Origin of the sequence: Providencia sp. PROV252, from assembly GCF_033676005.1 — a bacterium.
GTDB classification, from domain to species: domain Bacteria; phylum Pseudomonadota; class Gammaproteobacteria; order Enterobacterales; family Enterobacteriaceae; genus Providencia; species Providencia vermicola.
In genome coordinates, this window is record NZ_CP096294.1 from 4,259,881 (window position 1) to 4,317,551 (window position 57,671).

Below are 57,671 nucleotides of genomic sequence, written 5' to 3' on the forward strand. Positions count from 1 at the left end.
CTTATCTCTATTAAAAAATAAATTCATAACTTAATCCACCCTTATAATTTCTATTTAAATTAATGATAAATTAGTCGTTATTTATAGCCGTATGTAAATGGCAAAATTAAAATAACCAAATTATTCAGGAATTCAACATCTATTTCATTATCGAATGAACAGTTAACTGCCTGCCTCCTTTCAGAGGCGGCATAGAGGGGTATATGCTAGAGATTTTTTTCAGTTAAAAACCAACCAGCTATACTTTCACGTTTTTGTTCTGTAGGTAGTACTTCATGAGGGAACTCTTCTGACATAAAAAAGATCATTCTTCCCGCTAAAGGCTCTAACTTAAACAAATGATTATCTTCTTTATCAAAAACAACTAATTCACCACCATCCCCTAATTTCCATAATTCATTCATATATAAAACTGTTGTTACCTTACGACGACCAGCACCTCTAGGGTTATCAAGGTGTTTTTTATAAAAACCACCATTGGGATAACGGCAAAAATGAGTTTCAAAGTCCCGCAATCCTAAATACAGTTGGCAATTTAGTGCTTGCCGTATTTCCTCCATTTGTTCCATATAAAAAGCAATGGGGGTTCCCATCTCTGGTTCTAACCAAACGGTTTGATCACCGCGAACCGCTTTGTTGCTTTGTAATGAATCTCGATGCCCAATACGCGCATCTTGCAATGCATTTGGTATACATTGTTTTATTTTTTGGATATCTGACAGGGTCAGAAAATCATCCCACACATACCAACCTTGTGAGGAAAGTGAATCAATAAGTTTATGAATTGACATGATGAATATTAGGAAGGTTATTCGGTAAAACTTTATACGTCATGGCGCAAAAAAAATAAAATTAAAAACTTAAATCTTGATGATTAGCCCAATAAATCAAACTCTATCACTACTACAAAGCACCCTCTTCAATAAGGCAACTCATTGATATCTATAAGCCGCCTGCTTGAAACTAAATATAGGGCATCTAAAATACCCTCAAATAACTAGCAGAAAGCTGTTCTTTCTCTACCACCATATAAACATAAACGAGGCTTGCTTTGAATCGCATCATTCTTTTCTAAAACTAGACTACCCCCATATTGCAATGGTTTAAAGCTTGCTATTTGATCACTCAATAACTGACCAGCACTCGATTTTACACTTTGTAGGCTAGCATGTTCTAGCGCTTCAAGCCTCGCTTGGTTATATTCCTTTATCAGTTGAACTGTTGATGTTCTCACATCGATTAATAATCCATTGATATGTATACTTTCATTATTAACTTGAATAATATATTCTTTCAATTTTTTAGATTTCGAATTAATTAATTGGTGAGATATCTTTTTAACTAAAATAGTGTTTTTAAATTTTTCATCTGATGCACTGTGGTTTTTATTAATCTCTTCTTGCGTTTTTTTTATTTCATAAGCCAGCTCTTTTCCATCAAAATTCTGATTTGAAAATGATACTACCCCCTCTTCCAGCTCTGATTTTTTATTCAAAACAACCCGTTTCATTCTCTCTATATTTTTACGGTGTTTTTCTAAAACTATATTTAATTGATTAGATATTGATTGAGCCTCTAATATTGACAAACCTGAGTTTGACTTGCCCGTTTTATCTATTTGATGCGCGATAGTCTTTAGTTCAAAATAAGCTTTTGATATTGAATTCTCTAAACGTGTTAGCCTTTTATTTAGCTTATTTAAAATAATATCAATATTTCCCATTTTCTCATTACTTAATGAAAATTTAATGTCCATATAACCATTCCTTTTAATTAATATAAAAAACAAAGTGAACTAACCATAAAATATTAGTTGAATTACAAAGAATTTACTAATTTAGTTTTTATATATAAAACTGAGAATGATTATTTTTATTTACGAATAATTGATATAAAAACACCGCCAATTGGCGGTGTTAAGAAAACAAATCTATAAGGTTTCTAACCTTGCATAAGAAGCTACCAGCCACTTAATCCCTTGACCTTGAAACGCAATTTGTAAGCGACAATGCTCACCACTTCCCTCAAGGTTAATAATCGTGCCTTCACCAAATTTTGGATGCATCACACGCTGCCCTAAAGCATAACCTGAATCATTTTGGCTGATAGGTGTACCAAGGCGTTGATGACTCACAGGACGTGAAACTGTAGCCCGAAGACGAACCTCTTCCACACATTCCGTTGGTAGTTCACCTATAAAACGCGATGGGCGGTGGTAAACTTCTTTGCCATATAAACGGCGGCTTTCTGCATACGTGATGGTGAGCTTTTCCATGGCTCGGGTGATACCGACGTAAGCTAATCGGCGCTCTTCTTCTAAACGACCGCTTTCATCCATCGACATTTGACTTGGGAACATCCCTTCTTCCATTCCCACAATAAAGACAACGGGGAATTCCAAACCTTTGGCAGAGTGCAGAGTCATTAATTGAACGGCATCTTGGCTTACATCTGCTTGCCCTTCACCTGACTCAAGTGCAGCATGAGATAAAAAAGCCTGTAATGGCATGAGATCTTGGTCTTCTTCTTGATAACTGAAATCACGAGTCGCATTGACGAGCTCTTCCAAGTTTTCAATTCGAGCCTGTGCTTTTTCACCTTTTTCTTGTTCATACATTGCACGTAGGCCTGAGTCATTAATCACTCTATCCGCTTGGACATGTAATGGCATATCTTGGGTTTCTTTCGCTAGCGCATCAATAAGCTCTAAAAAGCGTTCGATAGAAGCCGCTGCGCGACCACCAAGGACTTGCTCACGAAGTAAGTACTCGCAACTTTCCCATAATGTTAATTGCTGGTCACGTGCAGTTTGGCGAACTGTATCTAATGTACGTTCACCAATCCCACGCGTAGGCGTATTCACGACTCGCTCGAACGAAGCATCATCATTACGATTAGCAATCAACCTTAAATAGGACAGCGCATCTTTAATTTCTTGGCGCTCGAAAAAGCGCTGCCCACCATAAATACGATACGGCATCGCACTTTGAATTAAGGCTTCTTCAAGTACACGAGATTGGGCATTACTACGGTATAACATGGCGCAATCTTGTAAAGCACCGCCATTTTCTTGCCATTGTTTAATGCGCCCAACGACATAACGAGCTTCATCTAATTCATTAAATGCACAATAAAGAGAAATCGGTTCGCCGTCTCCGCCTTCAGTCCATAAATTTTTCCCTAAACGGTCGCTATTATTGGCAATTAACGTATTTGCGGCTTTTAGAATATTGTTAGTTGAACGGTAGTTTTGTTCAAGACGGATAGTTTCTGCACCTGGAAAATCATTGAGGAAACGCTGAATATTTTCAACTTGCGCACCACGCCAGCCATAAATTGATTGGTCATCATCCCCAACGATCATGACTTTGCCCGTTTCACCCGCCAGCACACGGATCCATGCATATTGAATGCTATTTGTATCTTGGAATTCGTCCACTAAAATATTGGTGAAACGTTCACGATAATGTTGCAGCACATGGGGTTTATTCAGCCATAACTCGTGGGCCCGCAACAGCAACTCTGCAAAATCCACCAGACCTGCGCGGTCACACGCTTCTTGATAAGCCTGGTAGACTTTTAACCATGTTGCCTCAACAGGGTTACCATAACTTTCAATATGTTGCGGACGAAGGCCTTCATCTTTTTTGCCATTGATGTACCACATTCCTTGGCGAGGAGGCCATTGCTTTTCGTCAAGGTTCATCGCTTTAAGCAAGCGACGAATTAACCGGTATTGGTCATCGCTATCTAAAATTTGAAAATCTTGCGGTAAATTCGCATCCATATAATGTTGGCGTAACAAACGGTGTGCTAAACCGTGGAATGTACCAATCCACATGCCGCCTTCACTACTTCCAATCAATTGATTGATCCGATGACGCATTTCAGCCGCGGCTTTGTTGGTAAATGTCACCGCCATAATTGAAAATGGTGAAGCATTTTCAACGGACATCAACCATGCAATTCGGTGTACCAATACGCGCGTTTTCCCACTCCCTGCTCCCGCAAGAACAAGTAAATTGGTACGCGGGGCTGCAACCGCTTCGCGCTGTTTGTCGTTTAGACCTTCAAGCAGATAAGAGACGTCCATAGTTACCATCAAAGCAAAACAGTGGCAAACACCACTGTATTTTTATACATGAAAAATGATTATACCAATGATAAGAGAGATTCCAACTGGGAAATTTCAACGTGTGGTAATAAACGCACGTCTTTTTCTTCCATCAGTGTTTTTTGACTTGGGTTTATCCAGCAAGCTTGCATACCACTATTAATCGCCCCCTCAACATCAGTGAGTAAATTATCCCCCACATGTAAAATAAATTGTGGTTCGATATCTAAGCGCTGTGCCGCTAACCGGTACATATCACAAAAAGGCTTGGAACGTCCATCGGGACCAGCTTTTAAAACAAACTGAAAATACTCACCCAGACCACACGCTTCAGGCTGTGCATTGCCGTTAGTGATAGCAACAAGTGGGACTTTCTCAGCGAGCTGAATTAATGTTCTGTGTGTTGATTCAGGGATATCTATTTGATTACGCCAATAGGTAAAATGCGCCATAATATCATCCGCACCTTTTTCGGCGTTTTCCCGCGAATAACCATAATGGCAAAACATCATTTTCGATGAAAGCCAGCGCCAACGTGAAATGTCGTGGAAAATTTCAGGTTCTTGTTCTTCCACTAAACGACGAAAAGCATATAAATCATCGTTACTAAAATGATTGAATTGTGGGTCATATTCACGCACAAAACGTAAAACTTCTTCTTCCGTTTTATCAATAACAGGGTGGTTATCGTAAAGCGTGTCATCCAAATCAAACGTAATCGCTTTAATTGGCGATAGCGGACGGTAAAAATGCATTAAGGTTTCTCCCTCTTTGCTCTCGGATGAGCCACATCATAAACGTTTGCTAAGTGCTGGAAGTCTAGGTGCGTATAAATTTGTGTTGTCGATAAGTTCGCATGCCCTAAAAGTTCCTGCACTCCACGTAAATTACCACTTGATTCAAGGATATGTGTCGCAAAAGAGTGGCGTAATTTGTGCGGGTTAATATGGCTATTAACCCCTTGTTTGATACCCCATTGTTCAAACCGCTTTTGAACATTTCGATTAGAAATTCGCTTGCCACTTTGAGTAGAAATAAATACGGCGTCGTCTTCTGGTTCATACAATTCGCGCATTTCTAACCAGCGCTGTAACCAACTTACGGCAGTTTTTCCCAGTGGAATTTTGCGTTCTTTACTGCCTTTACCCATCACCCAGACTTCACCCGTTGTTAAATCAAGATGACGGAGATTTAACCCGACCAGTTCCGACAAACGCAGCCCTGCACCATACATCACTTCGAGCATGGTTCTGTCTCGAACAACCAGTGGATCACCACTGTCCATATTGAGAAGCTGGGAAACCTCATCCACATCCATGTTCTTCGGTAGGCGTTTTTTGGCCTTCGGCGCTTGAATCGCCTTTGCTGGGTTTGCTGGCAGTTCACCTTGATGAACCATCCAATCACAAAAACTTCTTAAGGCAGAAAGCCGTAGCGCCATACTCGCTGCTTGAAGGCCAGCTTTTCGACTTTTTGCTGCAATGTTGCGAACTAACGTAGTATCGAGTTTCTGCCACTCATCAATTTTCAACGAAACCAGCATTTCAACAATGACACTAAGCTGACGCCGATAGTTTGTTATCGTTACAGGACTTAATCTACGCTCAACACGCAGGTAACGTAGAAAGGCTTCAATTTGGATCATCAGCCCTTCTGGCTGAACCCCTACAGGCGCTCTATCCATTGGCATAATAACCTCGGAAGAATTTGCGCGACTTTTTCTAACATGACGGTGCCCATACCATGCTGATAATGTTCACGATTACGACTAGTAAAAATGACCATTCCCGATTCACCATGCTGGCCAAATAGTGAAATTGCAACAGAGCCGACATTCAACGCATCAGGTAATAACAACTGAATTTCAGGGCCATTTAAGCGACCAAGGTAATTGCGTCGTTCGCCAAACCGTTGAATCCTCACAGGTTCAAAAACGCGACGGGAAATGACTAATTGATGCGCATCGAGGGGGGCTGACAAGCGCCAGCTATCACTAAATAAGCGAACCGAAGCACCTGATAAACCGAGTTTTTTTGCCCAACGATTCAGCGCTTGTAGCATTTCTTGTAAACTTTTTGATGATGACATTTCAATCACCAGCAGTAATAACTCATCAAAAAGCTCCACATTTTCATGTGCTTGTTCAACCATAAAACGGATATCTTGCTCGAGCTGTTTAATTTTGATCCGTTGACGGCTCATCACTAACTCAGGCAAGGAAACCGCTCCGTTCACTACGTGAGGAACATTTATTTGCTCAACAAGCGTTGGATGGCGCAGAAAAAAATAAGGATTGTCCTTTAAATACTGCATCACACCATGTTCATCCATTTGATGAATTTGTTCGGATGCTTTTTCAGTTTTATCCATACTATCCTCTTAGCCCTTTCAAGATTAGACGTGGATCACTCCATCATAAACATGTGCCGCAGGGCCCGTCATATACAAAGGCGTTCCAGGTCCATCCCAAGAAATAGCAAGGGACCCCCCTGGTAAATCAACTCTGACTCGCTTAGCCAATAAACCTTGAGAAATCCCAACAGCAACGGCGGCACACGCACCACTACCACACGCTTGAGTTTCCCCTGCACCACGTTCATAAACACGCAAACGGATATGCTCTGCGCTAACTATTTCCATAAAACCAATATTAGCACGCTCAGGAAAACGCTCATGACTTTCAAGTGCAGGTCCTAAAATTTCGACTTCTGCAGTATGGATGCTTTCCACTTGAATAACGCAATGTGGGTTACCCATTGAAACTACACCGCATAATACTGTACGTTCTTGAGCGCGGATAATATAGGTTTTTTCTTCTTTAACAGCGCGAAATGGAACTCTTTGCGGCTCGAAATCAGGCTCACCCATATTAACGCTAACATCATCATTTTCATTAATGGTTAATGTCATACGTCCAGATTGGGTGCTAACTTTAATTTTTTGCTTATTAGTTAAGCCCTTAAGACGAACAAAACGTGCAAAACAACGCGCCCCATTACCGCATTGTGAGACTTCACTACCATCGGCATTAAAAATACGATAATGGAAGTCGAGATCAGGATCATAAGGCGCTTCGACCAACAAAAGCTGATCAAAGCCAACCCCTGTATGCCTGTCAGCTAAGCGACAAATCATTTCTGGGGAGAAGTACACATTTTGGGTTACTCCATCAACCACCATAAAGTCATTGCCTAAGCCATGCATTTTAGAGAATTGCATTTCACGCTCCATAGCGACAACTTACTGGTGACTAGTTGCTTGGGCAGGCTCTTTTGCCGAGCTGCTTGGGGCACTAGGTTGCACATCAGACGCTTGCGTAGGTGCAGCATTTTCTTCTGGTGGGAAATAAAGTGGGCCTTTTAAGCCACAGCCAGAAAGGGTAAATAAAACAACAAGTGCGCTCAGCCCAATTAAACTTTTTTTCATTCTTTTTCGCCTGTAATACTCACTTTTGACATCTGATATTTTTACACAATAGCAGGAGTGAACCCGCAAATCACGTCCGTTTATCAAGCATGTTGACATTATATACTTTAGGCTAAATTTAATCTGAAAATTTTAAGGGCTTCCCTCACCGCTCGTTCCCCCCTATAATTTCAATTAACAATAATAACTTCAATTAAATAATTGTGAGCAAACAGGAACTTAACCGTGAATGATAGTGAATTTCACCAGCTAGCGGAAACGCTGCTTAGCACAATTGAAGAGCATTTAGATAATTATGACGGCGATGCCGATATTGATTGTGAGATTAATGGCGGCGTGATGACCTTGAGCTTCGAAGATGGCAGCAAGATCATTATTAATAAGCAAGAAGCCTTTCACCAGATGTGGTTAGCGACCAAACAAGGTGGGTATCACTATGATTACCAAGATGGAAATTGGGTTTGTGACCGCTCTGGTCATGAGTTTAAAGCAAAATTAGCAGAGGCTATCGCGTTTCAAAGCCAAGAGCCATTTTCTTTCTAAGAAACGGTAACCTGTTAGTTATTGAGAACCAACCCACCTTTAATAATAGTGCGCTTGTTGCTGCCCTAATAGCGTTGAGCGCATATCATGCCCAGTTTCATCACTGTCGTCTTCTGTACCAAACGGCCATGTCGCGCCAGAGAACGCCACCACTTGGTTTTTACCTTCTTGATTAATAATTTGGTAAAATTGAGGTAGGTTAAAATTAATGAAATTTGCACCATAGGTGAAACGGTCATGGGAAGAGGAGTAAAACTTACTCACATCACGCACTAAGTCTTCTTTTGACCCCTCGCAATGGGAATAGATTTCAACACGGTTTGCTTCATCTAAAACATAAATATTAAAGCCCGTATTGTCTGGTGTGTTTTCAAAGAAAAACTGCACAATACCTTCACTTGCATAGCCATCAACGACTGCAGGTAAATGATTATCACTTTTTGCTTGCAGTTTTACTGGCCAACCATGCAATTTATTATGCGAAATTGCACCATAGAATTCGACCGCATTTTCAAGTTTTTGTACAGAAACGTTTAGGCGCTCAAAAAACAGCCCCCATGTTTGACCCGCAATACGCAACGCTTTGAAGCGCCCTGGATCATTGCGATTACTGGATAAACGCAACTCAATACACTCAGAAACTAACTGTTGTACACGAGTACGAATCAGACCACGCAAGTGCTCACTATAACAAAAAACTTCAACAGCTTCAGGCGGTGCCGCATCTTGGTGCATCTTACCTAAGATGGTTTTTAACGCTTCTAACATGCACTGCTCACCACTGAAATGCAGAGTTCTCACCTCATTCCATGAATTGCGGTACAACAAGTCAATACTGCCGATAAGGCATTGTTGCGTCTCACCAAAGCTGAAAATATCAAGCTTTCTGAAATCCACGTGTACCACTTGTTCAGAATAAACCTGCGTTGGATCTTTTTCTAAGTTAACGATAATGGCAAGGTGGCGAATTTCACATGGGCTATACAACGCTTTTGGTGTGGGTGCAGGCAAACGGATCGGGAAGTGGCTGGAAACGTCATGCATTAACTCAAGCAGTTTTCGCTCATCACACTGGGATTTCCCATTGTGCATATACACTTGCGTGTTTTCAGTGAGTAACCCGTTGAAATACGCCCACGCCACCAACTTATTCAAGTAGCGGTTATATTCAAGAGGCTGATGACCAATAATCGCGTCAATATTTGGAGCTTGGTTATACAAATACCAACCACTGCGATTCGCGCGCCCTGCAGGTACGTAAATAAAAGTTAAGTGAGATTCACTTAAATCAGGTGAAATTTGTGGATTCACCAATGTTACTTTACCTGGTAAGGCTTCAAAAGCCGCATATAACTTACGTGTTAATACCCCAATATCCTGTGGGCTCGCACTAACACTTAAATTATTTCGACGAGCAAAACGAATAAGGTTTCGATAGCTTTGCATCATCGTATCGAGTAACTCATTGTGCGCTTCACGAACCCGTTCAATTTTCCATTGATTACGCGAATCAAGTAATGCTAAACGTTCCGCACTCCATCCCCATGACTCAACGAGTTGAGATAACACATCACGGCGCCAACCAGAGCAGGCGTTGCCATCGTCTTCAGAGAGTTTTTCACAGACTTTGAGGTAAAAACAGCGGCGGATCAAATCAAGGCGGGTAGAATCATTGATTTCAGTGAGATAACGCGTAACACGGTCTAACATCAAACAGTATGAATCTAAACCGTAGCTAACAATTTCACCTGCATGTAAATGGCGTTTAAATTCCATTGCCAGCAATTTACCATGCGGATAGTCCCAAGAATAAGACTCGAGCAAAATACTTTTCAGGACGGCCTTATAAGGGGAATCGACACTTTTATATAGCTGCCACAAGCTAGCGCCAAAGTATTCAGCAGCGGATAGCTCACCTAACCCCCCTAAATCTAACCACTCGTTGGGCGTCAACACACCTTGTGCATATAACCCAATAACGTATTCATCGTAATGTTGCTCTTCTTCGACAGGCACCATCGTCCATAGCAAACGTTTTCCTGCCATGCGCACTGCTGTGCGATAAAATTCATCTAATAACAGGATATGCTGCGTTGAGCCACAGTTTTCCCCACCAATATGCCCACTCGCATGATGACGAAAACGGTTTTCATCGATTAAAAAGATAGTGACATCAATACCTAAAGAAGCTGCCCACTGCTCAATTAATGTACATTTTTTTTGCAAAAAACGTTTTTCTTCGTGATCGAGCCATGAAGGATGACAGACCCACACATCAATATCAGAACAGTGGCTCTGCCCAACAGAAGATGTGCTGCCCATCGAATAAATTCCAGTGATAGGTAATTCACCATTTGCACTTGAATCAATAGGTAAGAAGCGTTCAAATTGCCCTAACCATTTCATCTGTTCTGTATCTGGGGAGAAAAAACACACACCATGGGGCACACTACCTTCGATAAAACCAGGCATCATTGGATGATGATAATGAAACAAGACTGGCAGCAAACTATAAACCTGAGAAAAAGTCTCGCTCATAGACGCCGTCGCGCGCTCTAACCGTAATTGGTTTATCGCATCAAGTCTTTGCTTTAAGGTTTCAATATAGAGATACAAAGGTTACGCCTGACTGTAATGAATGTAATACAAATCTGGAAATTTCCCAGCACCCAACAGATAGAGATAGATTTAAAAAAGTTTTCAAATGAATTGTCGGAAACGTGATCAATTTAACACCTTGGAGCAAAAGGGTAAAGTAGATCACATAATTTTATACGCTTATTTTTGATACAAAATGCTTTTCAACATATTGTATAAAAAGACTTTTTATTTTTTAACTCGATAGAATATCCCTTGTTTTTCAATGGAATAATATCACTCACGTGAATTGTTTAATAAAGCAACAACTCAAAACGATATTAAGTACAATACGCACAGAGCCTGTGCTTGCACGCTTCAACACAAATTTATACTGCCTTCCCTCCTGCCAACTCAATAAATAGCACGATAAGCTAAAAAAATAATCGAATAGCTATCTCAAGTCATCATCTTTTGAATCACTTTCCTGCATCATGATTACAAATATAAATCTGTTACAAATAATCTGAATGGCGATTTTGTGCCCAACTGGAAAAAAAATCCTTAACATGTTAAAACTAATGCCAATTGTATGGTTAATACACGGCAATTTTCGCCAGAGAAAACAGCAAAATGACATCAACAAATATCGTGCGTATTGCAACGCGTAAAAGCCCTCTCGCCTTATGGCAAGCGCACTTTGTCAAAGACAAATTAGAGCAGTTTCACCCTGGCTTACAGGTTGAACTTGTCCCAATGGTCACAAAGGGTGACATCATTCTTGATACCCCACTGGCAAAAGTCGGTGGGAAAGGGTTATTTGTTAAAGAACTAGAGCTTGCACTATTAGAAGGACGTGCTGATATTGCCGTTCATTCAATGAAAGACGTACCCGTTGAATTCCCTGAAGGGCTTGGTTTAGTCACTATTTGTGAACGCGAAGACCCTCGCGATGCTTTTGTGTCTAACCAATATGACAATATTGACGCTTTGCCGAAAGGCAGTATCGTTGGCACATCAAGTTTACGCCGCCAATGCCAGCTCAGAGAGCTTCGCCCTGATTTAGTCATTCGTGATTTACGCGGTAATGTGGGCACACGATTATCAAAACTTGATAACGGCGAATACGATGCCATTATCCTCGCCGTTGCTGGTTTGAAACGCTTAGGGCTTGAAGAGCGTATTCGTACTGCGCTCGAACCTGAACAATGTTTACCCGCTGTTGGTCAAGGTGCTGTTGGCATTGAATGTCGCTTGGATGATGTGGTAACCCGTGAGTTACTTGCGGTACTCAACGATGATGATACTTCTATTTGTGTACTTGCCGAACGTGCGATGAATATGCGATTAGAAGGCGGATGCCAAGTGCCTATCGGTAGCTATGCGATTTGGCAGGATGATAAAATTTGGTTGCGTGCCCTTGTCGGTGCGCCAGATGGTAGCGTAATTATTCGCGGTGAACGCCTTATCGCGCCACAAGAGGCTAGCCAAGCAGGTATTTCACTGGCTGAAGAGCTGTTAGCACAAGGCGCGAGAGAAATTTTGGCTGAGGTCTATAAAGGAAATCCACCTGCATGAGAGTCCTTGTCACACGCCCTGAGCCCGCTGGTTCAGAGCTGATAACGGCAATTACCTCAATGGGTGGGCAAGCTTATGCTGCTCCTTTAATTTGTATTGGGCCAGGTGCTGAGCTCAATACCTTAACGACCCAGCTAGATGCCTTAGAAACGAACGATCTGGTCTTTCTTTTGTCCAAAAATGCAGTCGAGTACGCAAATTTAGCACTTGAACAAATAGGACGTAGCTGGTCTGATAAGTTATCTTACTATGGAATAGGTCGTTCTACTGGGCAGTATTTTCAGCACACGACTGGGCAAATAGCACGTTGGGCTGAACATGGGGAAACCAGCGAAGTACTTCTAACGCTTCCTGAACTCCAATTTTTAGAGGGTAAACGCGCCCTTTTATTGAGGGGAAATGGTGGGCGAGAGCTTCTCGCATCCACATTACGCTCACGTGGTGCCCACGTTGATTATTGCGAATGTTACACAAGGTTGCCAGTGCATTACGACAAAACACAGTTCAATCAGAAATGGGTGCAAACCGATATTACTGATGTCGTGATCACCAGCGGGCAAATGTTAGCCTTACTTGAAGAATTAATCACCGATGAATATCGGGTATGGTGGTTTTCCCGCCGCCTGCTTGTTGTCAGTGAACGGATTGCAGATCTCGCCCGCCAAAGTGGATGGCAGAAGGTCTGTGTAGCGAATAGCGCAGATAATAATGCTTTAATTAAAGCATTAATCTCAACCGATATGGGATGCTAATTTATGACGGAACACGATAAAACAACCGAGACGGTGACGCCAAAAACAGATGAAAAATCAACAGTTCATCGCGGAACTAAGCCCTCTTCGGAACAAAAACGTTCTGGTCTCGTAGGCGGGATTATTGCGATTGCGGTTATCATCGCCATTGGTGGTGGTCTCTATTATTTCACTCAGCAAAGCAATGCAAAATTAGTCAATGAAAACAATGAACTAAAACAGCAGCTAAGTGATTTAATTGACCAGCAAAACTCAGATAGGCAACGTGTAGATGCTTTAATTGCCGCAAATAAAGATATCAAAAATCATGCACTTGAATACGAAGACAGACTAAATCGCCGTATGCAGGAGCTGCAAGCTCATGTTACGGCGCTTTCAAGTACCGATGTCAAAAGCTGGTTAATCGCCCAAGCGGATTTCATGGTAAAAATGGCTGGCCGTAAATTGTGGAATGATCATGATCCTGTTACTGCGGCTGTTTTACTAAAAAGCGCAGACTCCAGCTTAGCGGAAATGAACGACCCAAGCCTGCTTGATATTCGTAAATCCATCAATAATGACATGGCAAAACTGGCTGCGATTAACCAAATTGACTATGACGGCATTATCTTAAAATTAAACCAGCTCAGTAATGAAGTTGATAACTTACGTCTAGCGGATTTAAACAGCGGTGATGCAACAGACGACAATAACAATGACGTGAGTGATGATATTTCCGATTGGAAACAAAACTTGTCACGTAGTTGGAAAAGCTTTACCAGTGACTTTATTACGGTCCGAGCACGTGATGGTTCAGAAGCACCATTATTAGCGCCAAACCAAGATATTTATTTACGTGAAAATATTCGTTCTCAGCTTTTAATTGCCGCTCAAGCTGTTCCTCGTTACCAAGAAGAAACATATAAACAGTCATTAGAACAAGCTTCTACCTGGGTAAGGGCTTATTTTGATACTGAGGCGCCAGCTACGAAAGCTTTTTTATCCACCATTGATGAGCTCATCAATCAACCTATTGATGTTGACATGCCAGAGGCACTCGAAAGCCAAGAAAAGCTGGAAAAACTGATGCAAACACGCGTTCGCAGTTTGCTTTCACAGTCTGAAACAAGCCCATCTACTGATGGCGCAGTTGATGCAGCAGCTGAGGCGGTAAAAGACACGACAAAAGCCGCGGAAGATGCAATGCCTGCGACGGATGCACAAACTTCGGATACAGAGCACCCTTTTGAATCCGCAGAGCCTGCGGGCAATAGGGGGTAATGATGATTAAAGTATTAATCCTCTTTCTAGTCCTGATTGCAGGTGTGATCTTAGGACCTCTCTTGGCAGGTCACCAAGGGTATGTCTTTATTCGTACAGATAATTATGACATCACTACCAGCGTCACGAGTTTAGTTTTAGGCTTCATCTTGCTGCAATTTGTACTGCTATTCCTTGGTTGGTGTTATCGCCGTTTTATGAGCACCACTTCACGCACGAAAGGATGGGTAAGCGGTCGTAAATACCATAAAGCCCACACTCAAACTCAAAAAGCATTGCTGAAATTAGCTGAAGGTGATTTTGAGCAAGTTGAAAAGCTGATGAGTAAGCACGCTGATTTCTCTCAGCAGCCGGTGATTAACTATTTGATGGCCGCTGAAGCGGCGCAGCAACGTGGTGATGAGTTCCGCACTCACCAGTATTTAGACCGCGCGGCTGAAGCCGCTGGTAGTGACCAACTCCCTGTCGATATTTGCCGTGTGCGTATTCAGCTTGCTGAAGGTGAAGTCCACGCTGCCCGTAATGGTATCGATAAACTAATTGATAAAGCCCCAAGGCATCCCGAAGTTCTACGCCTTGCCGAACAAGCTTACTTACGTTCAGGCGCTTACCAAGCATTAATCGAATTACTTCCCGTGATGGCAAAAGTTCAGTTTCATAATGAAGACGAGCTTGATGCATTAAAACTTAAAGCTTACAAAGGGTTAATGAACCAATGTATGGCTGAAGGTGGAAGTGATGGCCTTAAAGATTGGTGGAAATCACAACCTCGCCGTGTCCGCCATGAAACCGCACTTCAAGCCTTCTTGGCTGAACACTTGATTGAGTGTGGTGATACCAAAAGCGCAGAGAAAATGATTATTGATGGCTTAAAGCAACAATATGATGAGCGCTTACTCTTGTTAATACCAAAAGTTAACAGCGATCACCCTGAAGCTATTGAGAAAACGTTACTGCATTTGCAAAAACAAAATGGTGCCACACCTTTATTAAACAGCACACTAGGTGTTTTATCGTTACATAATGCCCAATGGGAAAAAGCAGAATCCTACTTCAAAGCAGCTTTAGCACAACGCTTTGATGTTCAAGATGCTTCATGGCTCGCCGATACCTACGATAAGCTACATAAACCAAACGAAGCCGCTAAGATCCGCCAAGAAGCCCTAACGCATTCCTTGAAACAAGAACGCACTTAGTTATTCCTCAAAATAAAAACGCCACACTCTGAAGTGGCGTTTTTATTTCGTCCTCTAACTGCCGATAAATTGACAAAAAGGGTCATTTCGCCCCACTTTGTGACTCCATTAATATCTAAAAAAGACAAATAAAGTATTATCGTCGGTATACCGTATGAAGAAATGCCTATCGCTAAAAAACATAATCAATTCATTGCAAACAAAACAAGTTCAGCTATGTCATAAAACAAACACATAGTGTATAAAACACTATATGCATTTTTGCCTTGAATGAATTTAGGAAATATATATGAATGTAGTTAAAGCTATTTGGCGCTGGATTATCGCGACACCAAACCGTTTGCAAATCTTTTTTGACCTACTTCTGTTAGTTTTATCACCTTTTGTTTTTATCATGATCATCGGCTTTAATACTGAAGACCTCAGTAAAGATATTTTCATCATTACGTTTATTATTCTTTGTTATACCTACATTACTCGCTGGCTCAGCAAATGGTTTAGCAAAGGTAAAAATTAGTCTTCCTATTTGATTTCAGCCTCTTATTCCTATAAATAAGAGGCCTACCATAAAAAATGCAAAAAAAAACACCTGCACTAGGCAGGTGTAAAATACAATCAGGTCTACAGACGGATGGTGCCTCACTCAACGTTTCGCCCGTTCGTTGATGGTAAGAGGATGAGCTCTTGATCATCTAAGTTGGACAATAGGCACCGATAATCGGCTTTGCGTCATCTCTGGGTTTATGAAGCATTGCTATCATAAGAAGTGAGATGAGCATCTACATATTTAATAATGCAGGATGCGTGCCAACTTTTTCCATCATCCTATTTTTTCCCTGCTATTCCTAACGTTTCTGTATATCTTAGTTTTACGGGGTATTTTGAACCCAGAAAATTTGCACGCTCCCTTCACCTCACTTTTTTTAACCTTTAGCATGAATGAAAGCGTATTTCTTTGTCTCAATATAGAGACACCTTAACTCACTTATAAATTTAACCTTATAAATCAATAGGTAAAATGTCTCTTTTTGGCGACACGGAAGTATGGGTTTGTATAAAAATTACGACACTTATTTTTTACATAAAAAACAATGCGTTAAAGATTATGGTGTGATATAGCGAATTAATGACGTGCATGCACTCAAAAGGAACAGAAAAGAAGGGGTTTAAAAGATAGCGAGCAAGCTCGTCCAACAGTGAGTATAAAAAAATCAACATCGGGTTAAAAATGCAAAAACCCCGCTATTAAGCGGGGTTCTTTAAATTGGTCGGCGAGAGAGGATTCGAACCTCCGACCCACTGGTCCCAAACCAGTTGCGCTACCAAGCTGCGCTACTCGCCGAAATGTACTGCTTCACATCAATTTTTTTCGTGGTGCGAAAGGGGGGACTTGAACCCCCACGTCCATAGGACACTAACACCTGAAGCTAGCGCGTCTACCAATTCCGCCACCCTCGCAATGTCACAAAAAAAATGGGGTGGCTAATGGGACTCGAACCCACGACAACTGGAATCACAATCCAGGGCTCTACCAACTGAGCTATAGCCACCATAACTTCACTTTTTTCAAAGCGTTGCTATCATACTACATACAACGTCATTTTGCCAACCGTAGCGACGTGCTAAAACTGGTGCGCCCGACAGGATTCGAACCTGAGACCTCTGCCTCCGGAGGGCAGCGCTCTATCCAGCTGAGCTACGGGCGCTTAACGCCGTTGCGGGAGAGGATAGTACGGATTTATCTACCCGCTGTCTAGTCCTTTTTGAAATAAAAATATCGATTGCTTGCCTTTTATCCATTTCGCCGAGAAAGAGAGCATTTTTGCCCTCTTTTTTGCTCGACACCCATAAAAGCGCCGAGAAAATATCTTGCCTAGGCTTTTCTACTGCGGCCGTTTAACGCCTGAATTAAAAAATAAAGCAGGGAAACTGCCCCTAAAAAGAGTGCTCCGACAATTAATGACATCCGTGTATCTGGGTTTATCGCCATGCCCACTAATACACAGGCCAAAAAGAGTAACGTCGCATAGTTGACCCATGGAAATAAAATTGATTTAAACGGGTGTCCCACTAATTGTTCTTTATTTTGCTGGCGAAAACGAATTTGGCTGGTGAGCAAGACCAACCATGGTACCATTCCTGGCAAAACGCTTGCGCTGTACACGTACACAAACACTTTTTCTGGATTTGGAATAATATAATTCAAGCTAGAGCCTGCAACGAGACACAGTATTGTAAAACCAACACAACGTGCAGGAACTCCGTTTTTTGTGAGCTTCAGTAGCCCGCTGGGAAGCTGCTTATTTTGCGCTAATGCGTACAACATACGACCGCCACTGTACATCCCACTATTACACCCAGACAGCGCCGCAGTGAGTACTACAAAGTTGATCACCGCTGCCGCAGAGACAATCCCCACTTTCGCAAACGTTAAGACAAATGGACTCCCTTGCTGCCCGACTTCAGTCCACGGAAATAAGGTAACAACAATAAAAATCGCGCCAACATAAAAAATCAGAATACGCCATAAAATGTTATTGATCGCTTTTTTCAGCGTGACTTGCGGATTTTTCGCTTCGCCTGCGGTGATCCCTACTAATTCAACGCCTTGATAGGAAGCCACAACGATACACAAGGCAAATAAAAAGCCTTTCCAGCCCCCAGCAAAGAAGCCACCATGTTCCGTCAGGTTAGCCAGCCCTATCGGCTCGAAGTTATTCCCAAGGCCAAAAAAAATTAACCCTAAACCAATCAGGATCATCACCACGATGGTGGTGACTTTGATCATCGCAAACCAAAACTCTAACTCGCCATACAAACGAACGGCAGCAAGGTTGGCCAATGCGACCAAAACCACGGCAACAATGGCAAATATCCACTGAGGTACATCTGGGAACCAATATTCGGCGTAAACACCGATGGCGGTAATTTCTGAGATCCCAACAGCCACCCACATAAACCAGTAACCCCATGCGGTGAGGCACCCCCAAAATGGGCTCAGATACTTATAACCAAAAGAAGCAAACGACCCAGTGACAGGCTCCAGAAAAAGCATCTCCCCCATGGAACGCATGATGAAGAAAACAAAAATACCCGCAATGATGTATGCGAGCAGTACGGAAGGCCCTGCCCATTTTAGCGTACTGGCTGAGCCCATAAATAGCCCAACGCCAATTGTTCCACCTAGCGCAATAAGCTCAATATGCCGAGCTTCTAACCCGCGCTGAAGTCCCTGTTGTGGATTCCCCATAAATACCCCTGTCATCAATTATTATCGTTAAACCACAGCGTGAATTGGAACGAAATTAGTCATAATTACTGTAATTTATTAAAAACAGCCGACTTGTCGACTGAAAAGCATGTCATAGACCCAAATTATAGAGAAAAACCATGATCTACATTTATTTTTGATGAATTATAGAAATATTTGAGGAAAGAGACCAGCGAATACGCCACTGAGTGATTTTACAATCAGCAAGGAAAGATAAAAAACCTAATAAGTAAACAAAAATAAAGCGGGAAAAATCCCGCTTTATCAATACATTATTACTCAGAAATAAACTTACAGCTTACCGCCATAATAGTAGCCTAAAAACTTCAGTAATTTAAACTGACGAGTAATACGTGAAGGTTGTGATAATAAGCGATATAGCCATTCTAAGCCTAAGTTTTGCCACACTTTCGGAGCACGCTTCACGTGACCTGTAAAAACATCGTAAGTCCCGCCAACACCCATATACAGTGCGTCTGGATGAATAACGCGACAATCACGCATAAAGAGTTCTTGCTTTGGTGACCCCATCGCGACTGTGACAATTTTAGCGCCACTCGCATGAATGCGTTCAAACAAAGCACCACGGTCTTCGGCGGTAAAATAGCCATTTTGCGAACCAACAATGTTCACATTCCACTGAGCGCGCAGTTTACTTTCGGTTTGTTCGAGGATTTCTGGCTTACCACCGACTAAGAATACAGGCGTACCTTCGCGCCCAGCTCTTTCCATCAGTCCTTCCCACAAATCTGCACCTGCAACACGGGAAACCTGAGCTTCTGGGTATTTACGGCGAATGGCGCGCACAATGCTGATCCCGTCTGCGTACAGATATTCAGCTTGGCCTAATAAGGTATTTAACGCGGTGTCTTTCTCCGCAATCATCACTTTTTCCGCATTAATCGCGACCAAAGTACCCGTTTTGGTTTCACCATTCGCAAACAAATAATTCAAAAAGTGGGCCATATCTTTGAAGCCCCAAATATTATGTCCACGAATCGAATACTGAGGAACAGATGAAGATTGAGTTGATGACGGTTCCATGATGCTTCCTTAACGACTTTCACGTTGTTGGCTTCTTAAAAAAGAAGCTGTTTTTGTGCGGATAAGCCCCGCACTTTCAAATAACCAATACAGGAGTTTTGCTAGAATCAGGCATAACCCAAAAATTAAGCAGAAAAAAACCACTCGTGAGACAAAAGAATCGACGCCTTCACGCGCTAATACGATAATGTTAAAAATCGCACCGAAGCAAAATGCCTGCATAATCGCGGCTTTATAGCGGTTTGGCTCTTGCAAACTCATGCCATAAATCCAGTCAAACCACTTAATGATCAACCCCACCGCGATTGCACCGAGCGGAATGAAAATCACCCCACCCATCACCACTAATGAACCAATCAAAGTCGGTGAAATGGCTAATCCAGAATGGTTATTCAGCACTTCCCAAGTGAAGTAGTTCGCCGAGTTTAGTACGGTATCTGGTCGCTCTGGCCATACCCACGATGGGATAAACACATAAAAATCACGAATAATCGGTGCAAGTCCTTGGAAATCCATCTCATCATAATGGCTGAGTAATAAAGCGAGGTTTTCCCATGGCGAGAACGTATCTCGAGTCAGGTATAAGAAAGTGTAATACGCCTCGGAGCCGCTCACATCCAAGCCATAGCGTTTTAATGCCAGCCAGAACATCCCAACAATACTGGCGACACCTGCCGCACCCAGCATCCACAGAGTGATCCACCCCCTGACGATACCGATAAATAAAAATAGTGCGAAAGCGATGATGATATTCGCCCTTGTCCCACCCACAATAACATAGGTTAAAAAACCAAAAGCTACGGTGCTGACAAGGAAGAAAATCCAGCGTTTTTGTGTTGGTCGCAGAAAATACACAATCAGCATGGCAGGAATAAAGAAGTAGAAAAACCGCTTCAATGCGACCCCTGAAACTTGGCTGGAGAAAATTTGGCTGTAGGATTTCAGCTTGAATAGTAAAAAACCGTTCTGCATGAAGAAAATACCTACCGTCACTACCGCAATAGCGATTAATAACATGCAAGTGAGATTGGTTTCGACTTTGTTCATACTAAACAGCGCACGCCGTGAAGTCTCCACTTTGCGCGATAGCCGCGTTTTATAAGCCACGTAATAAATGGCATAAAAACTGGTCGCCGCAAGCTGCGCATACAAGAGATAATCAGCTGTCACAACCGCCACATCAAACTGGAACACTAAGGCGCAGGTTAACGGAAAACCAAAATAAAATGTCAATAAATACAACATTGAAAAGAAAATGTTGAAGTTAAAGCGGACACGTAAAAACTCTTTATAGAGCAAAGTGCCAATAAAGATGATTGATATCAGGTAGACCAACGCTAAGCCACCTAACTCCATTAGCGTCATGCTCGCCCCTCCGCGATACTGAGAATGGTTTTCCACCCCTCAGTAAAGTTTGGAGCAAAAAATTCGATATTAGCTTTATCCAACAAAGCCATTTGACGTTGCGCTTCATCCACCAGCGAGGTCGTCAATTCATCACCATAAAAAAATACAGGCACGTTTTGTGCCGTTAAATCCTGCCAAAACGTATTTTGGCGGCTGATCACAAATGGGATGCCAAATTGAATTAATAAACAAACCGTCCCAACACCTTGCTGGCGATTAAAAATGAAATAGCCGAGATCGCAGGTCTTCAACACGTTAAGATAATCACTGAATTCCATACGCTCTTTAAGGATTTCTACCTGGCCCGCTGCAAATTGGCTATTTGCCGCGTCTTCCACGTGTTGAATATAAACGTGGTTGTTCGCAGGATACCCCATTGGGATAATCACGCGAGCCTTATCACCAAACTGCTGTTTAATCGCAATCAGAGCCTCTACATGGCGATTAGAGCGATCACCTGAGTTACCGAGCAAGATAGTCAATTGCTCGCCTTCACGTGGCTTACGTTCGCTTATCGTTAAAGCAGGATCCATCCGTGTTGGAAAATACAGCACTGAAGCAGGCACTTTCGGGTTCGACTGGTGGAAATAACATAAATCGCCACGCGTCGCACAAACATGCCCAACTTTTTTTTGCGCTAAGCGGCGTAAAACATAAAACAGTTTAAATTTCAGTGAATTGGATTCTTCGTACAGGTCCGCACCCCAGATATGCCACCAAAATTGGTGAGGTTTGATTTGGCCAAATAACAGTGCCAGCCAAATCGGTGCATTAAATTGCCCATGGAAGAAGAAACGGGTACGGCGATCTGCTTTCGCCCGCTTGATCACACTATTTGCAATGGCTTTTTTACTCTCAAAAATATCAATTTCGAGCTGCGGATAAGCGTCAGCAAGCCGCGCATCATCGCTTACGACCATAAAATGCAGTTTTTGTGACGGCGCCATTTCCTGGCTAATTACGCTATTAAAAAACGTCAAAACCGTCTGATTATGGTGTGGGAGATTCGATCCCAGTACATGTATTAAGGTTGTCATGCTCGCCTACGGTAAATCAAAAATACGCAACAACATAAAATAAAGTATACGATATAAGTAGCCATATAGGCCTGTGCCGCACCAACTGCGCCATGCTCAGGAATAAGCCAGTGAGCAAAACCCATCAGCAACACAAATTGACTCACTTCTGTCAGAACATAAAAACGCAATGCGGCTTTGGCTATCACCAAATAACCAAACACATATGCGCCAACTTTCAGGACATCCCCCACCAATTGCCAAGCAAAAAGGTCTCTCATTCCTGTAAACTTCTCAGAAAATAGCAGCCAAATGGCAAAATCACGCAGGAGCCAAACCATAAAACTGGCCACCGCGACAGCGGGTAAGACAAATTTTAATGCTTTGATAATTTCAGATGAAATTTCGCTTTTATGCTGTAAACGGGAAAGTGTTGGCAGCAAATACACTGAAAATGATGCGGTAATAAACTGCAAGTAAGCATCTGAAATGGTGCTAACCCCCGCCCATAACCCGACATCATCCCAACTATAACGCTCCGCCAATAGATTTCGCATCATGATATAAGCAACAGGTAATGTCACTGACGTTAATAGCGCCATAACAGTGAATTTACCTAAATGCGTTGCAATGGCTTTGTCCCACGCGGGTTTAAGCATTGACAGTGCAAATTGTTTACGGCGAATAATCATCAAGCCTGCGGGCAGGACAACTAAGGCTGGTACAAGGGCTAAGCCTGCAAGCGCACCTTCATATCCTCCCAAGGTATAGCACAAATAATAGGCAACAACACCCACTAAGCTCCCTAAAATGATAGCTTGAGCGTTACCCGATGCGTCTCGATAACCTTTTAGGATGGCTAAAAAATAGTTTGCGTAGGCTATCCCCATCTGAATAAAAGCCACAGCATAAATCACAGAGGCGTAATCAGGACTATCAAATAATACCTGACTAATAGCACCACTGAATAATAAGAAAACAATGGCTAACAGCGTTGAAAAGCCGAGGATTAGCGTTGATGATGTCCCTAAAACAGCACGAAGCTTGACGGGGTCTTGATGGTGCTCTGCCACATACTTTGTGACACCATTGAAAATCCCCGCACCAGACAATACACCCAGAACGGTGATCAATTGGCGGAAGTTCCCCGCCAACCCAACACCGCTCGGGCCAAATGCAATCGCCAGTAATTTAACGATAAGCAGGCCTGCCCCGATTTTAATCAGGGTAGACCCAGCAGTCCAAACAGAGGCTCTAGCTAACGACATTAGGCAAAGAACGCCTTAATCTGTTCGATAACTGTTTGTTGTTCTGCATCCGTCATGTTGTAGAACATCGGCAAACGCACCAGTCGGTCACTTTCTTTCGTAGTGTATTTGTCTTCACCATGGAAGCGACCAAACTCCAGCCCCGCAGGACTTGTGTGTAGTGCAACGTAGTGGAACACAGTTAAAATGCCGTGAGATTTCATAAACTCATTGAATTCAGTACGCTCTTCCACATCCTTCAATTTGATGTAGAACATATGGGCGTTGTGCACTAAACCTTCAGGCACAGTCGCTAATACTAAACGGCCTGCATCCGCCAGCGGTTGCAACGCTTCGTAGTAACGTTTCCATAGCAATAAACGGCGTTCGTTGATTTTGTCTGCTTCTTCCAATTGAGCCCACAGGTAAGCCGCTTGTAAATCAGACAACAGGTAGCTTGAACCGATATCACGCCATGTGTATTTATCCACTTGTCCGCGGAAGAATTGGCTACGGTTTGTCCCTTTTTCACGGATCACTTCAGCACGGCTGATTAAGTCTTTATCGTTGATTAACGTCGCGCCACCTTCCCCACCGGAAGAGTAGTTTTTGGTTTCATGAAAGCTGTAACAACCAATGTGGCCAATTGTCCCTAAAGCCTTGCCTTTATAGGTTGACATCACGCCTTGTGCCGCATCTTCAATGACGAATAGGTCATGTTTTTTGGCAATATCCATGATGGTGTCCATTTCACAGGCAACCCCTGCGTAGTGAACAGGCACAATCGCACGCGTACGCTCAGTAATCGCCGCTTCGATTTTCGTTTCATCAATATTCATCGTATCTGGACGGATATCAACGAACACAATTTTCGCGCCGCGCAGAACAAATGCGTTTGAGGTTGATACAAAGGTAAAGCTCGGCATGATCACTTCATCGCCAGGCTTAATATCAATCAGGATTGCCGCCATTTCTAATGACGCGGTGCAAGATGGTGTTAACTGCACTTTTGGGCAATTAAAACGTTTTTCCATCCACTCTTCACAACGTTTTGTGAAACCACCATCACCACACAACTTGCCACTTTCCATGGCTTGTCTCATATACTCTAATTCAGTGCCTACAACGGGTGGTTTATTAAATGGAATCATGTTGTCCCCTGTATAACCAATAGGCGGTACTGGCAATCGCCGCACCGCTACGTGAATAAAGATTTAATGCCGCAACATTGCTGATTTGGGTGGCAACATTTAACTGTCTTTTTTGGTGTTGCACACACCAGTCGAATGCCGCAGACATTAACTTGCGACCTATTCCTCGCCCTTGCGCTTCAGGCACTTTCGCTAAAAGCCCGATGCGTGCAGTATCATCATCAATATGGCGCAAACTCACAAAACCTAAAATGCGGTCAGAGGCGTCTTTGACTAATAAGCAAGTATGGTCAAACGTACCAAGCACGGCTTTTTCTATCCACAACGCGTAAAACCGCCCGCTGTCCCCTTCACGATACCAAGGCGCGCGAAAACGGCTATTACTAAAGACAGAGGCAGCTGCTTGTTGCAGTAAAGGGACGTCATCCACTTGCGCCGCAACGATGCTATCTGCCACCGTTAACCCCGCCTTTAGATAAGCATTTTCTGTGCCAATAGTGAGGGCAAAATCAATTTCACCTTCGACAAATGCAAACCCCATACTGGTTAAGTCATCAATCAATAACGTTTCAGATGCTGCAACCTTGGCTTGGATGATATCGTACGCATCCATTTGATAAGCAAGGACAGTTTCGAGGTTCTCCCCCGAGAAATTTAATTTTGCGGTTGAGCGATGAAAGAAGTCGCTCTCCCACTGCAAACCATCAATACTGGCGCGGACGGACACGGAGTAAATCCTCTAAATATTGCCCATAACCGGTTTTCTTCAGTTGCTGCGCGGAAGCTGCGACTTGTTCGTCGGTTAGCCAACCATTACGCCATGCGATTTCTTCTAAGCAGGCAACTTTAAAACCTTGTCGTTTTTCAACGGTTTGTACAAATGTACCTGCCTCAATCAAGCTGTCGTGGGTGCCCGTATCCAACCAAGCAAAACCACGGCCAAGCAGTTCAACATTTAACTGCCCGCGCTCTAAATACATTTGATTGATAGACGTAATTTCTAATTCACCGCGTTCAGATGGCTTGACTTGCTTAGCAAATTCAACCACTTGAGAGTCGTAGAAATATAACCCTGTTACCGCCCAGTTTGATTTCGGTTTTGTCGGTTTTTCTTCGATAGATAACGCTTTAAAATTATCATCAAATTCCACCACACCAAAGCGCTCTGGGTCCATGACTTGGTAGCCGAATACCGTTGCCCCATGTGAGCGTTCTGCGACTGATTTCAGTTTCGGGCTAAACGAATGACCAAAGAAAATGTTATCCCCTAAGACTAAACAACAGCTATCACCATTGATAAATTCTTCACCAATAATAAAGGCTTGTGCTAATCCATCTGGTGATGGCTGCTCTGCATAACTCAGTTCAATACCAAATTCATGTCCATCCCCCAATAGGCGCTTGAACATCGGTAAATCATCGGGAGTCGAAATAATTAAAATTTCGCGAATACCCGCTAACATCAAGACAGAAAGCGGGTAATAAATCATTGGCTTATCATAGATAGGCAATAATTGTTTAGAAATACCACGGGTAATTGGGTGTAAACGCGTTCCCGATCCCCCCGCTAAAATAATACCTTTCATGGTTTCACCTAATTGCCAAGGCCTAAGCGTTCACCTGCGTAGGAGCCATCTTGTACACGACGCCACCACGTTTCGTTATTCAAATACCACAACACTGTTTTGCGAATACCAGACTCGAAAGTTTCTTCAGGTTTCCAGCCCAATTCACGCTCAATTTTTGCTGCATCAATAGCATAGCGCATGTCGTGACCAGGTCTGTCTTTCACATAAGTAATTAAATCGCGGTAATGTGCTACACCTTGTGGTTTTTGCGGATGCAACTCTTCCAGCAGCTCACAAATGGTTTCAACAACTTCAATATTACGGCGTTCGTTATGCCCACCGATATTGTACGTTGTGCCTGGCTGCGCCGTTGTTGCCACCAAATGTAAAGCGCGTGCATGATCTTCCACAAACAACCAATCACGAATTTGCTCACCTTTGCCATACACTGGCAGTGGTTTGCCCGCTAAGGCGTTTAAAATAATTAAGGGGATCAATTTCTCAGGGAAATGATATGGCCCATAATTATTTGAGCAGTTGGTGATCATCGTTGGCAAACCATAAGTTCTTTGCCACGCACGCACCAAATGGTCGCTGGATGCTTTAGAGGCAGAGTATGGACTGCTTGGCGCATAAGGTGTTGTTTCTGTGAAGAAACCTTCAGGACCATCCAAATCACCGTATACTTCGTCTGTCGAGATGTGGTGGAAACGGAATGCCGCTTTTTTCCCTTCATCTAACACAGACCAATAATGACGCGCGGCTTCTAACAGTGTGTAAGTACCCACAATGTTGGTTTCAATAAAAGCGGCAGGACCGTCAATAGAACGGTCCACGTGGCTTTCCGCCGCCAGATGCATAACAGCATCGGGTTGATATTGAGCAAAAACGTGGTCAAGTGCTTGTCGGTCGCAGATATTCACTTGCTCAAACGCATAGCGTTCACTGCTCGCGACACGCGCGAGGGATTCAAGGTTGCCTGCATAAGTCAGGCAATCAATCACAATCGCACTGTCGTTCGTATTCTCAATAATATGACGCACCACTGCGGAGCCAATAAACCCCGCACCTCCAGTGATTAGAATGCGTTTCAACGCCAGACTCCTTTTGTATCCACAACCCATTTTTGTGGGATTGCTGAACCTTGAATGCCTTTAAAAACATTGTGGTCAACTAACATTAGGATCACATCCGCTTCATTCACCGCTTTTTCAATTGAAACTAATTCAGAAATGCCTTTCAGCGATGTTGGTAACTCTTCGATATGTGGCTCAACCGCATAAGTTTTACCTGGGTTCCAGTTCGCCACCATTTTAGTGATATGCATTGCTGGGCTTTCACGTAAATCATCAATATTCGGTTTAAACGAAAGGCCAAAACACGCAATCGTCACTTCGCTGGCTTTCTTGCCTGTTTCCACTAAGCAATCCGCAACAGCTGCTTTCACTTGATCAACGACCCAAATTGGCTTGCCGTCATTCACTAAACGTGCGGTGTGGATTAAACGTGATTGTTTCGGATTTTGAGCAACAATGAACCATGGGTCAACGGCAATACAGTGACCACCAACACCAGGGCCTGGTTGTAAAATATTCACGCGCGGGTGGCGGTTTGCTAGGCTGATCAGCTCCCACACATTGATATCTTGCTCTGCACAAATTAATGACAATTCGTTCGCAAATGCGATATTAACATCACGGAAGCTGTTTTCCGTTAATTTGCACATTTCTGCGGTTCTTGAATTGGTGATCACGCATTCCCCTTCAAGGAAAATGTTGTATAACTCACTCGCTCGCAGTGAAGACTTCGGTGTCATGCCGCCCACAACACGGTCATTTTTAATTAATTCGACCATCACTTGCCCTGGCAATACACGCTCTGGGCAGTAAGCAATATCAATATCCGCGTCTTCACCCGCTTGATGTGGAAACGTTAAATCTGGGCGAGCTTCCGCCATCCACTGTGCCATTTGCTCCGTTGTACCTACTGGAGAAGTAGACTCAAGGATCACTAAATCACCTTTTTTCAGCACAGGCGCAATCGACTCTGCCGCAGAACGGACATAAGCTAAATCGGGTTCGTGATCACCTTTAAATGGTGTTGGAACAGCAATCAAATAAGCATCGGCAGGCTGTGGCTTTGTAAAAGCTTTCAAATGGCCTTCTTCAACGGCTTTCTTCACCACGATATCAAGTTCAGGTTCCACGATGTGGATTTTCCCTTGATTAATAGTATCCACCGCATGTTGGTTAACATCCACACCGACAACCTGTTTTTTACGTGATGCGAAGGCTGCTGCTGTTGGTAAACCGATATAACCAAGGCCAATAACAGAAATAGTTTCAAAACTCATAATTTCACCTGATTACTTTTTAATGCTGTAAGAATACGCTGACAAGCATGACCATCCCCATACGGGTTATGTGCGCGGCTCATTTCATGATATTCCGCATCATCTGTCAGTAACCGATTAACTTCGTTAACAATTTTTTGTGTATCTGTTCCCACAAGACGAACTGTACCTGCGTCAACGGCTTCAGGTCGCTCAGTGGTATCTCTCATGACTAAAACGGGTTTACCGAGAGAAGGCGCTTCTTCTTGAATTCCCCCTGAATCAGTCAAAATCAAGTAGGCATGATTCATTAAGTAGACAAATGGAAGATATTCTTGAGGGCTAATTAAAATAATATTATCAATATTATGCAAAATACGTTTTACAGGCTCACTCACATTTGGATTCAGATGCACAGGATAAACAACTTGTACATCTGGGTGAGCCTGAGCAATGTCAGCCAATGCGTGGCAAATACGCTCAAAACCGCCACCAAAACTTTCTCGGCGGTGGCCTGTCACTAAAATCATTTTCTTATTAGGGTCAATAAATGGGTAGTTTGCACCCAACTTTTCCATCATGTGCTGGTCGCTCATGACTTTATCTCGCACCCATAACAGCGCATCAATCACGCTATTGCCAGTCACAAAAATGTGGCTATCAGGGATCGATTCTTTTAATAAATTTTGGCGTGAGTTTTCTGTTGGGGCGAAGTGATACATCGCTAAGTGCCCCGCAATTTTGCGGTTAGCTTCTTCAGGCCATGGCGAATAAAGATTCCCCGTACGTAACCCTGCCTCAACATGCCCAACAGGAATACGATGGTAAAACGCAGCGAGGCTCGTTGCCATAGTAGTTGCAGTGTCGCCATGAACAAGAACAACATCAGGCTGGAAATCGGCAAAAACACTTTTCAGCCCTTCAAGAATACGACAGGTAATATCCGTTAAGTCTTGCCCTGGTTTCATAATGTTGAGATCGTAATCGGGTGTGATCTCAAATAATTTCAGTACTTGATCAAGCATTTCACGATGTTGTGCAGTGACACAAACTTTTGCTTCAAAATCAGCATCGTTCGCCAGTGCATGAACTAACGGCGCCATCTTGATGGCTTCTGGTCGAGTGCCGAATACAGTCAATACTTTCACGATGACTCTCTTATATTTATCTTTTGCAGTGTGCTGCTTATTTAAGCTTAATGACTTTATCAAGCCACTGATAAATGTGTCAGTGGCTTATCCCAAAATCAAGATGGACGGCGGCGAGAAAGTACCACTCCGGCACCCACTAATAACCCTATAGCGCCCCATAGAACCATCATAAAGGCTCGACGTGGGCTATCACGTTTGACAGGATCTTCAGGCGTACGCAAATAACGGTAAGCTTGAAAATTATCTTGGAGAGTAGGCCCAACGCTTAATGTTGATAACATTGCGATGTTTTGGTCATAATCTGAGTCATGATCTGGGCCCGTTGCTTTTAATGTTTCAATTTGTGCCTGTAATAATGGGGCACCTAACATAAACATTTTAGAATCAGGGATTTCATCGACTGGTGTTGCGCTTTGATTACGCACAATACCTTGTTTTTCAGCAACTTTTAGTGCTTGTTCCAACGCGTTTAATCGTCTTTCATAAGCGGCGGTTGCCACCATGTCTTCACGTTTAACCAACGCTTTCATTGATTGCATTTTAGTTGCCCAAGTGCCTTTAATTTCATCATTCAGATTCGCGGTTGCACGTTGATTCGCAAATTGCGTGTATTGGCGTAACAACTGGTTTGCGTCTGTTGATGTTTCAGCCACTAATTTAATACTATCCGTTAGATTTTTCACTTCATCAGCGGGTGTAAACTCAATATCATTGATGAGCTCATCCAATAATGCAGCATCCGCTTTTGGATCATTTTCTAACCGTTGCTTGTAATAATCTGTGCTCAACCAAAATTGGCGGCGGGTATCGTAAGAACCGAGTTGCTTAGTAAACTCTTGATAAGCTTCTTTTGCAATTGTCGGCAATTGCCCTTCTTGCCCAGTACTATTAATACGGGAATCGAGGTTGCGCAGAAACTGTTGCTGAGAGTAATAACTTCCCAAATTATTTACAGTTGGTAAATCCGTAATCGCTGTCGCACTCCATTTGGGCTGCATAAAATAGGATGCTCCCAATGCAATTGCCGCAAAAATCACGGCAAATGCAACGATCCAAACTTTTCCTTGCCACAAGGAGCGGCATAAACCGCGGATATCCAACTCTGGCTCTATTGGTGTTTGATGCTGACTCGGTTGTGTTTCTGAGTTATTCACTGCACAGAACCTCTATTTTCGTTTTTTCGTTACCGTACTGCACCCCTGCGCGCTTTGCGTCGAACTCGTTTAATAAAACGGGCGACTTTCCAAGCTCGTTTGATGCAATAACCATACATCATAAATACAAGCAAAAATAATGCCAACATTACCCATTCTGGTACAAATGCTAAGCGTTCACCGATAATACCAATGCAAGCTAAAAATGCGGCTGACAACGTAATCAGAACAAAAGCCCCTTTTGGTGTAAAACCTGAGCGCATAATCAAATGATGAATGTGCTGACGGTCTGGAGAAAACGGACTCATTCCCTTACGGATTCGACGATACATAATTGCAACCATATCCATCAGAGGGATTGCGATAATCCACAGTGCCGTAACTGGGTTGATTGGGTGAACCTCTTCCTGTGTTGAAGCCACCAAAATCCAAATAATCGTAAACCCAATTAAAGTACTTCCCGCATCCCCCATAAAGACTTTAAATCGACGGCCTAATACACCTAAATTTAAAAGGATATAAGGAAGAATAGCTGCAATAAAAGCAAAACACCAAAATGCTAATGCATAGTTACCATTTTGATACAGTAAGAAACCTAGTGCTCCAAAGGAAACAGAAGAAAGCCCGCCAAGTAACCCATCAATACCATCCACCATATTAAAGGCATTTATCGCCGCCCATACTGCAAATAAAGTGACAATATAACCAAACGGACCCAATACTAATTCCCACGGGCCAAAAGCATGACCCAATGATTCCAGTTTAAGCCCTGCAGCTGTCATCATAACGACCGCGACAATCGCCTGAACCCCTGCTCTTAACTTCACGCTAATATCAAATCGGTCATCTAATGCACCGATAAAAACCAATAACCCAGCACTCGCAATGTATAACCACTTATGAGGGATATATTCCTCTGTGATATAAAATGCAAAACAGATCCCAAAGAAAACGGATATTCCCCCAACAAGAGGAATAAGCCCTACGTGTTTCTTTCTGAAGTTAGGCTTATCAACTAACCCGATTTTTATCGCAACGATACGGGCGAAGAAAATAAAAACTAACGAAAACAAGAAGACGTAGAAGAGGTTGGTTACAAAGTGTATGGTGTCCACTGTTTGACTCTCTTAATATTTTTATTTAACTATCAATACTAAACTTTTATTGGCGAATGCCGATAAAAATGCAATCGCTACTGCATTATCATCTCAGTAATAAAATCTACTATAAGACGAATCTATATTCATAAAGAGATAACTGTAACATTATTAAAAAACACACTTTATTCGTGTTGCTCATTCAATAATGGAATCTGACACATTTTATACTTAATAGCTGCAAGATGCATGCCATAAAAGCAATACACTGAAATAGTGTTAATCAATTAGTAGCCTTCACGACACCCCACATCTTTTAATAAACCAAAAAACTAATTTCAGTCAAAATAGTAAACCTGATAAACAGCATTGAATTACTCCAACAATACTTATTATCAATACTCTCATCTTAAAATTAGATACTAATCTATCAAATTAATATGAGTGATGGATTTTCAAAAAGATTTTAATTCAAATATATCATGATGTGATATACGCACAAAAAAAGGTGCCATGTAGGCACCTTTCGTTGAAGCTAGAAACCAAAACAACTAAGCTCTCTTCATAAAATCAAAGAACTCTTCGTTAGTTTTTGCCATTGCGAGCTTACTAATGAGGAATTCCATCGCATCAATCTCACCCATTGGATGAATAATTTTACGTAGGATCCACATTTTTTGCAGTTCGTCTTGTGAAGTAAGTAATTCTTCTTTACGCGTACCAGAACGATTGTAATCAATCGCTGGGAATACACGTTTTTCCGCAATTTTACGAGAAAGGTGCAGTTCCATATTACCTGTACCTTTAAACTCCTCGTAAATAACTTCATCCATTTTCGAACCTGTATCAACCAGTGCAGTTGCAATGATTGTCAGGCTTCCACCTTCTTCGACATTACGGGCAGCACCGAAGAAACGTTTAGGACGATGTAAGGCGTTTGCGTCCACACCACCTGTTAAAACTTTACCAGATGAAGGAACCACGGTGTTATACGCACGAGCAAGACGTGTAATGGAGTCGAGTAAGATAATGACGTCTTTTTTATGTTCAACCAGACGTTTTGCTTTCTCGATAACCATTTCAGCCACTTGAACGTGACGCGCAGCTGGCTCATCAAAAGTAGAAGCGATAACTTCACCTTTAACTAAGCGCTGCATTTCTGTTACTTCTTCAGGACGCTCATCGATCAACAGAACCATCAGAACGCAATCTGGATAATTGTGTGCAATGTTAGCGGCAATATTTTGCAGCAACATCGTTTTACCTGCTTTTGGCGGAGCAACAATCAGCCCACGTTGACCACGGCCAATTGGTGCAGCTAAGTCTAAAACTCGCGCCGTTAAATCTTCTGTTGAACCGTTACCACGTTCCATGCGAAGACGACTATTTGCATGTAATGGTGTTAAGTTTTCGAAAAGGATTTTACTACGTGCGTTTTCAGGTTTGTCGAAGTTAACTTCATTGACTTTCAGGAGAGCAAAATAACGTTCGCCTTCTTTAGGAGGTCGAATTTTTCCTGAAATGGTGTCACCTGTACGTAGGTTAAAACGGCGGATTTGGCTAGGAGAAACATAGATATCATCGGGACCTGCGAGGTAAGAACTGTCTGCGGAACGGAGGAAACCAAATCCATCCTGCAATATTTCCAGTACGCCATCGCCGAAAATATCTTCACCACTTTTCGCATGCTGCTTCAAAATGGAAAAAATAATATCCTGCTTTCTCATACGGGCTAAGTTCTCTAGCCCCATATTTTCGCCTAACGTAATCAATTCTGATACTGGCGTATTTTTTAATTCGGTAAGATTCATAATGGTGGGTTCTTTAACTCGGGGTAATTCTCGAACTATGAACGTTAATTGACGGCAACTTATTTATTAAGTGCCAGTTTAACTTAACTGCCCTGTTGGTAGCCAACTCAATAAAGCCAACAACAATGCATAAAAATTTGTGCTAGCCACTGCTAAATCTGTTTTAACATATGACCATAGCTCATCTGAACGATGTTTGGCATATTATTAGAAACACACACAACATTAGCAATAGTTTTTTGTACATTTAGGACAACATCTATCCCAAGATCGCAAATTTAGGTTCAGCTTCGCATTTAAAAACACATTCCCTGCACACTAAATTTTTCCCGATACGTTTTTACATCCGAAGACTTAACAACGTCTTATGTCATACTACTGCTTATGCACTATCTTTAAGGTATATGAAAAATTCATGTGAAACAACAATATTGAATCTAGCGGGTGCTTAACTCAATGTCTATGTTCTCAGTTTTCATATTTAAAATCATTGTGCCATTAGTTTTGATAATCAAAAATCATTAAAATACTGAACTAACTAGCTTGATATATAAGATAAGAGCAATGGAATACAGAGTAATTCATACGGGTGCTACACGAGGAATAGTGATAACTTATCATGCTTAGATGAGGACGTCTAGCGACTCTCTTGATAAAATAGATACGCCGCTAAACGTTTTAGATCACATATAACGATAACTTACAGATTTTCGTCTAGAAATTCTTTCAGTTGCGTTTTAGATAATGCACCAACTTTTGTCGCTGCTACACTACCATTTTTGAATAATAATAATGTCGGGATACCACGAATTCCGTATTTTGGAGCAGTAGCCGGATTATCATCAATATTCAGTTTTGCGATGGTCAATTTGCCTGTATATTCTTCAGCAACTTCATCAAGAATAGGCGCGATCATTTTACAAGGACCACACCATGCTGCCCAGAAATCGACGAGAACAGGTGAATTTGATTTCAGAACTGCAGTTTCAAAGCTTGCATCAGTTATATGTATAATTTTGTCGCTCATGTTGTACTCCAAAGAATCATCTTTTTGCAGACTTAGTGTAACATTATTGGCAGCAGTATGCTTTATTTCAAAAGATACACTTTCGTAAACCAACCGTTAACTGATATTCTAACATACTATGAGTAAAGCACACTTGACAGAAAAGAAGTTTTCCGACTTCGCATTGCACCCTAAAGTCATTGAAGCTCTGAACAAGAAAGGCTTCAATTATTGCACGCCTATACAGGCGTCAACATTGCCTTTCACTGTCGAAGGCAAAGACGTTGCGGGACAAGCGCAAACAGGTACAGGTAAAACGTTAGCATTCTTAACGTCAACGTTTCATTATCTATTAACTCACCCTGCTATTGAAGGGAAAAAAGCGAATCAGCCACGTGCACTCATGATGGCACCGACTCGTGAACTCGCTGTTCAGATTTACTCTGATGCCAAAGAGTTGGCAGAATATACGGGTCTGAAAATGGGGCTCGCTTATGGTGGCGATGGCTACGATGAACAGCTAAAAGTGTTACAAAACGGTGTCGATATCCTCATAGGAACGACTGGCCGTCTTATTGACTATGCGAAACAAGGCCATGTAGATTTAGCCGCCATTCAAGTCGTTGTACTTGATGAAGCTGACCGCATGTACGACCTTGGTTTTATTAAAGATATTCGTTGGTTATTCCGTCGTATGCCAGAGGCCGCTGACAGACTAAATCTGTTATTTTCTGCCACACTGTCTTATCGCGTGAGAGAACTCGCCTTTGAGCAAATGAATAACCCTGAATATGTTGAAGTTGAGCCTTTACAAAAAACGGGCCATCGCATTAAAGAAGAGCTTTTTTATCCTTCAAATGAAGAAAAAATGCGTTTACTTCAGACTCTTCTCGAAGAAGAGTGGCCTGAGCGTTGCATCATTTTCGCCAATACTAAGCACCGTTGTGATGACATTTGGGCACATTTAGCGGCCGATGGTCACCGTGTTGGCTTACTGACTGGCGATGTGGCACAGAAAAAACGTTTACGTATTTTAGAACAATTTACACAGGGCCAACTAGATATTTTAGTGGCAACGGACGTCGCTGCACGTGGATTACATATTCCATCAGTGACCCACGTCTTTAACTACGATTTACCTGACGACTGTGAAGATTACGTTCACCGTATAGGCCGCACTGGCCGTGCAGGGGAAAGTGGTAATTCAATTAGCCTAGCTTGTGAAGAATATGCTCTTAACTTGCCTGCAATCGAAGAATACATTCAACATTCGATTCCAGTGAGTAAATATAACAGCGATGCATTATTAAGTGACTTACCCGCACCTAAACGTCGTCATCGCCCACGCCCTGGAGGCCAGCGCCGCAATTCAAATGCACCGCGCCGCCACAATGGTCCGCGTAATAACCATAAACGTCCAGGCTGAGTAAAAACGCTATGCTGAAATCTTCTTCTCTTTATGCTGCTATCGATTTAGGTTCTAACAGTTTTCACATGCTTGTCGTACGTGAAACCGCTGGCAGCATACAGGTTATTTCTAGGGTTAAACGAAAAGTCCGTCTTGCTGCTGGGTTAGATAAAAACAATCACCTTTCTGAACAAGCGATGGAACGTGGTTGGCAATGTCTACGACTTTTTTCGGAACATCTACAAGATATTCCGACAACACAAATTCGTGTGGTCGCGACTGCAACACTACGCTTAGCGAAAAATGCCGATATTTTCATCGAAAAAGCCAGCAATATCCTAGGAAATCCCGTTAAAGTCATTCAAGGGGAAGAAGAAGCCCGCTTAATTTATCAAGGTGTTGCACATACGACAGGCGGCCCCGACCAACGCTTGGTGGTGGATATTGGAGGGGGAAGCACTGAACTTGTAACAGGAACTGGCGCAAAAGCACAGCAGCTCTATAGCCTTGAGATGGGCTGTGTGACATGGCTTGAGCGCTATTTCAGTGATAGAAGCTTAACAGAAGACAATTTTTCAGCCGCACAAGCAGCAGCAAGGAAGGTTATCGAACCCGTTGCCGATACCTTAAAAGCTCACGGCTGGAAAATCTGCGTTGGCGCATCAGGTACTGTACAAGCAATCCAAGAAATTATGATTGCACAAGGCATGGATGAACTTATTACATTGCCTAAATTGCAGCAACTAAAACGCAAAGCCATTCAATGCCAAAAACTTGAAGAGCTTGAAATTGAAGGTTTAACCTTCGAGCGTGCTTTAGTATTTCCAAGCGGCTTATCCATTTTAATTGCCATTTTTGAAGCGCTAGATATTGATAGTATGACACTTGCAGGCGGTGCTCTACGTGAAGGGCTCGTTTATGGCATGTTAGAACTGCCGATTGAGCAAGATATTCGCGCTCGCACTGTACGCAATATCCAGCGTCGTTTCCAAGTCGATATCGAACAAGCTAGCCGCGTTCGTCAGTTAGCCGAATATTTTTATCTGCAAGTGGCGAAAGATTGGCAACTCGATACCCGCTGTCGTGATTTATTATCAAGCGCATGTGCGTTGCATGAAATTGGCCTAAGTGTTGATTTTCGCAAAGGCTCTGAACATGCCAGCTATTTGATCACTCACTTGGATTTACCTGGCTATACCCCTGCACAAAAACGGCTATTGGCGGCTTTATTAAAAAATCAACAAGGCCCCGTCGATTTAGCGCCGCTTAGCCAACAAAATGCACTACCGATGCAACAAGCCTATTGTTTGTGCCGTTTACTTAGATTAGCCATTATTTTTGCAAGCCGACGACGTGATGACACATTGCCTGCTTTAAGATTAAATGCAAATGCAGATAGACTCACGATTGTGTTGCCATATCGCTGGTTATCTGAACATCCACTGCGAGCAGAAAACCTGCAACAGGAAGTGCAATGGCAAGGTTATGTAAATTGGATGCTAGAATTAGAAGAACGTAACAGTTCAAATTGTTAATTATTTCCACACTAGAGTCACTCTAGTGTGGAACCTCAATAAATGATTATGGCTCGCTTTTCTTATTTAGTCCTAAACGCGCCTTGATATCAGCTAGTGCGGATTGCCCCTTTTGCATACGCTCTTCGGCACTTACCACTTTTCGCTGTTGCTCCCATTCAAGGTCATCTTGCGGTAATTCAAGTAGGAAACGGCTAAGCTCAGGTCGAATTAATTCGCCATATTGACGGCGCTCACGGCAATGAGTGAAAAACAACTCTCTTTGTGCTCGAGTGATCCCCACATACGCTAAGCGACGCTCTTCATCAATATTGTTTTCGTCAATACTGCTTTGATGAGGCAGTAACCCTTCTTCCATACCGACTAAAAAAACATAAGGAAATTCAAGGCCTTTTGATGCATGCAATGTCATTAACTGAACTTGATCTGATTCTTCGTCATCTTCGCCACGCTCCATCATATCGCGTAATGTAAAACGCGTGACTACTTGGCCAAGCGTCATCGGGTCGTTTAGTTCATCCCCCTCAACCATTTCACTCATCCATGTAAATAATTGGTTGACGTTTTTCATACGCATTTCAGCAGCTTTAGTGCTGGTTGATGTTTCATACAACCAACTTTCGTAATCCATTTCACGCAGTAAATCACGCACCGCAATCAACGGCTCCCGCTCTGATGTTCGAACAATACTGTCCATCCACTGGGTAAACCGTTGTAATGCCTCTAATCCTTTTCCTTTTAGGGTTTGCTCTAGCCCTAAATCAAAACTGGCTTGATATAAGCTTTTTCCCCGTTGGTTCGCCCATTCCCCTAGCTTTTGAATCGTTTTTGGGCCAATTTCCCGACGTGGGGTATTCACAATACGCAAAAAAGCACTGTCATCTTCAGGGTTAGTCAACACTCGTAAATAAGCCAGTAAGTCTTTAATCTCAGGACGTGAGAAAAATGAAGTACCGCCAGAGATACGATATGGAATACGGTTTTGCATCAACATTTTTTCAAAAATGCGCGACTGGTGATTACCTCGATATAAAATCGCATAATCTTTGTATTCCGTTTTGTTGATAAAGTGATGGGCAATGAGCTCACCAATCACCCGCTCTGCTTCATGATCTTCATTGTTTGCCGTTAAAACTTTTAACGGCGCACCGTAGCCTAGCTCTGAGAAGAGTTTCTTTTCAAATACATGAGGGTTATTTGCAATTAGGATATTCGCCGCTTTTAATATTCGGCCTGAAGAGCGGTAATTTTGCTCAAGCTTAATCACGTTCAACTTAGGAAAATCTTGACTAAGTAGCACCAAGTTTTGCGGCCTTGCGCCACGCCATGAATAAATAGATTGGTCATCATCCCCAACCACCGTAAAGCGAGCGCGTTGTCCCACTAGCAACTTAACAAGTTGGTATTGACTGGTATTGGTATCTTGGTATTCATCCACCAGCAAATAACGAATTTTTTGCTGCCAGCGCTCTCGCACTTCTTCATTTTGGTATAATAAAAGCGTTGGCTTACTGATTAAATCATCAAAATCCAATACGTTGCAGCTTTTTAGGTGTAATTCATAACGACGGTAACACTCTGCAAAATGCTGTTCTTTTTCCGTTCGTGCCTGCCCAACAACTTGTTGTGGTGAGATCAGATCGTTTTTCCAGTTTGAGATCGAAGAGATCAACTGCTGTAGCAGATCTTTGTCTTCTTCAAGTAAATCAAACGTCAGTTCTTTAAGTAATGCCATTTGGTCTTGGTCATCAAACAGCGAAAAATTGGCTTTAATACCCAATGCTTTATATTCACGCTTAATAATTTCCAAACCTAATGTATGGAAGGTTGAAATGATGAGCCCACGCGCTTCTTTTTTACCTAATGTTTGTGCCACACGCTCTTTCATTTCCCGCGCGGCTTTATTGGTAAAAGTGACAGCAGCAATTTGCCGTGGTTGATAACCACATTGGCGGATCAAGTGTGCAATTTTGTTGGTAATAACACGGGTTTTACCTGATCCAGCCCCTGCCAATACAAGGCAAGGGCCATCGACAAATTCAACTGCCTGTTGCTGGCCTGGGTTTAATCGCATGGGAACTCTTTCATACAAAGAAGACTGAAAAACGCATTATAGCAGAAACACCATAAAGTCTTGAGCAGTTACTATAATGAGAATTTTAGTGCTCCCTATAGCCAGCATATTCCTGGTTGTGTATTTTTAGTTTTATACACATATAATTACTTTTCTGCTCATTACATCTGTTAAGGAATATTTGGTGCAAAACGATTTCATCATTGCCGCTGCGCAATTTGCTCCCATCAATGGAAATGTTAATAGTAATATCCAAATCCACCAACGGCTCATCACTCAAGCAATCAAAAATCAGGTTAATGTCATTATTTTTCCTGAATTATCTTTAACAGGCTATGAACATGATGTCGCACAAAAATTAGCCTTCACTGACAATGACTCAAGGCTAGAAGCACTACGTATACTCGCTGATCAATACAATATAACGATTATTGCCGGTGCACCGATTAATATAGGAAAAGATCAGCCGCAAATAGGGTTATTCGTACTTTCTCCTCATCAAGCTACTTTCCACTACAGCAAAATTTATCTACACCCAGGGGAAGACAAATACTACACGCCAGGTACAGCTATATGCACTTTTGATTGTCAAGGAAACCAGCTAGGACTCGCAATATGTGCAGATACTAATCATGAAAAGCACACCGATGATACCATCAATCAAGGCGCCTCTTTTTACTTAAGCTCTGTATTGATTACAGCCAATGGCTATGACGCTGACACGAAAAAATTACAAAATTACGCTAAAAACCATCAGGTTCCTGTCATTATGGCAAACTATTGCGGCGTATCTGGTTCATTCCTCGGCACAGGAAGAAGTGCTATTTGGGATAACCATGGCATATTAATGGCTGAAGCCAGCGAGACTCAAGAGTCACTCATTATCGCCAACTTCAATCCAACTAACACGTACGCTCAAGTTATTTCCTCAAAGATCTAATTAAAGAAACTACACTATTCACCAGAATAATGTCGCTATATTAAAAATATATTTTCCTAAGCTATTACTATAGACAATATGATGATTATCCAAAGCATTTCGCGTTCTAGGTAGGAAGCAAATAAGATTATCCCAAGGAGCATACATGAGTATGTGACTTGGGTAACCGAGTATAGCCAACGCACCCGCCCTATTTTTTCAGCTTGAATACAATAAAAAACAAAAAACCGCATAACACTTTGTTATACGGCTTTCATTAAAAAATTTTTGCATTGTTCTTTTTCTAAGCTATTCGTGTTAGAGGAAGGCGGCAAAGGAGGTTATCCCAATGCACCCGCCCTATTTTTTCAGCCTGAATACAATAAAAAACAAAAAGCCGCATAACACTTTGTTATACGGCTTTCATTAAAAAATTTTTGCATTGTTCTTTTTCTAAGCTATTCGTGTTAGAGGAAGGCGGCAAAGGAGGTTATCCCAAGGAGCATACATGAGTATGTGACTTGGGTAACCGAGTGTAGCCAACGCACCTATCACGCGAAGAGTGACGAAAAATTAACTTCCAACTGAAATCTTCTTCATATCCGTCATATAACCACGTAACGTCTTACCGATTTTCTCGATAGGATGATTACGGATTGCTTCATTGATATCACGTAACTGCGCGTTGTCTGTGCCATTATCAGCAACTGGCTTCGCTAAATCGCCCGCTTGTAATTTGGTCATGAAGTCTTTCAGCATCGGCACAGCTGCAAATGAGAACAGGTAGTTACCGTATTCCGCCGTGTCTGAAATAACCACGTTCATTTCATATAAACGCTTACGCGCAATGGTGTTCGCAATCAGTGGCAGTTCATGCAGAGACTCGTAGTATGCTGATTCCTCTAAGATACCCGCTTCTAACATCGTATCGAACGCCAGCTCAACACCCGCTTTAACCATCGCAACTAACAGAACGCCATGGTCAAAATATTCTTGTTCTGCAATTTTGCCTGCATATTCAGGGTAATTTTCGAATGCTGTTTTGCCTGTCTCTTCACGCCATGTCAGCAAGTTTTTATCGTCATTTGCCCAGTCAGCCATCATTGTTGATGAGAACTCACCTGAAATAATGTCATCCATGTGTTTTTGGAACAGTGGTGCCATGATGGTTTTCAGTTGCTCAGACAACGCATATGCGCGGACTTTCGCAGGGTTAGATAAACGATCCATCATCAGCGTGATACCACCTTGTTTCAGCGCTTCTGTGATAGTCTCCCAACCAAATTGAATCAATTTACCGGCATAGCCTGGCTCAACACCGTCTGCAACCATTTTGTCGTAGCTCAGTAATGCACCTGCTTGCAACATACCACACAGAATGGTTTGCTCACCCATCAGGTCAGACTTAACTTCCGCAACAAATGAGGATTCCAGAACACCTGCACGATGGCCACCTGTGGCAGCCGCCCATGCTTTAGCAATCGCCATCCCCTCGCCTTTCGGGTCATTTTCTGGGTGAACAGCAATCAGAGTTGGAACCCCGAAACCACGTTTGTATTCTTCACGAACTTCCGTACCTGGGCATTTTGGTGCAACCATCACAACAGTAATATCTTTACGGATTTCTTCACCAACCTCAACAATGTTGAAACCGTGTGAATAACCCAGTGCTGCACCTTGTTTCATCATAGGCTGAACAGCACGAACAACGGTAGAGTGTTGTTTGTCTGGCGTTAAGTTAACAACTAAGTCTGCCGTTGGGATCAATTCTTCATACGTACCCACTTTAAAGCCATTTTCAGTGGCTTTGCGCCATGAAGCACGTTTTTCACTAATCGCTTCTGCGCGTAATGCATAAGCGATATCTAAACCAGAGTCACGCATGTTCAGGCCTTGGTTCAGACCTTGTGCACCACAACCGACGATGACGATTTTTTTCCCTTTCAGGTAGCCAGCTTCGTCCGCAAATTCTTCACGTTTCATAAAGCGGCACTTGCCTAACTGAGCTAACTGCTCACGCAAATTCAATGTGTTAAAATAATTCGCCATTGTCATACTCCATTGTTCTGTTGTGTTCGTTATGTCAGGCAATCAATTTGCCTGTCGCTTATTTTTAAGCGTTTATGGATTTACTATATGCGATGTTTCGCATTGCTTAAATTGATATATTAACAATACAATGTTGCAATATTCGCAACGTAGTTAATGACTTTATCCGAGGGCAAAATGGATATTCGTGATCTGAAACTTTTTTTGCATTTAGCACAGAGCTGCCACTTTGGCCGTACCTCTAAAGCCATGCATGTCAGCCCTTCAACGCTGTCTCGACAAATCCAGCGCCTAGAAGAGCAATTGGGTCACCCATTATTTGTCCGTGATAATCGTTCGGTAAAACTCACACAAGCAGGGGAGCACCTAAAACAATTTGCCCAGCAAACTTTGTTGCAATATCAGCAACTGCAGCATGCCCTTAACCAACAAAGCCCATCTCTCAGTGGTGAGTTGCATCTTTTTTGCTCAGTCACTGCCGCATACAGTCATTTACCACAAGTTTTAGATAAATTCCGTGCTTTGCACCCATTAGTCGAAATAAAGCTCACCACTGGCGATGCCGCGGATGCGGTAGAAAAAGTGGAAACCCATGAGGCAGACCTTGGTATTGCAGGCAAACCTGAGCGTTTACCCGACAATGTGCGTTTCACAAAAATTGGTGAAATCCCATTGGTGCTCATTGCACCATCACTGCCTTGTGCTGTACGTTCGATGGTGACTGAAGCAGAACCTGATTGGTCAACGGTACCGTTTATCCTGCCAGAACATGGCCCATCACGAAAACGTATCGAATTATGGTTTCGCCGCCATCACATCAATAACCCTGTGATTTACGCCACAGTGTCTGGCCATGAAGCGATTGTATCTATGGTTGCACTTGGTTGTGGTATCGCGTTGATCCCAAGTGTCGTTGTGGATAATAGTCCTGAGCCTGTCCGTAGCCGTATCTCACAGCTCGACAATATTTCAATGGTGGAACCCTTCGAACTCGGCGTTTGCCTATTAAGCAAACGCCTAAGTGAGCCGCTAATTAAAGCATTTTGGGAGCTACTCCCAGACAACTCAATCTAAGGTTTTTTGACTATCTTGTGGCGCTAGGAAAAAACGAAAAGAAGGATTGCCCGTCTCGTCGTGGTACTCGTATCCTAGTGCATCAAGGTGCCTATCAAAGCGCACTTCTGGCCCCGCAAGTTCAAATGCCGCCAGCACTCGTCCATAATCCGTGCCATGGCTGCGGTAATGAAAAAGCGTAATATTCCAGTGGGTTCCAAGCGTCTCTAAAAATCGCAGTAACGCTCCTGGAGACTCTGGAAATTCAAAGCTATACAGTCTTTCATCTAACGGTTTAGATGGTCGACCGCCAATCATGTAACGTACATGAAGCTTCGCCATTTCATCATCAGATAAATCATCAACATCATAGCCATTGCTTCTGAGTTCTTGGATAATTTCTTCACGTTCACCATCACGACCACTTAAGCGCACCCCAACGAAAATACAGGCACGATCAGGGTCTACATCCGTATAACGGTAATTAAACTCCGTGATTGCGCGGTGGCCTAATAGCTGGCAAAAGCGTAAGAAACTGCCTTTTTCCTCAGGGATCGTCACCGCCAACAGCGCTTCGCGTTGTTCTCCAATCTCACAGCGCTCAGATACATAACGCAGCCCATGGAAATTCATGTTCGCACCAGACAAAATATGCGCTAAACGCTCACCTTTGATGTTATGTTGTTGGACATATTTTTTCAGCCCTGCCAGTGCTAAAGCGCCTGATGGTTCTGCAATTGCGCGAACATCTTCAAAAATATCTTTCAGTGCTGCACAGATAGAGTCGCTATCCACAGTGATGACATCATCGACATATTGTTGGCACAATCTAAACGTTTCATCACCAATACGTTTAACTGCGACACCTTCCGCAAATAACCCGACACGAGGTAAATCAACGGGGTGACCCGCTTCTAACGCCGCTTTCAAACACGCTGCATCTTCCGCTTCGACACCAATGATTTTAATTTCAGGCATTAATTGTTTGATGATAACCGCCACACCCGCGATTAAACCGCCCCCGCCAACAGGGATGAAAATACGGTCGAGATGCACGTCTTGCTGTAATAATTCCAGCGCAATAGTGGCTTGCCCAGCAATTACCGATGGGTGATCAAAAGGCGGGACAAAGGTATATCCCTCTTCTGCCGCCATCGTGATCGCTTTCGCTTTTGCTTCATCAAAGTTTGCACCGTGTAAAATGGCTTCACCACCAAAGCTACGAACTGCATCCACTTTGATATCTGCGGTTGCCACTGGCATGACAATTTTGGCTTTAACACCCACACGGCTTGCCGACAGGGCGACACCTTGAGCATGATTCCCCGCTGATGCCGTCACAACGCCTTTGGCTTTCTGCTCTTCCGTTAACGTTGCGATCATGGCGTAAGCCCCACGTAACTTAAAACTGTGTACAGGCTGCCTGTCTTCACGTTTAACTAAAATTGTATTGCCTAAACGTGCAGATAATTTATCCATTTGCTGAAGCGGCGTAACTTGAGCCGCTTCATAGACTGGCGCACTCAGCGCCGCCTTTAAATAATCAGCACTTGTAGGTGCTGCGGGTAATGGTTTTGCCGCTGCCACATCAGCCCCCTAATTTTGACTTATCGCGCACAGCGCCTTTGTCTGCACTAGTTGCTAAGGAAGCGTAGGCACGCAGTGCAAAAGACACTTCGCGCTGACGATCGCGTGGAGTAAAGGCCTTATCACCACGGGCTAATTCCGCCTCACGCCGTTGGTTAAGTTCGCTTTCACTGACATCCAGCACCATCGTTCTTTTTGGAATATTGATATCAATAATATCGCCATCTTGAACCAGAGCTAATAAGCCGCCACTGGCTGCTTCTGGCGAAATATGGCCAATAGACAAACCTGAACTACCACCCGAGAAACGGCCATCAGTGATAAGCGCGCAGCTTTTACCCAAGCCCATTGATTTCAGGTAGGACGTTGGGTACAACATTTCCTGCATGCCTGGCCCACCTTTTGGCCCTTCGTAGCGGATCACTACCACATCACCTTCAACGATTTTACCACCTAAGATGGATTCAACTGCATCATCTTGGCTTTCAAATACTTTTGCAGGGCCACGGAACGTTAAGCTACCCTCATCAACCCCAGCTGTTTTGACGATACAGCCATCTTCCGCAATATTTCCAGATAAGACAGCAAGACCACCATCCAAACTATAAGCATTCTGAATATTACGGATACAGCCATTTTCACGGTCAGTATCCAGCGAAGGCCAACGGCAATTTTGTGAAAATGCTTTGGTGGTACGAATACCTGCAGGGCCTGCGGAAAACATAGACTTAACACTTTCGTCTTTCGTCAGCATGACATCATACTGCGCCAATGTTTCTTGGAAAGTCAGCCCTAAAATATTAGTGACATTTTCTTGCAGTAAGCCTGCGCGGCTCAGCTCCCCTAAAATACCAATAACCCCACCTGCACGGTGAACATCTTCCATATGGTATTTTTGTGTGCTTGGTGCCACTTTGCATAAATGCGGAACTTGACGAGACAAACGGTCAATATCCTCCATCGTAAAATCAACATCAGCCTCTTGTGCTGCTGCCAGCAAGTGAAGAACGGTATTCGTCGAGCCCCCCATCGCAATATCAAGGGTCATGGCATTTTCAAACGCCGCTTTATTGGCAATATTACGAGGTAACGCACTTTCATCATCTTTTTCGTAATAGCGTTTCGTTAGCTCGACAATACGTTTACCTGCGTTGATAAATAAGGTCTCGCGGTCAGCGTGAGTCGCTAATAACGAGCCATTACCTGGCTGAGATAACCCTAATGCTTCAGTTAAGCAGTTCATGGAGTTAGCCGTAAACATACCAGAGCATGAACCACAGGTTGGGCAAGCAGAACGTTCGATTTGTTCGCTATCTGCATCACTCACATTCGGGTTTGCCCCCTGGATCATCGCATCGACTAAATCCAATTTAATAATTTGGTCTGAAAGCTTGGTTTTCCCTGCTTCCATCGGACCGCCAGAAACAAAAATAACTGGGATATTAAGACGTAATGACGCCATTAACATACCTGGGGTAATTTTATCGCAGTTAGAAATACACACCATAGCGTCCGCACAGTGCGCATTAACCATATACTCGACAGAATCGGCAATTAATTCACGGGAAGGTAAGGAATACAGCATTCCGCCATGCCCCATGGCAATCCCATCATCAACCGCAATTGTATTAAACTCTTTCGCTACGCCGCCTGCGTTTTCAATTTGCTCTGCAACCAGTTTGCCAAGATCGCGTAAATGTACGTGACCAGGTACAAACTGAGTGAATGAGTTAACAACTGCAATAATGGGTTTTCCAAAATCAGCATCGGTCATTCCAGTTGCTCGCCACAATGCGCGTGCCCCCGCCATATTACGACCATGTGTTGTTGTTGCTGAACGGTACTTAGGCATATCTTTAACTCCCGTGTTTAAAAACAGGCGGGGAACGTCCGCCTGTAACATCTATTTCAATTTAGTTATTGAGGGTTTACTGGATCTAACCAGCCCCATTTGTCTTCCGTTGTACCATTAAATAAACCGAAGAATGCTTGTTGAATTTGTTTAGTCACTGGGCCACAACGACCAATACCTACTTGGATACCATCAACGCTGCGTACAGGGGTAATTTCTGCTGCAGTACCCGTCATAAAGACTTCATCCGCAAGGTAGAGAGATTCACGTGATAGTGTTTGCTCACGGACTTCAATACCCATATCTTTTGCTAAGGTTAAGATCGCATCACGAGTAATACCTGGTAATGCAGATGATGTGAACGGAGGCGTATATAAAATTCCATCTTTCACTTCAAAAATATTTTCCCCAGCACCTTCAGAGAGATACCCATGAACGTCTAAAGCGATACCTTCTTGATAACCATGACGACGTGCTTCGCTCCCCACTAATAAAGATGATAAATAGTTACCACCTGCTTTTGCGCCAGTAGGAATGGTATTCGGTGCAACGCGATTCCATGAAGAAACCATCGCATCAATTCCCTGATCTAGGGCTTCTTCACCTAAATAAGCACCCCACGGGAAGGCAGCTAAGATGACGTCAGTGTTATAACCATCTGGTGGGTTAACCCCCATGCCAACATCACCAATAAAAACTAATGGCCGGATATACGCACTGACTAAGTTATTTTTGCGTAAAGTCGCACGACACGCTTCCATTAACTCTTCTACGCTATAGCTGACAGGCATACGGTAAATTTTTGCAGAATCGTGCAAACGTTGCATATGCTCACGGTGGCGGAAAACGACAGGCCCTTTGTGAGAATCATAGCAACGGACGCCTTCAAACACTGATGTACCATAATGCAGAGCATGAGACATAACATGAACCTTTGCATCAGCCCATGGCGTCATTTCACCGTTAAACCAAATAAAGTCAGCTTTCTTAGTCATTTTAATCTTCCTTACATTGCACTTTGTGTGCGTAATAGTCGTGATTCTTGTTGTAGCACTTCAACTTCTGTAATGTCGGAAAGCTTCGTTAACTGAGCGCAAAGCTGGGTTAACGGCCTCTGACTACTTACAGTCAGTTCAATATTAACATTATCGCCATCTGATGATTGTCCCATATTCATGGCATTTATCTTAAATCCACGATGGCGAGTGACCCTTAATATACGCTCTAAAACCTCAGGACGGAAACGGGCCAATATCGAGAGTTGATGTTGCATCATAATGGTTTCTCCATCATTTTTTCATTACTCGCCCCTGGTGGAACCAGCGGCCAGACGTTTTCTAATTCATTAATTGATACCTGTAATAGATAGGCACCTTCGCTATTCAATAATTCATCTAATGCTGCATTTACTTGCGACTTATCCGTAATACGCTGCCCTTTAATGCCAAACGCACTGGCTAAAGCAACAAAATCGGGGTTATCTGTTAATATCGTTTCGCTGTAACGTTGTTCAAAGAACAACTCTTGCCATTGGCGAACCATGCCTAAGCGTTGATTATCCAATAACAGAATTTTGACAGGCAATTGTTTGCGTTTGATGGTGCCTAATTCTTGAACATTCATCATGAACGAGCCGTCCCCAGACACGCAAACAACGGTATCTTCAGGTCTCGCTACTTGCGCGCCAATAGCAGCGGGAATACCAAAACCCATCGTGCCCAAACCGCTTGATGTTAAGAAATTTTCAGGGGCATCCACCGTAATATGCTGCGCTGACCACATTTGATGTTGCCCTACATCCGTTGTAACAACCGTGTTCGGTTTCATTTTATCGGACAGTTGTTTCAATAAGAGTGGTGCATAAATAGGTTCACCTGGGTGGTCATAACGCCAACCAAATTCTGTTTTCAGCTGCTGAACCTCGGCTTGCCATGGTGCAATGGCTTTTTTCAGCATTAACTTTGGCAATAACACTTTCGCATCACCGTGTAAGGCTACATGGGTTTGGCGCAATTTATCCAATTCAACGTGGTCGATATCGATATGAATGACTTTGGCATTTGGTGCAAAGGTATTTAATTTCCCAGTGACACGATCATCAAAACGTGCTCCGACGGCGATAAGCAAATCACAGCGTTGAACAGAAATGTTAGCGGCTTTCGTGCCATGCATGCCTAACATTCCCAAGTAATTTTCATCTGCTGGATCTGGCGCGCCTAACCCTTTTAATGTTGAAACAGAGGGTAAGCCAGTGTAGGCGATAAATTCCCTTAACTCCGAAACCGCACCCGACATCCCTACACCACCACCGATGTATAACATGGGTTTTTCTGATTGTTCCAACAATGCTCTCGCTTGCTGTATCTCAATCTCAGGGAATGACATTTCTTGCTCTACTGGCATTAAGAACGGTGATAGCTCTGCGTGTTGTAGCTGAATATCTTTCGGAATATCAATCAGTACAGGTCCTGGACGCCCACTATTTGCGATTGCGAAAGCTTCAGCAAGAATGCGAGGCAAATCTTCTATCGATTCAACTAAAAAGCTATGTTTTGTACAAGCCAGAGACAAACCTAAAACATCAATTTCCTGAAAAGCATCCGTCCCAATAAATTCAGAAGCCACTTGACCAGTAATGGCGACAACGGGAACAGAATCTAACAATGCATCTGCTAATCCTGTTATAACGTTTGTTGCACCAGGGCCTGATGTCGCGATACAAACTCCCGTTTTACCCGTTGAGCGTGCATATCCAATTGCTGCAATAACCGCACCTTGTTCATGTCTACACAGTAAATGTTCTACACCCCCATCATACAATGCATCATAAACTGGCATAATTGCTCCCCCAGGATAGCCAAAAACCGTATCAACTCCCTGAGTTCGCAACGCCTGAACCAACCATTGTGCTCCGTTCATGCTTCTCTCCTGTCTGCCTACTTTTTATCTGTTTGTATTTATTATGTTTTGTATATTTTTTTGGATTAACAAAATTTGTGTCAAAAAAAACCCCGCGCCTTTCGGTGCGGGGTTCTCGTAAGATCTGGCTGTTATTTTAGCCTTCGTCGTCCAAGTGCAGCCCCGCACGGTGGGATAATAATCACCACCACGCTAATAATAATTAGGCTAACTGCTTGGATAAATGCGTTCATGAGTTTTACTTTTTTAACTTTATTTGTTGTCCTTATTAAAGAGGTATCATTTTAAAATCATTTTGACAACTTTTATTTAGGTTATTTATTATCAAAATATTTATCTTAAATAAATTCATGCAGTTAAGTAAAAAACGGAACAATATGCTATAAGAATAGTAAGAAAGCAGTAATTACCCATGAATTAGATAGCATAATCAGCTGTATCCCCCATGACCTTTTAATAAAAATGGTTCAATCTCACTTCTCCCAATTGATTATTTTTTCTTTAGCGTATCCAATGCTTTATCAAAATGCACAATGACAAAAAAAACATCAAGCCGAGATATACCAACCCCTCAGAGCACCCCCCAAAAAAATGAAACAGCTAAGTCACTAAACAAATAAATTATCGAGTGGCTTCGCAAATAGTATTTTTATCCATTAAATATCAGCTAGTTTTTAACAGAATATTACTCTGTTATTTATATCGGAGGTTTTATGGCACTAGCGATTGTTTACACTAGAGCTTCGATAGGCATGGAAGCACCACTTGTCACTGTTGAAGCTCATATTAGTAATGGGCTTCCAGGGCTAACATTAGTCGGTTTACCCGAAACAGCCGTCAAAGAATCCAGGGATAGAGTCAGGAGTGCGCTACTCAATAGTGGGTTTGAATATCCCGCAAAAAAAATAACGGTAAATTTAGCACCCGCTGATTTACCAAAAGAAAGTGGTCGCTACGACCTTGCTATTGCAATTGCGATACTCGCCTCATCAGGCCAGATCCCACATGATGCATTAAAAAAACATGAATTTTTAGGTGAACTGGCACTTTCTGGTGATATTCGTTACGTCAATAGTGCTATTCCTGCGGCACAAGCCGCATTAAAACAACAACGCATATTAATCATTTCAACTAAAAATCGGCATCAATTAAATTTATTACCCAATAAAAGCGTTCAGTTTGTAAGTTCTCTGCTAGAACTTTGCCATTATTTTAATGGAAACAATGAGCTTGAGTTTAACTACCAGATAAATCAACCCCCCCCATCAGCTAAAAATGAAGATAACATCAACGATATTATTGGCCAAGAACAGGGTAAGCGAGCACTTGAAATTTGTGCTGCAGGAGGACACCATTTACTCCTTTTAGGGCCTCCTGGAACAGGTAAAACAATGTTAGCTAGCAGGCTCATTACACTATTACCCGCTCTTACGCCTCAGGAAGCACTAGAAGTCGCTTCGCTACATAGTTTAAGTCAAGCTACTCAAAGTGCTATAGATTGGCCAATGAGGCCATTTAGAGCTCCTCATCATAGTGCATCAGTGGCAGCGCTAATCGGTGGTGGCTCACTTCCTAAACCAGGGGAAATATCACTCGCTCATCACGGTATTTTATTTTTAGATGAATTACCCGAGTTTAGCCGTGCTGTCTTAGATTCATTAAGAGAACCTCTTGAGTCAAAAGAAATTAGTATCTCTAGGGCAAAAGCAAAAGTCTGTTACCCTGCCAATTTTCAACTTATTGCCGCACTAAATCCAAGTCCAACAGGGCATTATCAAGGTGCAATGAGCCGTTCCTCACCAATATCTATTCTACGTTACCTTTCCCGCATATCAGGCCCATTCTTGGACCGATTTGACCTTTCCATTGAAATTCCTTTGTTGCCTATAGGTTCACTCAGCACCCCAAACCCTCAAGGAGAAACTAGCGAGCAAATACAACAGCGCGTCATTGACGCAAGAAATAAACAGTTAGCACGGGCAGGGAAAATCAATTCTTTACTAACATCAAGAGAAGTGACACAGTTTTGCGCTCTCAACTCTAAAGACGCTTTATTCTTAGAACATGCACTAAACAAATTAGGTCTTTCTATCCGAGCTTGGCATAAGATTTTAAAGGTTTCTCGAACCATTGCAGATCTCAAGGAATGCTCAAATATTGAACGAGTGCATTTATTAGAAGCTCTTGGCTACAGAGCAATGGATAAGTTATTGCTTCATTTGCAAAAACAAGTAAGCTGAGGAGAGGAGAAATAAAATATGCTCCACCGTACAAAATAAAGGGACCGAAGTCCCTTATCTTATACGATGGTGATATTAGTCATCTGTATCAGTATAGTCTTCCGAAGGATCTATCTGTGGTTTACCGCCAGATAGCGTGTGGAAGCGTTTTGGACGATTAATACGACTAGAATATTTTACCCAAACTTTTTCTTCTGGAGTAACTGGCTCACGCTCACCGCGGCAAACAGCAACGAAGAGTTTTTCCTCGTCAGTTTGTGCAGCACGTTTACCTGTATCAAGCTCGTTAAAAGCTTGACCTAGGCGTTCAAGCAACTGAGCTTCTTTAATGGTGAAATCACCATGACGAGAAAAGCCACGTGGGTAATGCTTATTATCAAAAAAACGATTAGTCGTGATGAAGCTATCTGCCATCTGACACACTCCTAACTTATTGCAGTCAAACTCTATATGGCGCGGAGTATTAGACAGCATTGACAATCTGTAAAACAAAACATTTAAATCATCACGACAAAAATAATTGGAGATGTATGTGGACAGCGAGTTATTGAGAACTTTTTTAGAGGTAAGCAAGACTAGGCACTTTGGTAGAGCAGCGGAATCACTCTACTTAACGCAATCTGCTGTCAGCTTTCGTATCCGACAGTTAGAAACTCAACTTGGCACCAGTTTATTCACTCGCCATAGAAATAATATTCGATTAACCGCCGCTGGTGAGCGATTAGTACCGTATGCTGAATCGTTGATGAACACCTGGTTACAAGCCAAAAAAGAAATTTCTCACGCATCACAGCATACAGAGCTTTCAATCGGTGCTACCGCTTCTCTATGGGAAGGCTACCTCACTGACTGGGTGGAAGCGCTTTATACTCAGCATGATGAATTACGATTAGAAGCTCGAGTGTCGACCCGACAGTCTCTCGTAAAACAGCTACACTCAAGAGAATTAGATTTGCTAATTGCCACTGAGCCGCCAAAAATGGATGAGTTCGAAAGTACGATTATTGGAACTATCGAGCTGCAACTAATGGCTTCACAAAAAAATATTGCTTTGACAAATTACAATTACATAAAACTAGAGTGGGGGGCTGATTTTCATCCAAAAAATGAATCTGCACTAACTCAAGATGATACACCAGTGATGATCACGACATCCGCTCATATTACCCGTCAATTACTTCCTGTATCGCTTTCAGCGGCATTTTTACCCGCACATTGGATACATCAATATCCTGCACTAAAAACGCTGTCAGAATCCCCTATAAGTAAGCCACTCTATGCCGTATGGTTACAAAAAAATGATCAACAGGCTCTTATTAATCAATTAATTAAAACACCAATAAAAAATGCGCCGTTGCACGAAACTAATTAAGCAAAATGAATTATTTGCTCATTCTGTTTCTCGATGATGGTATTAAATACCCTAAAACATATTCTATCTGCTTAAGGTGAACTCAAAAGCTATTAAAATAGAGCCTAAGATAGGTTTTTATTGATAAATAAGGGCGTACTAACTCCAATCGCACCCTTACCCTTAATTTAATTTTCTGAATCCTTTTAGCAAAATGCAGAAGCGCGGATTTCTTTATTCTGATATCGCCCTGTCCTTGATATTCAAATATAACTGACCAGAGAGATAAGTAAGAATCGAGTGTCATACTAATACGATAGAGTAATTTGATTATATATCAATCACCAAAAAGTGATAATTAATGGCATTTCTGTGAGAATTTGAAGAAAGCAAGAGTGGTAATAATAAACAAGGAGCAATAATGAAAGGGTGTTCGTAAAATTTAGATAAAGAAAAACCCGATTAATATAACCGGGTTATCAATAGATACTTCTTTTATTATTACTTAATTGGTAACTGGCAGGGGCGGAGAGACTCGAACTCCCAACACCCGGTTTTGGAGACCGGTGCTCTACCAATTGAACTACGCCCCTAAATTAAGTGGCGGAACGGACGGGACTCGAACCCGCGACCCCCTGCGTGACAGGCAGGTATTCTAACCAACTGAACTACCGCTCCACTTATTCTTTTGCCTTTCGGCAGCTTACTGCTATTGAGCAATAAACTTTTAATTAATGTCTGGCAGTTCCCTACTCTCACATGGGGAGACCCCACACTACCATCGGCGCTACGGCGTTTCACTGCTGAGTTCGGCATGGGGTCAGGTGGGACCACCGCGCTATTGCCGCCAGACAAATTCGGTTCGTTCCCGTTCAGCGCTTTTCTTCGCTAAACCAGAACATCAATCTTGAACAAGCTGCTGTGTCCGTCACCTTTCGGCTTCTCACCCACATTCGAAAACTATCTCGTCTCTCTAAAACACCTTCGGTGTTGTCAGGTTAAGCCTCACGGTTCATTAGTATTGGTTAGCTCAACGTATCGCTACGCTTACACACCCAACCTATCAACGTCTTAGTCTTAAACGTTCCTTTAGGACCCTTAAAGGGTCAGGGAAGACTCATCTCAAGGCAAGTTTCCCGCTTAGATGCTTTCAGCGGTTATCTTTTCCGCACTTAGCTACCGGGCAATGCCATTGGCATGACAACCCGAACACCAGTGGTGCGTCCACTCCGGTCCTCTCGTACTAGGAGCAGCCCCTTTCAATCTTCCAACGCCCACGGCAGATAGGGACCGAACTGTCTCACGACGTTCTAAACCCAGCTCGCGTACCACTTTAAACGGCGAACAGCCGTACCCTTGGGACCTACTTCAGCCCCAGGATGTGATGAGCCGACATCGAGGTGCCAAACACCGCCGTCGATATGAACTCTTGGGCGGTATCAGCCTGTTATCCCCGGAGTACCTTTTATCCGTTGAGCGATGGCCCTTCCATTCAGAACCACCGGATCACTAAGACCTACTTTCGTACCTGCTCGAGCCGTCACTCTCGCAGTCAAGCTGGCTTATGCCTTTGCACTAACCGCATGATGTCCGACCATGCTTAGCCAACCTTCGTGCTCCTCCGTTACTCTTTGGGAGGAGACCGCCCCAGTCAAACTACCCACCAGACACTGTCCGCACCCCAGATAATGGGGCAACGTTAGAACATCAAACATTAAAGGGTGGTATTTCAAGGTTGGCTCCACGCAGACTGGCGTCCACGCTTCAAAGCCTCCCACCTATCCTACACATCAAGGCTCAATGTTCAGTGTCAAGCTATAGTAAAGGTTCACGGGGTCTTTCCGTCTTGCCGCGGGTACACTGCATCTTCACAGCGAGTTCAATTTCACTGAGTCTCGGGTGGAGACAGCCTGGCCATCATTACGCCATTCGTGCAGGTCGGAACTTACCCGACAAGGAATTTCGCTACCTTAGGACCGTTATAGTTACGGCCGCCGTTTACTGGGGCTTCGATCAAGAGCTTCTCCTTACGGATAACCCCATCAATTAACCTTCCAGCACCGGGCAGGCGTCACACCGTATACGTCCACTTTCGTGTTTGCACAGTGCTGTGTTTTTAATAAACAGTTGCAGCCAGCTGGTATCTGCGACTGGCTTCAGCTCCATGGGTAAACCACTTCACCTAATGCCAGCGTGCCTTCTCCCGAAGTTACGGCACCATTTTGCCTAGTTCCTTCACCCGAGTTCTCTCAAGCGCCTGAGTATTCTCTACCTGACCACCTGTGTCGGTTTGGGGTACGATTAATGATAATCTAGAGCTTAGAGGCTTTTCCTGGAAGCGGGGTATGAGCTACTTCGCCACCGTAGTGACTCGTCATCAGACCTCAGCATATAGTGAATCGGATTTGCCTAATTCACCTGCCTACATCCTTAAACCGGGACAACCGTCGCCCGGCCAGCCTAACCTTCTCCGTCCCCCCATCGCAATTATCACCAGTACGGGAATATTAACCCGTTTCCCATCGACTACGCATTTCTGCCTCGCCTTAGGGGTCGACTCACCCTGCCCCGATTAACGTTGGACAGGAACCCTTGGTCTTCCGGCGTGCGGGTTTTTCACCCGCATTATCGTTACTTATGTCAGCATTCGCACTTCTGATACCTCCAGCATACCTCACAGTACACCTTCACAGGCTTACAGAACGCTCCCCTACCCAACAATATCTAAATATCGCTGCCGCAGCTTCGGTGCATAGTTTAGCCCCGTTACATCTTCCGCGCAGGCCGACTCGACCAGTGAGCTATTACGCTTTCTTTAAATGATGGCTGCTTCTAAGCCAACATCCTGGCTGTCTGAGCCTTCCCACTTCGTTTCCCACTTAACTATGACTTTGGGACCTTAGCTGGCGGTCTGGGTTGTTTCCCTCTTCACGACGAACGTTAGCACCCGCCGTGTGTCTCCCGTGATAACATTCTTCGGTATTCGTAGTTTGCATCGAGTTGGTAAGTCGGGATGACCCCCTAGTCGAAACAGTGCTCTACCCCCGAAGATGAGTTCACGAGGCGCTACCTAAATAGCTTTCGGGGAGAACCAGCTATCTCCCGGTTTGATTGGCCTTTCACCCCCAGCCACAAGTCATCCGCTAATTTTTCAACATTAGTCGGTTCGGTCCTCCAGTTAGTGTTACCCAACCTTCAACCTGCCCATGGCTAGATCACCGGGTTTCGGGTCTATACCCTGCAACTCATTCGCCCAGTTAAGACTCGGTTTCCCTACGGCTCCCCTATACGGTTAACCTTGCTACAGAATATAAGTCGCTGACCCATTATACAAAAGGTACGCAGTCACACCCCGAAGGGTGCTCCCACTGCTTGTACGTACACGGTTTCAGGTTCTATTTCACTCCCCTCGCCGGGGTTCTTTTCGCCTTTCCCTCACGGTACTGGTTCACTATCGGTCAATCAGGAGTATTTAGCCTTGGAGGATGGTCCCCCCATATTCAGACAGGATAACACGTGTCCCGCCCTACTCGTCGAGTTCACAACACCAACACCTTCGGATACGGGGCTATCACCCTTTACTGCCAGCCTTTCCAGACTGTTCTCCTGATGCTAATGCTGATTAAGACTCTGGGCTGCTCCCCGTTCGCTCGCCGCTACTAGGGGAATCTCGGTTGATTTCTTTTCCTCGAGGTACTGAGATGTTTCAGTTCCCTCGGTTCGCCTCGTTTGACTATGTATTCATCAAACGATAGTGCAACGAATTGCACTGGGTTTCCCCATTCGGATATCGTCGGTTATAACGGTTCATATCACCTTACCGACGCTTTTCGCAGATTAGCACGTCCTTCATCGCCTCTGATTGCCTAGGCATCCACCGTGTACGCTTAGTCGCTTAACCTCACAACCCGAAGGTGTCTTTTTATCAGACGACACGTAACGTCATGGCTGTGCGGGGTGAACTTCTTCGTTGGGTAGTGCTC

At 43.1% G+C, this 57,671-nt stretch carries 46 protein-coding genes, 6 tRNA genes and 2 rRNA genes (1 of these 54 running past the window's edge); 12 read left to right on the forward strand and 42 right to left on the reverse strand.

What is annotated here, in order from left to right; genetic code table 11:
- The 9 genes from M1F05_RS19670 to lptM form a co-directional block, all read right to left on the reverse strand.
- Positions 1–27, reverse strand: the 5' portion of a protein-coding gene (locus M1F05_RS19670; RefSeq protein WP_206083117.1) for a hypothetical protein. The gene continues 402 nt to the left of window position 1, outside the view; the window shows 27 of its 429 coding nt (coding positions 1–27); it begins with the start codon at positions 25–27; the stop codon falls past the left edge of the window.
- Between the two features lie 179 nt (positions 28–206).
- On the reverse strand, positions 207–791 hold the full coding sequence (locus tag M1F05_RS19675; protein WP_206083115.1) for a 2OG-Fe(II) oxygenase: 585 nt from the start codon (positions 789–791) through the stop codon (positions 207–209).
- Positions 792–997: 206 nt separating this feature from the next.
- Positions 998–1,756 carry a hypothetical protein gene (locus M1F05_RS19680; RefSeq protein WP_206083113.1) on the reverse strand — a complete coding sequence of 253 codons (759 nt, stop codon included), beginning with the start codon at positions 1,754–1,756 and terminating at the stop codon, positions 998–1,000.
- Positions 1,757–1,930: 174 nt separating this feature from the next.
- Positions 1,931–4,093 carry a DNA helicase II gene (uvrD, locus tag M1F05_RS19685; protein WP_206083111.1) on the reverse strand — a complete coding sequence of 721 codons (2,163 nt, stop codon included), beginning with the start codon at positions 4,091–4,093 and terminating at the stop codon, positions 1,931–1,933.
- A 59-nt stretch (positions 4,094–4,152) separates the two neighbouring features.
- Positions 4,153–4,869: a 5-amino-6-(5-phospho-D-ribitylamino)uracil phosphatase YigB gene (gene yigB, locus M1F05_RS19690; protein ID WP_206083109.1), complete on the reverse strand. Its 717-nt coding sequence runs from the start codon at positions 4,867–4,869 to the stop codon at positions 4,153–4,155.
- Positions 4,869–5,798 carry a tyrosine recombinase XerC gene (gene xerC / locus M1F05_RS19695; protein WP_206083777.1) on the reverse strand — a complete coding sequence of 310 codons (930 nt, stop codon included), beginning with the start codon at positions 5,796–5,798 and terminating at the stop codon, positions 4,869–4,871. Before xerC ends, yigB begins: the two co-directional genes overlap by 1 nt.
- On the reverse strand, positions 5,780–6,484 hold the full coding sequence (locus M1F05_RS19700; RefSeq protein ID WP_206083107.1) for a DUF484 family protein: 705 nt from the start codon (positions 6,482–6,484) through the stop codon (positions 5,780–5,782). The genes xerC and M1F05_RS19700 overlap by 19 nt, the downstream gene beginning before the upstream one ends.
- 24 nt (positions 6,485–6,508) lie before the next feature.
- Positions 6,509–7,333, reverse strand: a complete 825-nt coding sequence (gene dapF / locus M1F05_RS19705; protein ID WP_206083105.1) for a diaminopimelate epimerase — start codon at positions 7,331–7,333, stop codon at positions 6,509–6,511.
- A gap of 21 nt (positions 7,334–7,354) precedes the next feature.
- Positions 7,355–7,540, reverse strand: a complete 186-nt coding sequence (gene lptM / locus M1F05_RS19710; RefSeq protein WP_206083103.1) for an LPS translocon maturation chaperone LptM — start codon at positions 7,538–7,540, stop codon at positions 7,355–7,357.
- A gap of 225 nt (positions 7,541–7,765) precedes the next feature.
- Here lptM and cyaY point away from each other — a divergent pair, with 225 nt between their 5' ends.
- Positions 7,766–8,083, forward strand: coding sequence for an iron donor protein CyaY (cyaY, locus tag M1F05_RS19715; protein WP_206083101.1), 318 nt, complete (start codon positions 7,766–7,768; stop codon positions 8,081–8,083).
- A gap of 39 nt (positions 8,084–8,122) precedes the next feature.
- Here cyaY and M1F05_RS19720 read toward each other — a convergent pair whose 3' ends face one another.
- Entirely contained in the window at positions 8,123–10,699 is a 2,577-nt protein-coding gene (locus tag M1F05_RS19720) for a class I adenylate cyclase (RefSeq protein WP_206083099.1), read from the reverse strand.
- Positions 10,700–11,293: 594 nt separating this feature from the next.
- On the opposite strand from M1F05_RS19720, the gene hemC reads away from it, so the two are divergent.
- The 5 genes from hemC to M1F05_RS19745 all read left to right on the forward strand — a co-directional run bounded on the left by hemC (position 11,294) and on the right by M1F05_RS19745 (position 15,963).
- Entirely contained in the window at positions 11,294–12,238 is a 945-nt protein-coding gene (gene hemC, locus M1F05_RS19725; protein ID WP_206083097.1) for a hydroxymethylbilane synthase, read from the forward strand.
- Positions 12,235–12,990 (forward strand): uroporphyrinogen-III synthase, encoded by a 756-nt coding sequence (locus tag M1F05_RS19730; RefSeq protein ID WP_206083094.1) that lies wholly within the window; start codon positions 12,235–12,237, stop codon positions 12,988–12,990. The genes hemC and M1F05_RS19730 overlap by 4 nt, the downstream gene beginning before the upstream one ends.
- Before the next feature lie 3 nt (positions 12,991–12,993).
- Positions 12,994–14,250, forward strand: coding sequence for a uroporphyrinogen-III C-methyltransferase (gene hemX / locus M1F05_RS19735; RefSeq protein WP_206083092.1), 1,257 nt, complete (start codon positions 12,994–12,996; stop codon positions 14,248–14,250).
- A 2-nt stretch (positions 14,251–14,252) separates the two neighbouring features.
- On the forward strand, positions 14,253–15,446 hold the full coding sequence (hemY, locus tag M1F05_RS19740; protein WP_206083090.1) for a protoheme IX biogenesis protein HemY: 1,194 nt from the start codon (positions 14,253–14,255) through the stop codon (positions 15,444–15,446).
- Positions 15,447–15,735: 289 nt separating this feature from the next.
- Positions 15,736–15,963: a hypothetical protein gene (locus tag M1F05_RS19745; RefSeq protein WP_206083089.1), complete on the forward strand. Its 228-nt coding sequence runs from the start codon at positions 15,736–15,738 to the stop codon at positions 15,961–15,963.
- A 748-nt stretch (positions 15,964–16,711) separates the two neighbouring features.
- Here M1F05_RS19745 and M1F05_RS19750 read toward each other — a convergent pair.
- From M1F05_RS19750 to trxA, 19 genes are all read right to left on the reverse strand, one after another.
- A tRNA-Pro gene (locus M1F05_RS19750) sits at positions 16,712–16,788 on the reverse strand.
- A gap of 30 nt (positions 16,789–16,818) precedes the next feature.
- A tRNA-Leu gene (locus tag M1F05_RS19755) sits at positions 16,819–16,904 on the reverse strand.
- 16 nt (positions 16,905–16,920) lie between these two features.
- Positions 16,921–16,996: transfer RNA gene (locus tag M1F05_RS19760), tRNA-His, on the reverse strand.
- A gap of 79 nt (positions 16,997–17,075) precedes the next feature.
- Positions 17,076–17,152: transfer RNA gene (locus M1F05_RS19765), tRNA-Arg, on the reverse strand.
- Positions 17,153–17,319: 167 nt separating this feature from the next.
- Positions 17,320–18,696 carry a bifunctional threonine/serine APC transporter ThrP gene (gene thrP / locus M1F05_RS19770; RefSeq protein WP_206083087.1) on the reverse strand — a complete coding sequence of 459 codons (1,377 nt, stop codon included), beginning with the start codon at positions 18,694–18,696 and terminating at the stop codon, positions 17,320–17,322.
- A gap of 312 nt (positions 18,697–19,008) precedes the next feature.
- The gene (gene wecG / locus M1F05_RS19775) at positions 19,009–19,761 is read right to left on the reverse strand and encodes a lipopolysaccharide N-acetylmannosaminouronosyltransferase (RefSeq protein WP_206083085.1); all 753 of its coding nucleotides are present in this window, start codon (positions 19,759–19,761) and stop codon (positions 19,009–19,011) included.
- Positions 19,762–19,770: 9 nt separating this feature from the next.
- Entirely contained in the window at positions 19,771–21,126 is a 1,356-nt protein-coding gene (gene wzyE / locus M1F05_RS19780; protein ID WP_206083083.1) for an ECA oligosaccharide polymerase, read from the reverse strand.
- A complete protein-coding gene (locus M1F05_RS19785; RefSeq protein ID WP_206083082.1) occupies positions 21,123–22,205 on the reverse strand; it encodes a TDP-N-acetylfucosamine:lipid II N-acetylfucosaminyltransferase in 1,083 nt (360 codons plus the stop codon). The genes wzyE and M1F05_RS19785 overlap by 4 nt, the downstream gene beginning before the upstream one ends.
- Positions 22,202–23,452 (reverse strand): lipid III flippase WzxE, encoded by a 1,251-nt coding sequence (wzxE, locus tag M1F05_RS19790; protein ID WP_206083081.1) that lies wholly within the window; start codon positions 23,450–23,452, stop codon positions 22,202–22,204. Before wzxE ends, M1F05_RS19785 begins: the two co-directional genes overlap by 4 nt.
- A complete protein-coding gene (gene rffA, locus M1F05_RS19795; protein WP_206083080.1) occupies positions 23,452–24,582 on the reverse strand; it encodes a dTDP-4-amino-4,6-dideoxygalactose transaminase in 1,131 nt (376 codons plus the stop codon). Before rffA ends, wzxE begins: the two co-directional genes overlap by 1 nt.
- Positions 24,569–25,309: a dTDP-4-amino-4,6-dideoxy-D-galactose acyltransferase gene (rffC, locus tag M1F05_RS19800; protein ID WP_206083079.1), complete on the reverse strand. Its 741-nt coding sequence runs from the start codon at positions 25,307–25,309 to the stop codon at positions 24,569–24,571. The genes rffA and rffC overlap by 14 nt, the downstream gene beginning before the upstream one ends.
- A complete protein-coding gene (gene rfbA / locus M1F05_RS19805; RefSeq protein ID WP_206083078.1) occupies positions 25,287–26,168 on the reverse strand; it encodes a glucose-1-phosphate thymidylyltransferase RfbA in 882 nt (293 codons plus the stop codon). Before rfbA ends, rffC begins: the two co-directional genes overlap by 23 nt.
- 8 nt (positions 26,169–26,176) lie before the next feature.
- Positions 26,177–27,244, reverse strand: a complete 1,068-nt coding sequence (gene rffG / locus M1F05_RS19810) for a dTDP-glucose 4,6-dehydratase (protein ID WP_206083077.1) — start codon at positions 27,242–27,244, stop codon at positions 26,177–26,179.
- Complete coding sequence (wecC, locus tag M1F05_RS19815; RefSeq protein ID WP_206083076.1) at positions 27,241–28,503, reverse strand: UDP-N-acetyl-D-mannosamine dehydrogenase; 1,263 nt, start codon at positions 28,501–28,503, stop codon at positions 27,241–27,243. Before wecC ends, rffG begins: the two co-directional genes overlap by 4 nt.
- On the reverse strand, positions 28,500–29,630 hold the full coding sequence (gene wecB / locus M1F05_RS19820; protein ID WP_206083074.1) for a non-hydrolyzing UDP-N-acetylglucosamine 2-epimerase: 1,131 nt from the start codon (positions 29,628–29,630) through the stop codon (positions 28,500–28,502). The genes wecC and wecB overlap by 4 nt, the downstream gene beginning before the upstream one ends.
- Before the next feature lie 98 nt (positions 29,631–29,728).
- The gene (gene wzzE / locus M1F05_RS19825; RefSeq protein ID WP_047755910.1) at positions 29,729–30,787 is read right to left on the reverse strand and encodes an ECA polysaccharide chain length modulation protein; all 1,059 of its coding nucleotides are present in this window, start codon (positions 30,785–30,787) and stop codon (positions 29,729–29,731) included.
- 29 nt (positions 30,788–30,816) lie between these two features.
- On the reverse strand, positions 30,817–31,902 hold the full coding sequence (wecA, locus tag M1F05_RS19830; RefSeq protein ID WP_206083072.1) for a UDP-N-acetylglucosamine--undecaprenyl-phosphate N-acetylglucosaminephosphotransferase: 1,086 nt from the start codon (positions 31,900–31,902) through the stop codon (positions 30,817–30,819).
- A gap of 533 nt (positions 31,903–32,435) precedes the next feature.
- On the reverse strand, positions 32,436–33,695 hold the full coding sequence (rho, locus tag M1F05_RS19835; RefSeq protein ID WP_206083070.1) for a transcription termination factor Rho: 1,260 nt from the start codon (positions 33,693–33,695) through the stop codon (positions 32,436–32,438).
- A 700-nt stretch (positions 33,696–34,395) separates the two neighbouring features.
- Positions 34,396–34,722: a thioredoxin TrxA gene (gene trxA / locus M1F05_RS19840; RefSeq protein ID WP_206083068.1), complete on the reverse strand. Its 327-nt coding sequence runs from the start codon at positions 34,720–34,722 to the stop codon at positions 34,396–34,398.
- A gap of 118 nt (positions 34,723–34,840) precedes the next feature.
- Here trxA and rhlB point away from each other — a divergent pair, with 118 nt between their 5' ends.
- A complete protein-coding gene (gene rhlB / locus M1F05_RS19845) occupies positions 34,841–36,127 on the forward strand; it encodes an ATP-dependent RNA helicase RhlB (RefSeq protein WP_206083066.1) in 1,287 nt (428 codons plus the stop codon).
- Between the two features lie 11 nt (positions 36,128–36,138).
- The gene (gene gppA / locus M1F05_RS19850; protein WP_206083064.1) at positions 36,139–37,644 is read left to right on the forward strand and encodes a guanosine-5'-triphosphate,3'-diphosphate diphosphatase; all 1,506 of its coding nucleotides are present in this window, start codon (positions 36,139–36,141) and stop codon (positions 37,642–37,644) included.
- A 46-nt stretch (positions 37,645–37,690) separates the two neighbouring features.
- Here the strand turns inward: gppA and rep are convergent, their stop codons facing one another.
- The gene (gene rep / locus M1F05_RS19855; protein WP_206083062.1) at positions 37,691–39,718 is read right to left on the reverse strand and encodes a DNA helicase Rep; all 2,028 of its coding nucleotides are present in this window, start codon (positions 39,716–39,718) and stop codon (positions 37,691–37,693) included.
- Between the two features lie 184 nt (positions 39,719–39,902).
- On the opposite strand from rep, the gene M1F05_RS19860 reads away from it, so the two are divergent.
- Entirely contained in the window at positions 39,903–40,658 is a 756-nt protein-coding gene (locus M1F05_RS19860) for a carbon-nitrogen hydrolase family protein (RefSeq protein ID WP_206083060.1), read from the forward strand.
- 552 nt (positions 40,659–41,210) lie between these two features.
- Here the strand turns inward: M1F05_RS19860 and ilvC are convergent.
- Positions 41,211–42,686, reverse strand: a complete 1,476-nt coding sequence (gene ilvC / locus M1F05_RS19865) for a ketol-acid reductoisomerase (RefSeq protein WP_206083059.1) — start codon at positions 42,684–42,686, stop codon at positions 41,211–41,213.
- A 177-nt stretch (positions 42,687–42,863) separates the two neighbouring features.
- On the opposite strand from ilvC, the gene ilvY reads away from it, so the two are divergent.
- Positions 42,864–43,760, forward strand: coding sequence for an HTH-type transcriptional activator IlvY (ilvY, locus tag M1F05_RS19870; RefSeq protein WP_206083058.1), 897 nt, complete (start codon positions 42,864–42,866; stop codon positions 43,758–43,760).
- Here ilvY and ilvA read toward each other — a convergent pair.
- The 6 genes from ilvA to ilvL all read right to left on the reverse strand — a co-directional run bounded on the left by ilvA (position 43,752) and on the right by ilvL (position 50,330).
- On the reverse strand, positions 43,752–45,326 hold the full coding sequence (gene ilvA / locus M1F05_RS19875; RefSeq protein ID WP_206083057.1) for a threonine ammonia-lyase, biosynthetic: 1,575 nt from the start codon (positions 45,324–45,326) through the stop codon (positions 43,752–43,754). The genes ilvY and ilvA overlap by 9 nt on opposite strands.
- A 1-nt stretch (position 45,327) precedes the next feature.
- On the reverse strand, positions 45,328–47,178 hold the full coding sequence (gene ilvD, locus M1F05_RS19880; RefSeq protein WP_206083056.1) for a dihydroxy-acid dehydratase: 1,851 nt from the start codon (positions 47,176–47,178) through the stop codon (positions 45,328–45,330).
- 65 nt (positions 47,179–47,243) lie between these two features.
- Positions 47,244–48,173 (reverse strand): branched-chain amino acid transaminase, encoded by a 930-nt coding sequence (locus M1F05_RS19885; protein ID WP_206083055.1) that lies wholly within the window; start codon positions 48,171–48,173, stop codon positions 47,244–47,246.
- A gap of 11 nt (positions 48,174–48,184) precedes the next feature.
- A complete protein-coding gene (gene ilvM / locus M1F05_RS19890; protein WP_206083054.1) occupies positions 48,185–48,454 on the reverse strand; it encodes an acetolactate synthase 2 small subunit in 270 nt (89 codons plus the stop codon).
- Positions 48,451–50,097, reverse strand: a complete 1,647-nt coding sequence (gene ilvG / locus M1F05_RS19895; RefSeq protein ID WP_206083052.1) for an acetolactate synthase 2 catalytic subunit — start codon at positions 50,095–50,097, stop codon at positions 48,451–48,453. The genes ilvM and ilvG overlap by 4 nt, the downstream gene beginning before the upstream one ends.
- Before the next feature lie 131 nt (positions 50,098–50,228).
- On the reverse strand, positions 50,229–50,330 hold the full coding sequence (ilvL, locus tag M1F05_RS19900; RefSeq protein WP_071524553.1) for an ilv operon leader peptide: 102 nt from the start codon (positions 50,328–50,330) through the stop codon (positions 50,229–50,231).
- Between the two features lie 480 nt (positions 50,331–50,810).
- Here ilvL and M1F05_RS19905 point away from each other — a divergent pair, with 480 nt between their 5' ends.
- Positions 50,811–52,337, forward strand: coding sequence for a YifB family Mg chelatase-like AAA ATPase (locus M1F05_RS19905; protein ID WP_206083050.1), 1,527 nt, complete (start codon positions 50,811–50,813; stop codon positions 52,335–52,337).
- A gap of 75 nt (positions 52,338–52,412) precedes the next feature.
- Here M1F05_RS19905 and M1F05_RS19910 read toward each other — a convergent pair whose 3' ends face one another.
- Positions 52,413–52,751: a DUF413 domain-containing protein gene (locus M1F05_RS19910; protein WP_206083048.1), complete on the reverse strand. Its 339-nt coding sequence runs from the start codon at positions 52,749–52,751 to the stop codon at positions 52,413–52,415.
- A 112-nt stretch (positions 52,752–52,863) separates the two neighbouring features.
- Between M1F05_RS19910 and hdfR the strand changes: the two genes are divergently transcribed.
- Positions 52,864–53,709 carry an HTH-type transcriptional regulator HdfR gene (gene hdfR / locus M1F05_RS19915; RefSeq protein ID WP_206083047.1) on the forward strand — a complete coding sequence of 282 codons (846 nt, stop codon included), beginning with the start codon at positions 52,864–52,866 and terminating at the stop codon, positions 53,707–53,709.
- A 496-nt stretch (positions 53,710–54,205) separates the two neighbouring features.
- Here the strand turns inward: hdfR and M1F05_RS19920 are convergent.
- The 4 genes from M1F05_RS19920 to M1F05_RS19935 form a co-directional block, all read right to left on the reverse strand.
- A tRNA-Trp gene (locus tag M1F05_RS19920) sits at positions 54,206–54,281 on the reverse strand.
- Between the two features lie 8 nt (positions 54,282–54,289).
- Positions 54,290–54,366 (reverse strand) — tRNA-Asp (locus M1F05_RS19925).
- A gap of 58 nt (positions 54,367–54,424) precedes the next feature.
- Positions 54,425–54,540 (reverse strand): 5S ribosomal RNA (rrf, locus tag M1F05_RS19930).
- Positions 54,541–54,682: 142 nt separating this feature from the next.
- A 23S ribosomal RNA gene (locus M1F05_RS19935) occupies positions 54,683–57,589 on the reverse strand.
- Positions 57,590–57,671 lie beyond the last annotated feature (82 nt).

What these genes read in the sequence shown, in the direction of transcription:
- rhlB (WP_206083066.1), top strand. Translation starts at nt 34,841, where the DNA reads ATGAGTAAAGCACACTTGACAGAAAAGAAGTTTTCCGACTTCGCATTG.
- hemC (WP_206083097.1), top strand. Translation starts at nt 11,294, where the DNA reads ATGACATCAACAAATATCGTGCGTATTGCAACGCGTAAAAGCCCTCTC.
- M1F05_RS19730 (WP_206083094.1), top strand. Translation starts at nt 12,235, where the DNA reads ATGAGAGTCCTTGTCACACGCCCTGAGCCCGCTGGTTCAGAGCTGATA.
- wecC (WP_206083076.1), bottom strand. Translation starts at nt 28,503, where the DNA reads ATGAGTTTTGAAACTATTTCTGTTATTGGCCTTGGTTATATCGGTTTA.
- ilvL (WP_071524553.1), bottom strand. Translation starts at nt 50,330, where the DNA reads ATGAACGCATTTATCCAAGCAGTTAGCCTAATTATTATTAGCGTGGTG.
- lptM (WP_206083103.1), bottom strand. Translation starts at nt 7,540, where the DNA reads ATGAAAAAAAGTTTAATTGGGCTGAGCGCACTTGTTGTTTTATTTACC.
- hemY (WP_206083090.1), top strand. Translation starts at nt 14,253, where the DNA reads ATGATTAAAGTATTAATCCTCTTTCTAGTCCTGATTGCAGGTGTGATC.
- wecG (WP_206083085.1), bottom strand. Translation starts at nt 19,761, where the DNA reads ATGGAACCGTCATCAACTCAATCTTCATCTGTTCCTCAGTATTCGATT.
- rho (WP_206083070.1), bottom strand. Translation starts at nt 33,695, where the DNA reads ATGAATCTTACCGAATTAAAAAATACGCCAGTATCAGAATTGATTACG.
- M1F05_RS19905 (WP_206083050.1), top strand. Translation starts at nt 50,811, where the DNA reads ATGGCACTAGCGATTGTTTACACTAGAGCTTCGATAGGCATGGAAGCA.
- wzyE (WP_206083083.1), bottom strand. Translation starts at nt 21,126, where the DNA reads ATGACGCTAATGGAGTTAGGTGGCTTAGCGTTGGTCTACCTGATATCA.
- M1F05_RS19680 (WP_206083113.1), bottom strand. Translation starts at nt 1,756, where the DNA reads ATGGACATTAAATTTTCATTAAGTAATGAGAAAATGGGAAATATTGAT.
- ilvC (WP_206083059.1), bottom strand. Translation starts at nt 42,686, where the DNA reads ATGGCGAATTATTTTAACACATTGAATTTGCGTGAGCAGTTAGCTCAG.
- ilvY (WP_206083058.1), top strand. Translation starts at nt 42,864, where the DNA reads ATGGATATTCGTGATCTGAAACTTTTTTTGCATTTAGCACAGAGCTGC.
- M1F05_RS19745 (WP_206083089.1), top strand. Translation starts at nt 15,736, where the DNA reads ATGAATGTAGTTAAAGCTATTTGGCGCTGGATTATCGCGACACCAAAC.
- rep (WP_206083062.1), bottom strand. Translation starts at nt 39,718, where the DNA reads ATGCGATTAAACCCAGGCCAGCAACAGGCAGTTGAATTTGTCGATGGC.
- rffA (WP_206083080.1), bottom strand. Translation starts at nt 24,582, where the DNA reads ATGATTCCATTTAATAAACCACCCGTTGTAGGCACTGAATTAGAGTAT.
- M1F05_RS19700 (WP_206083107.1), bottom strand. Translation starts at nt 6,484, where the DNA reads ATGGATAAAACTGAAAAAGCATCCGAACAAATTCATCAAATGGATGAA.
- rfbA (WP_206083078.1), bottom strand. Translation starts at nt 26,168, where the DNA reads ATGAAAGGTATTATTTTAGCGGGGGGATCGGGAACGCGTTTACACCCA.
- ilvG (WP_206083052.1), bottom strand. Translation starts at nt 50,097, where the DNA reads ATGAACGGAGCACAATGGTTGGTTCAGGCGTTGCGAACTCAGGGAGTT.
- xerC (WP_206083777.1), bottom strand. Translation starts at nt 5,798, where the DNA reads ATGGATAGAGCGCCTGTAGGGGTTCAGCCAGAAGGGCTGATGATCCAA.
- wzxE (WP_206083081.1), bottom strand. Translation starts at nt 23,452, where the DNA reads ATGTCGTTAGCTAGAGCCTCTGTTTGGACTGCTGGGTCTACCCTGATT.
- thrP (WP_206083087.1), bottom strand. Translation starts at nt 18,696, where the DNA reads ATGGGGAATCCACAACAGGGACTTCAGCGCGGGTTAGAAGCTCGGCAT.
- M1F05_RS19785 (WP_206083082.1), bottom strand. Translation starts at nt 22,205, where the DNA reads ATGACAACCTTAATACATGTACTGGGATCGAATCTCCCACACCATAAT.
- dapF (WP_206083105.1), bottom strand. Translation starts at nt 7,333, where the DNA reads ATGCAATTCTCTAAAATGCATGGCTTAGGCAATGACTTTATGGTGGTT.
- M1F05_RS19675 (WP_206083115.1), bottom strand. Translation starts at nt 791, where the DNA reads ATGTCAATTCATAAACTTATTGATTCACTTTCCTCACAAGGTTGGTAT.
- ilvD (WP_206083056.1), bottom strand. Translation starts at nt 47,178, where the DNA reads ATGCCTAAGTACCGTTCAGCAACAACAACACATGGTCGTAATATGGCG.
- yigB (WP_206083109.1), bottom strand. Translation starts at nt 4,869, where the DNA reads ATGCATTTTTACCGTCCGCTATCGCCAATTAAAGCGATTACGTTTGAT.
- gppA (WP_206083064.1), top strand. Translation starts at nt 36,139, where the DNA reads ATGCTGAAATCTTCTTCTCTTTATGCTGCTATCGATTTAGGTTCTAAC.
- M1F05_RS19885 (WP_206083055.1), bottom strand. Translation starts at nt 48,173, where the DNA reads ATGACTAAGAAAGCTGACTTTATTTGGTTTAACGGTGAAATGACGCCA.
- ilvM (WP_206083054.1), bottom strand. Translation starts at nt 48,454, where the DNA reads ATGATGCAACATCAACTCTCGATATTGGCCCGTTTCCGTCCTGAGGTT.
- uvrD (WP_206083111.1), bottom strand. Translation starts at nt 4,093, where the DNA reads ATGGACGTCTCTTATCTGCTTGAAGGTCTAAACGACAAACAGCGCGAA.
- hemX (WP_206083092.1), top strand. Translation starts at nt 12,994, where the DNA reads ATGACGGAACACGATAAAACAACCGAGACGGTGACGCCAAAAACAGAT.
- M1F05_RS19910 (WP_206083048.1), bottom strand. Translation starts at nt 52,751, where the DNA reads ATGGCAGATAGCTTCATCACGACTAATCGTTTTTTTGATAATAAGCAT.
- hdfR (WP_206083047.1), top strand. Translation starts at nt 52,864, where the DNA reads ATGTATGTGGACAGCGAGTTATTGAGAACTTTTTTAGAGGTAAGCAAG.
- trxA (WP_206083068.1), bottom strand. Translation starts at nt 34,722, where the DNA reads ATGAGCGACAAAATTATACATATAACTGATGCAAGCTTTGAAACTGCA.